Source organism: Streptomyces sp. NPDC054796 (assembly GCF_053611545.1).
In genome coordinates this window covers 110,752-152,917 of the sequence record NZ_JBSHAO010000017.1, presented here as the reverse complement: position 1 = coordinate 152,917, position 42,166 = coordinate 110,752, and the positions used below count along the sequence as shown (strand labels likewise).

The 42,166-nt window shown below is 71.3% G+C and carries 42 protein-coding genes (1 of these 42 cut by a window edge); 30 read left to right on the top strand and 12 right to left on the bottom strand.

The features are described 5' to 3' along the window. Positions 1-78: 78 nt before the first annotated feature. Positions 79-1,458, bottom strand: a complete 1,380-nt coding sequence (locus ACWGJ2_RS17085; protein ID WP_453346890.1) for an MFS transporter — start codon at positions 1,456-1,458, stop codon at positions 79-81. 145 nt (positions 1,459-1,603) lie between these two features. Then, the gene (locus ACWGJ2_RS17080; RefSeq protein ID WP_453346889.1) at positions 1,604-2,389 is read right to left on the bottom strand and encodes a DeoR/GlpR family DNA-binding transcription regulator; all 786 of its coding nucleotides are present in this window, start codon (positions 2,387-2,389) and stop codon (positions 1,604-1,606) included. Positions 2,390-2,519: 130 nt separating this feature from the next. On the opposite strand from ACWGJ2_RS17080, the gene ACWGJ2_RS17075 reads away from it, so the two are divergent. From ACWGJ2_RS17075 to ACWGJ2_RS17055, 5 genes are read left to right on the top strand one after another with little or no spacing between them, the layout of a single operon-like run. Next, complete coding sequence (locus tag ACWGJ2_RS17075) at positions 2,520-3,191, top strand: HAD family hydrolase (protein ID WP_453346888.1); 672 nt, start codon at positions 2,520-2,522, stop codon at positions 3,189-3,191. Then, the gene (locus ACWGJ2_RS17070; protein WP_453346887.1) at positions 3,188-4,240 is read left to right on the top strand and encodes a 2-hydroxyacid dehydrogenase; all 1,053 of its coding nucleotides are present in this window, start codon (positions 3,188-3,190) and stop codon (positions 4,238-4,240) included. Before ACWGJ2_RS17075 ends, ACWGJ2_RS17070 begins: the two co-directional genes overlap by 4 nt. Further along, positions 4,237-5,700: an FGGY family carbohydrate kinase gene (locus ACWGJ2_RS17065; RefSeq protein ID WP_453346886.1), complete on the top strand. Its 1,464-nt coding sequence runs from the start codon at positions 4,237-4,239 to the stop codon at positions 5,698-5,700. The genes ACWGJ2_RS17070 and ACWGJ2_RS17065 overlap by 4 nt, the downstream gene beginning before the upstream one ends. After that, positions 5,697-7,436, top strand: coding sequence for a dihydroxyacetone kinase family protein (locus ACWGJ2_RS17060; protein WP_453346885.1), 1,740 nt, complete (start codon positions 5,697-5,699; stop codon positions 7,434-7,436). Before ACWGJ2_RS17065 ends, ACWGJ2_RS17060 begins: the two co-directional genes overlap by 4 nt. Positions 7,437-7,486: 50 nt before the next feature. Next, on the top strand, positions 7,487-7,987 hold the full coding sequence (locus tag ACWGJ2_RS17055; protein ID WP_453346884.1) for a ribose-5-phosphate isomerase: 501 nt from the start codon (positions 7,487-7,489) through the stop codon (positions 7,985-7,987). 1,145 nt (positions 7,988-9,132) lie between these two features. Here ACWGJ2_RS17055 and ACWGJ2_RS17050 read toward each other — a convergent pair. Next, positions 9,133-9,336 carry a cold-shock protein gene (locus tag ACWGJ2_RS17050; protein WP_453346883.1) on the bottom strand — a complete coding sequence of 68 codons (204 nt, stop codon included), beginning with the start codon at positions 9,334-9,336 and terminating at the stop codon, positions 9,133-9,135. Between the two features lie 254 nt (positions 9,337-9,590). On the opposite strand from ACWGJ2_RS17050, the gene ACWGJ2_RS17045 reads away from it, so the two are divergent. The 6 genes from ACWGJ2_RS17045 (at position 9,591) to ACWGJ2_RS17020 (ending at position 16,269) form a co-directional block, all read left to right on the top strand. Beyond that, positions 9,591-10,439 carry a menaquinone biosynthetic enzyme MqnA/MqnD family protein gene (locus ACWGJ2_RS17045; RefSeq protein ID WP_453346882.1) on the top strand — a complete coding sequence of 283 codons (849 nt, stop codon included), beginning with the start codon at positions 9,591-9,593 and terminating at the stop codon, positions 10,437-10,439. Positions 10,440-10,517: 78 nt separating this feature from the next. After that, positions 10,518-12,233, top strand: a complete 1,716-nt coding sequence (locus ACWGJ2_RS17040; protein WP_453346900.1) for a serine/threonine-protein kinase — start codon at positions 10,518-10,520, stop codon at positions 12,231-12,233. Positions 12,234-12,346: 113 nt separating this feature from the next. Then, positions 12,347-13,543 carry a cyclic dehypoxanthinyl futalosine synthase gene (gene mqnC, locus ACWGJ2_RS17035; protein WP_453346881.1) on the top strand — a complete coding sequence of 399 codons (1,197 nt, stop codon included), beginning with the start codon at positions 12,347-12,349 and terminating at the stop codon, positions 13,541-13,543. Between the two features lie 46 nt (positions 13,544-13,589). Then, a complete protein-coding gene (locus ACWGJ2_RS17030; RefSeq protein ID WP_453346880.1) occupies positions 13,590-14,147 on the top strand; it encodes a hypothetical protein in 558 nt (185 codons plus the stop codon). Between the two features lie 12 nt (positions 14,148-14,159). Further along, positions 14,160-14,852, top strand: coding sequence for a demethylmenaquinone methyltransferase (locus tag ACWGJ2_RS17025; RefSeq protein ID WP_453346879.1), 693 nt, complete (start codon positions 14,160-14,162; stop codon positions 14,850-14,852). A gap of 133 nt (positions 14,853-14,985) precedes the next feature. Beyond that, positions 14,986-16,269, top strand: a complete 1,284-nt coding sequence (locus ACWGJ2_RS17020) for a geranylgeranyl reductase family protein (RefSeq protein WP_453346878.1) — start codon at positions 14,986-14,988, stop codon at positions 16,267-16,269. Positions 16,270-16,641: 372 nt separating this feature from the next. Here the strand turns inward: ACWGJ2_RS17020 and ACWGJ2_RS17015 are convergent, their stop codons facing one another. The 7 genes from ACWGJ2_RS17015 to ACWGJ2_RS16985 all read right to left on the bottom strand — a co-directional run bounded on the left by ACWGJ2_RS17015 (position 16,642) and on the right by ACWGJ2_RS16985 (position 20,759). Further along, the gene (locus tag ACWGJ2_RS17015; RefSeq protein ID WP_453346877.1) at positions 16,642-16,800 is read right to left on the bottom strand and encodes a hypothetical protein; all 159 of its coding nucleotides are present in this window, start codon (positions 16,798-16,800) and stop codon (positions 16,642-16,644) included. Between the two features lie 70 nt (positions 16,801-16,870). Beyond that, positions 16,871-17,164, bottom strand: coding sequence for a hypothetical protein (locus ACWGJ2_RS17010; protein WP_453346876.1), 294 nt, complete (start codon positions 17,162-17,164; stop codon positions 16,871-16,873). Between the two features lie 12 nt (positions 17,165-17,176). After that, entirely contained in the window at positions 17,177-17,329 is a 153-nt protein-coding gene (locus ACWGJ2_RS17005) for a hypothetical protein (protein ID WP_453346875.1), read from the bottom strand. Between the two features lie 137 nt (positions 17,330-17,466). Continuing rightward, positions 17,467-18,351, bottom strand: a complete 885-nt coding sequence (locus ACWGJ2_RS17000) for a methyltransferase domain-containing protein (RefSeq protein WP_453346899.1) — start codon at positions 18,349-18,351, stop codon at positions 17,467-17,469. A gap of 41 nt (positions 18,352-18,392) precedes the next feature. Next, entirely contained in the window at positions 18,393-18,530 is a 138-nt protein-coding gene (locus ACWGJ2_RS16995; protein WP_453346874.1) for a hypothetical protein, read from the bottom strand. Between the two features lie 333 nt (positions 18,531-18,863). Further along, positions 18,864-19,685 carry a C40 family peptidase gene (locus ACWGJ2_RS16990; protein ID WP_453346873.1) on the bottom strand — a complete coding sequence of 274 codons (822 nt, stop codon included), beginning with the start codon at positions 19,683-19,685 and terminating at the stop codon, positions 18,864-18,866. A 294-nt stretch (positions 19,686-19,979) separates the two neighbouring features. Next, positions 19,980-20,759 (bottom strand): sulfite exporter TauE/SafE family protein, encoded by a 780-nt coding sequence (locus tag ACWGJ2_RS16985; protein WP_453346872.1) that lies wholly within the window; start codon positions 20,757-20,759, stop codon positions 19,980-19,982. 380 nt (positions 20,760-21,139) lie between these two features. On the opposite strand from ACWGJ2_RS16985, the gene ACWGJ2_RS16980 reads away from it, so the two are divergent. From ACWGJ2_RS16980 to nuoN, 14 genes are read left to right on the top strand one after another with little or no spacing between them, the layout of a single operon-like run. Then, on the top strand, positions 21,140-21,499 hold the full coding sequence (locus tag ACWGJ2_RS16980; RefSeq protein WP_453346871.1) for an NADH-quinone oxidoreductase subunit A: 360 nt from the start codon (positions 21,140-21,142) through the stop codon (positions 21,497-21,499). Between the two features lie 11 nt (positions 21,500-21,510). Then, a complete protein-coding gene (locus tag ACWGJ2_RS16975; protein WP_453346870.1) occupies positions 21,511-22,065 on the top strand; it encodes a NuoB/complex I 20 kDa subunit family protein in 555 nt (184 codons plus the stop codon). Next, a complete protein-coding gene (locus ACWGJ2_RS16970; protein WP_453346869.1) occupies positions 22,062-22,817 on the top strand; it encodes an NADH-quinone oxidoreductase subunit C in 756 nt (251 codons plus the stop codon). The genes ACWGJ2_RS16975 and ACWGJ2_RS16970 overlap by 4 nt, the downstream gene beginning before the upstream one ends. Beyond that, a complete protein-coding gene (locus tag ACWGJ2_RS16965; protein WP_453346868.1) occupies positions 22,817-24,154 on the top strand; it encodes an NADH-quinone oxidoreductase subunit D in 1,338 nt (445 codons plus the stop codon). The genes ACWGJ2_RS16970 and ACWGJ2_RS16965 overlap by 1 nt, the downstream gene beginning before the upstream one ends. Then, positions 24,151-25,077, top strand: coding sequence for an NADH-quinone oxidoreductase subunit NuoE (nuoE, locus tag ACWGJ2_RS16960; protein WP_453346867.1), 927 nt, complete (start codon positions 24,151-24,153; stop codon positions 25,075-25,077). Before ACWGJ2_RS16965 ends, nuoE begins: the two co-directional genes overlap by 4 nt. After that, entirely contained in the window at positions 25,077-26,417 is a 1,341-nt protein-coding gene (gene nuoF, locus ACWGJ2_RS16955) for an NADH-quinone oxidoreductase subunit NuoF (RefSeq protein ID WP_453346866.1), read from the top strand. The genes nuoE and nuoF overlap by 1 nt, the downstream gene beginning before the upstream one ends. Next, positions 26,414-28,933: an NADH-quinone oxidoreductase subunit G gene (locus ACWGJ2_RS16950; protein WP_453346865.1), complete on the top strand. Its 2,520-nt coding sequence runs from the start codon at positions 26,414-26,416 to the stop codon at positions 28,931-28,933. The genes nuoF and ACWGJ2_RS16950 overlap by 4 nt, the downstream gene beginning before the upstream one ends. Further along, positions 28,933-30,348 (top strand): NADH-quinone oxidoreductase subunit NuoH, encoded by a 1,416-nt coding sequence (gene nuoH / locus ACWGJ2_RS16945; RefSeq protein ID WP_453346864.1) that lies wholly within the window; start codon positions 28,933-28,935, stop codon positions 30,346-30,348. The genes ACWGJ2_RS16950 and nuoH overlap by 1 nt, the downstream gene beginning before the upstream one ends. Positions 30,349-30,385: 37 nt before the next feature. Beyond that, complete coding sequence (gene nuoI / locus ACWGJ2_RS16940; protein ID WP_453346898.1) at positions 30,386-31,096, top strand: NADH-quinone oxidoreductase subunit NuoI; 711 nt, start codon at positions 30,386-30,388, stop codon at positions 31,094-31,096. Continuing rightward, entirely contained in the window at positions 31,093-32,007 is a 915-nt protein-coding gene (locus ACWGJ2_RS16935) for an NADH-quinone oxidoreductase subunit J (protein ID WP_453346863.1), read from the top strand. The genes nuoI and ACWGJ2_RS16935 overlap by 4 nt, the downstream gene beginning before the upstream one ends. Continuing rightward, the gene (nuoK, locus tag ACWGJ2_RS16930; RefSeq protein ID WP_453346862.1) at positions 32,004-32,303 is read left to right on the top strand and encodes an NADH-quinone oxidoreductase subunit NuoK; all 300 of its coding nucleotides are present in this window, start codon (positions 32,004-32,006) and stop codon (positions 32,301-32,303) included. The genes ACWGJ2_RS16935 and nuoK overlap by 4 nt, the downstream gene beginning before the upstream one ends. 13 nt (positions 32,304-32,316) lie before the next feature. Next, entirely contained in the window at positions 32,317-34,212 is a 1,896-nt protein-coding gene (gene nuoL, locus ACWGJ2_RS16925) for an NADH-quinone oxidoreductase subunit L (protein WP_453346861.1), read from the top strand. A 3-nt stretch (positions 34,213-34,215) separates the two neighbouring features. Beyond that, positions 34,216-35,877, top strand: coding sequence for an NADH-quinone oxidoreductase subunit M (locus tag ACWGJ2_RS16920; RefSeq protein ID WP_453346860.1), 1,662 nt, complete (start codon positions 34,216-34,218; stop codon positions 35,875-35,877). 5 nt (positions 35,878-35,882) lie between these two features. Then, entirely contained in the window at positions 35,883-37,541 is a 1,659-nt protein-coding gene (gene nuoN / locus ACWGJ2_RS16915) for an NADH-quinone oxidoreductase subunit NuoN (protein ID WP_453346897.1), read from the top strand. Between the two features lie 119 nt (positions 37,542-37,660). Here the strand turns inward: nuoN and ACWGJ2_RS16910 are convergent, their stop codons facing one another. Further along, entirely contained in the window at positions 37,661-38,194 is a 534-nt protein-coding gene (locus ACWGJ2_RS16910; RefSeq protein WP_453346859.1) for a hypothetical protein, read from the bottom strand. 158 nt (positions 38,195-38,352) lie between these two features. Here ACWGJ2_RS16910 and ACWGJ2_RS16905 point away from each other — a divergent pair, with 158 nt between their 5' ends. The 5 genes from ACWGJ2_RS16905 (at position 38,353) to ACWGJ2_RS16885 (ending at position 41,867) form a co-directional block, all read left to right on the top strand. Next, positions 38,353-38,718, top strand: coding sequence for a PadR family transcriptional regulator (locus ACWGJ2_RS16905; protein WP_453346858.1), 366 nt, complete (start codon positions 38,353-38,355; stop codon positions 38,716-38,718). Beyond that, positions 38,715-39,290 carry an HAAS signaling domain-containing protein gene (locus ACWGJ2_RS16900; RefSeq protein ID WP_453346857.1) on the top strand — a complete coding sequence of 192 codons (576 nt, stop codon included), beginning with the start codon at positions 38,715-38,717 and terminating at the stop codon, positions 39,288-39,290. Before ACWGJ2_RS16905 ends, ACWGJ2_RS16900 begins: the two co-directional genes overlap by 4 nt. 107 nt (positions 39,291-39,397) lie before the next feature. Then, positions 39,398-39,907, top strand: coding sequence for a hypothetical protein (locus ACWGJ2_RS16895; protein ID WP_453346856.1), 510 nt, complete (start codon positions 39,398-39,400; stop codon positions 39,905-39,907). Between the two features lie 250 nt (positions 39,908-40,157). After that, positions 40,158-40,604, top strand: a complete 447-nt coding sequence (locus ACWGJ2_RS16890; protein ID WP_453346855.1) for an SSI family serine proteinase inhibitor — start codon at positions 40,158-40,160, stop codon at positions 40,602-40,604. 123 nt (positions 40,605-40,727) lie between these two features. Next, entirely contained in the window at positions 40,728-41,867 is a 1,140-nt protein-coding gene (locus tag ACWGJ2_RS16885; protein WP_453346854.1) for a serine hydrolase domain-containing protein, read from the top strand. 63 nt (positions 41,868-41,930) lie between these two features. Here ACWGJ2_RS16885 and fahA read toward each other — a convergent pair whose 3' ends face one another. Continuing rightward, a protein-coding gene (gene fahA, locus ACWGJ2_RS16880; RefSeq protein WP_453346853.1) for a fumarylacetoacetase crosses the window boundary here: on the bottom strand, positions 41,931-42,166 show its end. The gene runs 991 nt beyond the window's last position; only the last 236 of its 1,227 coding nucleotides appear in the window; its start codon lies beyond the right edge, outside the window — the gene reads right to left on this strand; it ends in the stop codon at positions 41,931-41,933.

Here is a 42,166-nt window from a genome sequence, read left to right as displayed (position 1 = left end):
GTTCCGCAACCGGTCGGCCCGCCCACCTGGTGTCCGCTCACAGATCACAGAGCCGGACGCGTTCTCACAGCGCCCCTGCTACGGAGCGCCCGCCGGAGCCGCGGCCTCCGCGCTGCCGCCAGGCGGAGCCACCGTCTTCGCGGGGGAACCGTCCCCCGACGGCTTCCCCGCCCCCTCTCCCGGCAGCTTCAGGAACAGCGTCAGCACCAGCGCCAGCAGGTACAGGCCCATGAAGATCAGGGTGACGCCGCCCGCGCCCACCAGCGGGAAGAAGAGGCTCGCGATGGCCGGGCCGACGAACGTCGCGCCGCCCGCGCCGAGGTTGAGCAGCGCCATGGAGCCGCCCTTGTTCTCGGGCGCCATGGACGGGATCAGCGCCGAGATGGGCACGAAGCCCGCGAGGGTGGCGCCGTAGAGCATGCCCGCGAGGACCGCGACCCAGTAGTAGTCCGGGCCCAGCCAGGTGGGCACGAAGTAGAGGACCGTCACACTGATCGCGCAGCCGAGGGCGCCGAACGTGGCGATCGTCGTGCGCCAGCCGATCTTGTCGGAGAGGGCGCCGAAGATGAGGTTGAAGAAGATGTTGGTGCCGTAGATGATCGCCAGGAGCTGGAGCCACTTGTCGGTGCCGAAGCCCACGTCGTCGGAGAAGATCCGCGGCAGATAGACCAGCATCCCGAACTCGGGCGCGGTGTTGATGACCCGCACCAGGCAGCCGACCAGGACGCGCGGGTGGGTCCAGACGATGGAGACGCTGTTGAACAGGCTCTGCCCCGTGGTCACCTCGGGCGGGGCCAGCCGGTCGCCGCCGGCGCGCTTGCGCGCCCCGACCAGCGAGAACGCGCCGCCGATCAGGATCAGGCCCAGCGCGGACCACAGCGTGCCCATCTCGCCGAAGGCCGGGATGGTCAGGCTGGACCAGAGCGAGCCGAGGGTGGGCAGGCCGCCCGTGAAGGCGAAGTAGAACCAGCCGACGGCCGTGCCCAGGCGCGCGGTGGGCGCCGTGTCGGTGATCCAGACGAGGAAGCCGAAGGCGAAGAGCGGGTAGCCGAAGCCGCGGATGCCATAGAGGACCAGCATCATCGGGTAGTTCTCGGCGCCGAGCGCGACGACGAGGTAGAGCACGTCGAACACGGCCCAGATGACGAGGCCGACCCACATCACCTTTCGCGGTCCCCAGACCTGCGCGAGCGCGCCCGAGAACCACGAGGCCAGCATCACGGCGATGCCGTAGGCGGTGATGACGTAACCGGCGCGGACGTCCGTACCGGCGCCGTGGTCGGCCATGTACGGCGCGATGAAGCCGCTCTCGACGCCGTCGCCGATCATGAACAGCAGGACGCCGATGTAGCCGAACAGCAGGGGTTTCGGCAGCCCTATCCGGTCCAGCAGCCCTCCGGCCCCCGCTCCCGGTCCGGCACCCGCCTTCGCGGGTGCATCCGCAGCACGTCCCGGCATTGCGGCCTCCACTCTGAGGTACACGTTCTGAGGTACACGTTGTGACAACCGCAGATCCTCAGCCTCAGTGGGAGAAATATCAAGGCCTCTGTTAAAAATAACCGCGCTTTCTGTTAACCCTCCCCTCTCCTCCCCTCGGGTCCCGTCACTCCCCGGTCACGACCCGGACGTCCGTCAGCTTCCGCATCCCGCTCACGAGGTCGTCCTCGACGGGGCCCGTCAGCACCACGTGATCAAAGGACTCCACACCCTCCAGCCGGTGCAGCGCGTTGCGCCCCACCTTGCTGTGGTCCATCAGCAGCACACTGACGGCCCCCGCCTCGCGCATCGCGCGCTTGATCGTGACCATCTCCTGCTCCTGGTGGTAGGTCATCGTCGCGGTCATCGCGGAGGTGGAGACCACGGCCAGGTCCACCGAGAAGCTGTTGATCATCTCCAGCGCGGGGAGGCCGATCCAGGAGTCGTGCGTACGTGAATATTCGCCGCCGATGCAGATCAGCCTGATGTCGTCCGCGGCCCGCAGTTCCTCGGTGATCAGGCGGTAGTTGGTGACCACGGTCATGGGCCCGACCTGCGGCAGCAGCCTGGCGAGGGCCAGCGCCGTCGTCGAGTCGTCGAGCATCAGGGACATGCCCGGGGAGACGAACGAGAGCGCCTCGTGCGCCAGCGCGTCCTTCTCGCCGGGGTGCGCGTGCAGCCGGAAGTCGGAGCTGGACTCGAAGACGGTGGACGGCTGGGCCGAGACGCCGCCGTGGTACTTGCGCAGAATGCCCCGGTCGGCCAGCTCTGCGATGTCGCGGTGCACGGTCATGAGGCTGACGCCGGTCATCTCCGTGAGTTCGGCCACGCTGGCGTCCCCGTGTGCCAGCACATGGTCAATGATCATCTGCTGTCGTTTCTGGCGCGTGGCGCGCGCTCCCTGGGCGGTCATACGCACCATCCTGCCCTGTGTGTCCGGCACGAACTATCACCGGGAGGGGGTTAGCCCTACCAATCACCTAGTGACAACTAACAGTCACGGTGTTAATTTGCTGAAACCGCGACGTTAAGGAGTACCGGCCGTGGCCGAAGCAGTGGTGTTTGACATGGACGGAGTGCTCGTCGAGAGCGAGCACCTCTGGGAAGAGCTGTGGACGGCGTTCGCCGCGGAGCGTGGCGCACAGTGGGGCCCGGAACAGACCAAGAGCTGCCAGGGCATGAGCGCCCCCGAATGGGCCACCTTCCTCACGGAGTTCGCCGGGGGCGGCGACAGCGCGGAGGACACCGAGCGCACCGTCGTCGACGGCATGATCGCCGCCCTGGAGGGCGGGCGCATCGACCTCCTCGAAGGCGCCCGCGAGATGGTCACCGAGACCGCGGCCCGCGCCCCCATCGCGCTGGCCTCCTCAGCGCCCCGCCGGGTGATCGACGCGGTGCTCGTGCACCACGGCATCGACCACCACTTCAAGGCCACTGTCTCCAGCGCCGAGGTCCCCCGCGGCAAGCCCAGCCCGGACGTCTACCTCGCCGCCGCCGACAAGCTGGGCGTCCCCGCCGCGCGCTGCCTGGGCGTCGAGGACTCCAGCAACGGGCTGCGCGCCGCAGCCGCCGCCGGGATGACCGTCGTCGCCATCCCCAACCCCCAGTACCCGCCGGCCGAGGACGCCCTCGCAGGGGCCTCCTTCGCCGCCTCCGACCACGACTCCGTACGCCGTTACCTCATCGGTCAGCTGAAGGAAGGTGACCGGGCATGACCACGGTCCTCGTCTCCGGTGACGACTTCGTCGCCCCCGAACTGTTCGCCGACGCGCTGCGCGAGGCCGCGCCCGGCACCGCCTTCGACTTCCGCACGATGCGCACCGGATGGCCCGTCGAGCCCTTCGGGCCCGTCGGCGGCGTCCAGGAGGCCAGCGGCACCGAGGAGCAGGTCATCGAGGCGCTCGGCGACGCCGAGATCGCGCTCACGCAGATGGCGCCCTTCACCGCCAAGGTCATCGAGGCGGCCCCGAAGCTGCGCATGATCGGCGTCTGCCGGGGCGGCCCCGTCAACGTCGACCTGGCCGCCGCCACCGCCGCCGGCATCCCGGTCTCCTTCACCCCAGGGCGCAACGCCGCAGCCGCGGCCGAGTTCGCCATCGGCCTGATGCTCGACGCGATGCGCCGCATCACCGTCTCCGACGCCGACCTCAAGCGCGGCGTCTGGCGCGGCGACTACTACGCGTACGAGAACGCGGGCAGCGAGATCGAGGGCTCCACCGTCGGCCTCGTCGGCTACGGCGCCATCGGCGCCATCGTCGCGCGCGTGCTGAACGCCTTCGGCGCGCGCGTCCTCGTCTCCGACCCGTACACCGACCCGGCGAAGGCCGCGGCCGACGGCGTCGAACTCGTCACCCTGGACGAGCTGCTGCGCGCCAGCTCCGTCGTCAGCCTGCACGCGCGGCTCACGCCCGAGACCCGGCACCTGCTCAACGCCGACAACCTCAAGCTGCTGCCCGAGGGCGCCGTCCTCGTCAACTCCGCGCGCGGCGGCCTCCTCGACTACGCGCCGCTGCCCGCGCTGCTGGAGTCGGGCCGCCTCGGCGCGCTGGCACTCGACGTCTACGACATCGAGCCCCCGCCCGCCGACTGGCCCCTGCACAGCGCCCCCAACGTGATCACCACCCCGCACCTCGCGGGCGCCACCCGGCAGACCGCCGAGCGCGCCGCGCTCATCAGCGCGGGCGAGGCGGCCCGCTTCCTGCGCGGTGAGCCCCTGCGCCACCTCGCCAACCCCGAGGCGCTCGCCGGAGGTACGGGCTCATGATCGTCGGGGTGGACGTCGGCACCTCGGTCACCAAGGCCCAGCTCATCACGCGCGACGGCCGGACCACCCCGGCGCACGAGGCCCGCAGCACTGTCTACACGCTGCCGGGACAGCGCGTCGAACAGGACCTGGAAGAGGTGCTGGGCACGGTCGTCACCGTCGTACGGGCCGCCGTCGCCGACGCGCACGTGCTCGGCGCCGACGAGCCCGTCGAGGCCCTGGCCATCACCGGGCAGGGCGACGGGCTGTGGCTGCGCGACGCGCGAGGGCGCGGCGTCGGGCGCGCGCTCTCCTGGATGGACGGGCGCGCCGCCGACATCCTGGACGGCTGGACCGCCGACGGCGTCGCCCAGCGCGTCCACCAGCGCACCGGAGCCGGGATGTTCCCCGGCTCCGCCGCGCCCCTCCTCGCCCACCTGGCCAAGCACGAGCCGGAGCGGCTCGCTGACGCGGCCGTGGCGGGCTACTGCGTCGACGCCATCGTGCAGCGCTTCACCGGCGAGATCACGGTGGACGCCTCCGACGCGAGCCAGCCGTTCCTGAACGTCGGCTCGCGCACCTACGACGACCAGGCGCTGGACCTGTGCGGCCTCGCCCCGCACCGCCGCCTGCTCGCCGAGCCCGCGCCGCCCCGCACCCTGCACGCGCTGCTGCCCGAGGTCGCCGCCGAACTGGGCCTGCCCGCCGGGCTCCCCGTCTCGGCAGGCCCGTTCGACATCCCCGCCTGCGGCTTCGGCTCCGGGCTCGCCGAGGTCGGCGAGGGCAACCTCATCATCGGCACCACCCTGGCCAGCCAGGTCCTCACCGACGACCCGGCGCCCCAGGTCAGCGACGACCCGGCCGGGATGCTGCTGGCCACCCCGTACGAGGGCCGCTATCTGCGGGTCATGCCCGCCATGATCGGCACCGCTGGACTGGACTGGCTGCTGAAGCTGCTGGGCGTGCGCATCCAGGAACTGGACGCACTGCTCGCCCAGTCCCCGTACGGCGCGGGCGGCGTCACCGCGCTGCCCTTCCTCTCCGCGAGCGGCGAACGGGCACCCTTCGTGGACGCCCGCGCACGGGGCCGCCTCGACGGACTCTCCCCGACGACGGGCCGCGCCGACCTGGTGCGGGCACTATGCGAGTCCGTCGCCTACTCGGCCCGGCACTGCATGGAGACCCTCGGCGTCTCGCGCGCCGTCACCGCCTGCGGCGGCGGCGCCCGCTCGGGCGAGTGGGCGCGGATCTTCGCCGGGGTCCTCGGCACCGATCTGCACGTCACCGACGACGCCGTCGGCATCCGGGGCGCCGCCCAGGTCGCCTGGGACGCGCTCGGCACCCCCGTCGACGCCGAGGCCTGGCGCGCGCACCGCCGCACCGTGACCGCCGACCCGGAGGCCACGGACTTCTACGCGGACGGCTACGCCGCCTACCTGCGCACCCTCACCACGGCCCGCGAGGCATGGAGCACGACATGACCAGGCTCTTCAACGACCCCTCCCGCTTCGCCGACGACATGGTCACCGGCTTCGCCGCAGCACACCCCGAGCACGTGCGGGCCGTCCCCGGCGGCGTCGTCCGCGCCGAACGCCCGCGCGGGGGCAAGGTCGCCGTCCTCACGGGCGGCGGCTCGGGACACTACCCCGCGTTCTGCGGCGTCGTCGGGCCCGGCTTCGCCGACGGCTCCGTCATCGGCAACATCTTCACCTCGCCCTCCGCCGCGCAGGCCCACTCGGTCGCCACCGAGGCCGAGACCGGCGGCGGCGTCCTCTTCCTCTTCGGCAACTACGCCGGAGACGTCATGAACTTCGGCCTCGCTGCCCAGCGCCTCACCGACGAGGGCATACCGGCCCGCTGCTTCGCCGTCACCGACGACATAGCCAGCGCCCCCGCCGAGGACACCACCAAGCGGCGCGGCATAGCGGGCGACTTCGTCGTCTTCAAGACGGCCTCCGCCGCCGCCGAGGAGGGCGCCTCCCTGGACGAGGTCGTCCGCGTCGCGGAGCACACCAACGCCCGCACCCGCACCCTCGGCGTCGCCTTCGCCGGCTGCACCCTCCCAGGCCAGGACGAGCCCCTGTTCACCGTGCCCGAGGGCAAGCTCGGCCTCGGACTCGGCATCCACGGCGAACCCGGCGTCAGCGAGAGCGAACTGACCACCGCTGACGACCTCGCCCGCACCCTCGTCGAAGGGCTCCTCAAGGAACGCCCCGCCGACGCCGACGCGGAGAACGGCCGCGTCGCCGTCCTCCTCAACGGCCTCGGCTCCACGAAGTACGAGGAGCTGTACGTCGTGTGGGCCACCGTCTCCAGGCTGCTGGCCGAGGCGGGGCTCGAAGCGGTACGGCCCGAGGTCGGTGAACTGGTCACCAGCCTCGACATGGCGGGCTGCTCCCTCACCCTCACCTGGCTCGACGACGAGCTGGAGCGGCTCTGGCTCGCGCCCGCCGACACCCCCGCCTACCGCAGGGGCGCCCTCGCCGCTCCCACCAGGCCCGCCGCGGACGTACGGACAAGGTCCCCCCGGGCCCGTGCGTCCGCGGCGACTCCCGCGCCCGCGCCCGCTGTGGCGGAGGGCGCCGGAGCGGACACCTCCGCCTTCGCCGTACGGGCGCTGCGCACCGCGCACACCGTGCTGCACGAACAAGAAGAAGTCCTGGGCCGACTCGACGCCATCGCCGGGGACGGCGACCACGGGCGCGGCATGTGCAAGGGCGTCGACGCGGCACTCGCGGCAGCCGAGCGCGCCGGGTCCGAACGCGCGGCACCCGCCGCGCTGCTGGCCGCTGCGGGCGACGCGTGGGCCGCCGAGGCGGGCGGCACCTCGGGGGCGCTCTGGGGCGCAGGGCTGCGCGCCCTCGGCGCCGGGCTCCCCGCGGACCGCGCGCCCGAACCCAAGGAACTGGCAGCGGCGGCGGAGAGCGCGCTCCGGGCCGTCACCGCGCTCGGCAAGGCCGAGGTCGGCGACAAAACCCTCGTCGACGCGCTCCAGCCCTTTGTGACCGCGTTCACCCAGCAGCTCGGGGACGGTACGGGCGCGGCCGACGCCTTCACCGCCGCCGCCCGGACGGCCAGCGAGGCGGCCGAAGCGACGGCCTCCCTGCGCCCGCGCCTCGGCCGCGCCCGCCCCCTCGCGGAACGCAGCGTCGGCACGCCCGATCCGGGGGCGGTGTCCCTGGCGACGGTGCTTGGCGCTGTGGCCGCTGGGGCCTGATCCGTCGCTCTGCCCTCGCCCTGCGTTCAGCTCACTGGAGGAGTACCACCATGGCCACCGGCACCACCGAGACCACCCCGGACCGCCCGTTCCGGATAGTCGTCGGCTGCGACGACGCGGGCCTCGACTACAAGGAGGCCCTGAAGCGGGACCTCAAGGACGACCCGCGCGTGGCCGAGGTCACCGACGTCGGCGTCGGCACCGACGAGCACACCGCGTACCCCCACGTCGCCGTCGAGGCGGCACGTCGCGTCGCCGAGGGCGAGGCGGACCGGGCGCTGCTGATCTGCGGTACGGGGCTGGGGGTCGCGATCAGCGCGAACAAGGTGCCCGGCGTGCGCGCCGTGACCGCGCACGACAGCTACTCCGTGCGGCGCTCTGTGCTCAGCAACGACGCGCAGGTCCTGTGCTTCGGCCAACGCGTGATCGGCCTCGAACTCGCCCGCACACTCGTGGACGAATGGCTGACCCAGCGCTTCGACACCACGTCCCCGTCCGCCTCCAAGGTCGCGGCCATCACCTCATACGAGACCCCTTCGCGGGGTGCGTAAGGAAACGGGGGGTTCCCGCTTCACGGGGGTGTTGCACGGGACGGTCGGCCGGTGTGGTGCGCACTGTAGGGTCCCGCGCTGATTTTTGTGCCGCGTCACGGGGGCGCGGGGCGCTGCGCTGGGCGGTTCGCCGTTTCCGGGTGCGGGTGGGTGGCTTCGGCGCGGCGTGTGGTGCGGGTACGTCGCGGCTGGCGCCGCGTGGTTCTTGGCTTGCGCCGGTGGCCGTGTGGGGTACGTGTTCTTGGGTGTCCGGTGCCGCGGTGGGGTGTCTCCTCGGCGTGAAGCTTTCGTTTTCGGCTTTCCACCGTCGTTCGTCTCGACCTGCGGGGACACCCCACCGCGTCCCCGTCCCGCCGGTGACCCGCTTCCGCTCCGGGTCGGCTGAGCCCGGCCACATCCCCGGCGCGGGACCTGCGGTCCCCACTTCACAGGGCGACCGTCCGCGCGCAACACCCCCTGTCGGGGGTGCGCAGCCCCGGGGTGCCCCCTGGGGTTTCGTTGGCGTGCTGCGGGCCGGTGGGTGGGTTGTGCCCACCCTCCCCCAGCTACCGCTGGGAGGTGCCCCCTCGCCATGCGGAACGCCTGCCCACAACGGTTGAGGCCACCGGCCGGGAGTCGGCCGCGACTGGGAGGTGGTGTGGCGGGGTGTCCCCGCAGGGCGAGCAAGTCACCGGCGGAAAGTCGAAAGTGAGGCCTTTACGCCCGAGGAGACACCCCGGCGCGGCGCCGACCCCCACCACACAGCAACCCCACAACCACGGTCGCAACCCAGAATCACGCGGCGCCAGCCGCGTCGCACCGTCACCACACGCCGCGCCGTAGCCACCGGCCAGGCAGCCGAACACGAAACCCGGGGGCGCCCCACTGGCGACGGCGCCAAAACTGTTGTGGGCAAGCGTCCCGCAAGGCGGGACGGGTGGGCACAACCCGTGCCACCGGCCCGCAGCACGCGAACGAGCCCCCAAGGGGCACCCAGGCAGGGCGCACCCCAACAAGAACCGGGCACCCCGTGCGGCCTTCACCCCGCACCCCGTGAAGGGGCGCGACCCGGTGAAGGGGGAACCCTGCGTTTCCTTCCGCAACCCGCGAAGGGAAAGGCAGGAGCCCCCGCCATTGGCGGGGGCTCCTTGGGTGGTGCTATCGAGTCACTGCGCGGTGACGTTCTCAGCCTGCGGGCCCTTGGGGCCCTGGGTGACGTCGAACGACACGACCTGGTTCTCCTCCAGGGAGCGGAAACCAGACGCGTTGATCGCGGAGTAGTGGACGAAGACATCGGGACCGCCGCCGTCCTGGGCGATGAAACCAAAGCCCTTCTCGGCGTTGAACCACTTGACGGTTCCGGTAGCCATAAGCCCTCCCTGGGCCTATAAGGGTCGCCCTGCTCCCAGAACCCCGCTAAGAAGTCTGAAAACGACGAGAGCCCGCGGTCACATGCTCCGCAGGCTCTGTACTGCAAGGGAAACCAAACTGCAACTTGCGGCGAGCCTAGCATGGGGTCCCGGCAGCGCGGAAGAGTCCAAGATCCCCGCTCCATCCCCGCTCGGGCGGGGGCCACGCCCCCCTCGGACCGGCACGGACGGGCTCCAGGCGTACCCTCCGGAGTGTGACTGCGCATCCGAGATCCCGCCCCCGCGTCGGGCACATCCAGTTCCTGAACTGCCTGCCGCTCTACTGGGGCCTCGTCCACACCGGCACCCTCCTCGATCTGGAGCTGACCCGGGACACCCCTGAAAAACTGAGCGAACAGTTGGTGAACGGCGATCTCGATATCGGCCCGATCACCCTGCTGGAATTCCTCAAGAATGCGGACGATCTCGTCGCACTGCCAGATATCGCTGTGGGCTGCGACGGCCCGGTGATGTCGTGCGAGATCGTTTCCCGCGTTCCGCTTGAGGAGCTGGACGGCGCCCGCGTCGCCCTGGGCTCCACCTCGCGCACCTCCGTACGGCTCGCCCAGCTCCTCCTCGCGGAGCGGTTCGGGGTGGCCCCGGACTACTACACGTGCGCGCCCGACCTCGACCGGATGATGGCCGAGGCCGACGCGGCAGTGGTGATCGGGGACGTCGGGCTGCGTGCGTATCTGCGCAACCTGCCGGAGGACAGCCTCCACGTCTACGACCTGGGCGAGCTGTGGAAGGAGTGGACGGGCCTCCCGTTCGTCTTCGCGGTGTGGGCCGCGCGCAAGGACTATCTGGCGCGCGAGCCGGAGACCGTGCACGAGGTGCACAAGGCGTTCCTCTCCTCGCGGGACCTCTCCCTCCAGGAGATCGGCAAGGTCGCCGAGCACGCCGCGCGCTACGAGGTCTTCGAGCCGCCGGTGCTGGAGCGCTACTTCACGACGCTCGACTTCCGCTTCTCGGAGCGTCAGCTGGAGGGCGTCACCGAGTTCGCCCGCCGCGTGGGCGACTCCAGCGGCTTCGCCCCGGACGTGAAGGTGGAACTCCTCCGCTGACGGAGGCGACGGCCCGCGTCCCTTCCCGCCTGCCGAATAAGCTGGTGGGCCACAGTCCAGAGGGTGGGGGAGCACGGTATGCGTCCGCTGGGGCCCGACGATCCGCGTGCGATCGGGGAGTTCCGCCTGCTGCGGAGCCTCGGGTCCGGTGGCATGGGGCACGTGTATCTGGGCCGCAGCGCGAGCGGCCGTACGGTCGCGGTCAAGGTCGTGCACCCGCACTTCTCGCAGGACCGGCTGTTCCGCGAGCGCTTCCGCCGCGAGGTCGCCTCGGCGCGCCGCGTCGGCGGCGACTGGACGGCGCCGGTCCTGGACGCGGACCCGGACGCGCGCGTCCCCTGGGTCGCGACGGGCTACGTGGCGGGCCCGCCGCTCCAGCAGGCCGTCGAGGAGCACGGCCCGCTGCCGGAGACCGCCGTACGGGCGGTGGGCGCCGGTCTCGCCGAGGCACTGCGCCATGTGCACGGGCTCGGCCTGGTGCACCGGGACGTGAAGCCGTCCAACGTGCTGCTCGCGCTCGACGGCCCCCGGCTGATCGATTTCGGCATCGCCCGCGCCACCGACGGCACCGCCTCCCTCACCTCCTCCGGCGTCTCGATCGGCTCACCGGGCTACATGTCGCCCGAGCAGGTGCTCGGCAAGGCCGTGACCGGGGCCTCCGACGTGTTCTCGCTGGGCGCCGTGCTCGCGTACGCGGCGACGGGCGTGACCCCCTTCCCCGGGGACAGCTCGGCGGCGCTGCTCTACAAGGTCGTGCACGAGGAACCCGAGCTGAACGGCCTCGCGGGTGAGCTGCGCGAGCTGATCGCCGCCTGTCTGGCCAAGGAGGCGGGGGACCGCCCGGGGCCGGAGGAGATCGCGGACCGGCTGTCGGGCGGAGCGGAGGGCGGCGCGTCCGCGCTGGTGGGGACGGGGTGGCTGCCAGGGCCCGTCGTGGAGCGGGTGAGCAGGAGCGCCGTCGAACTGCTGGACCTGGAACCGGAGGGGGAGCCGGGTCAGCCCCCGGGGCCCGTCGAGCCCGTTCCCGTTACGGGCGGATCGGGACCCGTCCCGTTCACGTCCTCGTCGCAGTGGCCTGACGCCCCGCCCGCGTCACCACCCGTGCCGCCGCCCGCCCAGCTTCCCGAGCAGCCACCGGCCGGTGCCCCTCCCCAGGGCGCCTTCGGCCCGGCGCCCGCCGAGGCGCCCGCCGGGACGCCCGCCACCGGCGCCTCGCTCACGGCGAGCGCGGGGCGCGGCAAGCGGCGGGTGAGCTGCACCGTCGTGCTGTCGGTCGCCTGCGTGCTGGCGGCCGTGACGGTCGGCGCGTACTTCTTCCAGCTCCTGCCCGGCTCGGGCGGCGGCGCCTCCGACAGCGCGGGCCAGCCGCCCACGGCCAGCCAGCAGCCGGGCGACGAGGGCGACGCGGGCGGCGGCGACGACGGAACCGTCGCGCGGGACTTCCTCGGCACCTGGACGGGCGAGGTCCGCACCAGCAAGAACATGTCCAACGGCAGGATCACCGTGCGGATCAGTGAAGGACGCGTGGGTGACGAGGCCGTACGCGCTGTGGTGACGCTGCCGGGGAACAAGGAGTGCAAGTGGGCGGGCACGCTCACGAAGGTCACCGACGAGAAGCTGACCATGCGCGAGAAGAGCGTCGGCAAGGTGCCCGAGGTGCTCGGGGTGAAGCTGTGCACGGAGACCGAGTCGACCGGCACCCTCACGAGGGTCAGCGACGACGAGCTGCGCTACGCCTCGGACGACGCGGGGGGCGGCAACCCCACGGCCGACCTCACCCGCGCGAAGCCGTAGCGGCGCTCCCGCCCGCCGGGTCCCCGCAGGTCCGGCCCGTACGGTGTCGGAGCCCTGGCGTACGCTGGTCGGGTCCTGGTACATCCACGAGCCAGCTTCGGAGGGACGCTTCGGTGCCCGAGAACGCCGACCTTCAGTCCGTACTCGACCGCGCCGCCGCGGGCGGGCGCATCACCCCCGAGGAGGCGGTGGACCTCTACCGCTCGGCACCCCTGCACGCCCTCGGCGCCGCCGCCGACGCGGTCCGCCGCAGGCGCTACGCCGGTACGGAGCACATCGCGACGTACATCATCGAGCGGAACATCAACTACACCAACTCCTGCGTCACGGCCTGCAAGTTCTGCGCCTTCTACGCCTCACCGAAGAGCGACAAGGTGTGGACCCGCAGCCTGGACGACATCCTGCACCGCTGCGCGGAGACGGTGGAGCTGGGCGGCACCCAGATCATGTTCCAGGGCGGCCACCACCCGGACTACGGCGTGGAGTACTACGAGGAGCACTTCTCCGCCATCAAGAAGGCGTTCCCGCAGCTCGTGATCCACTCCCTCGGCGCTTCCGAGGTCGAGCACATGGCGCGCATCTCGGGCGTCACGCCCGAGGAGGCCATCCGCCGCATCCACGCGGCCGGTCTTGACTCCTTCGCCGGTGCCGGTGCCGAGCTGCTGCCCGCGCGGGCGCGCAAGGCCATCGCGCCGCTCAAGGAGTCGGGCGAGCGGTGGCTGGAGATCATGGAGACGGCGCACAACCTGGGGGTGGAATCCACCTCGACGATGCTGATGGGCACGGGCGAGACCAACGCCGAGCGGATCGAGCACCTGCGCATGATCCGCGACGTCCAGGACCGTACGGGCGGCTTCCGCGCCTTCATCCCGTACACCTACCAGCCCGAGAACAACACCCTGAAGGGCCGGACGCAGGCCACCCTCTTCGAGTACCTGCGCATGATCGCCATCGCGCGGCTCTTCCTCGACAACGTCGCGCACATCCAGGGCTCCTGGCTGACCACGGGCAAGGAGGTCGGCCAGCTCTCCCTGCACTACGGTGCCGACGACCTCGGCTCGGTCATGCTGGAGGAGAACGTCGTCTCGTCGGCCGGGGCCAAGCACCGCTCCAACCGCATGGAGCTGCTGGACCTCATCCGCAAGGCGGACCGCGTCCCGGCGCAGCGCGCCACGACGTACGAGCACCTGGTCGTGCACGACGACCCGGCGAACGACCCCGTGGACGACCGCGTCGTGTCCCACTTCTCCTCCACCGCCATCGAGGGCGGCACGGCCCACCCCGAGCTGAACCTCGTCGAGGCCAACTGAGCGGCCGGACGGCGGTCGTGGTTCCGGTTCGCGGGGACGGCGCACCGTGCTGACACTGCACCGTGGAACGGGCGTCCGGCTCACGGACGAGGCCGGATGCCAGGTGGACGCGGGCCACGCGCTCGTCGTCGAGGGCGGCAGGCTGGCCGCCGTCGGCCCCTTCACCGAGCTGTACGCGGCGTACGGCGACCGCGCCCGCGTCCGCGAGTGGGCGGGCGTCCTGGACCCCGGGCGGTACGAACCCGACGCGGCACCGCTGCTGGAGCAGGCGTACCACCCGGACCCGCGCGAGGCCGCCGCGCTCGGCACCGAGCCCCTGACAGGGGACGCGCTCGCCGCGCTGGAGATGACCGACACCCGCTGGGGCGCCAGCGCCAGACGCGGCCTCCAGCGGCTGCTGGCCTCCGGCACCACAGCACTCTCGGGGCACTTCACCAGGGACCCGGTGCGCCGCGCCGTGGAGCGTTCCGGCGTCCGCCTGCTGCCCGCGCCGCGCCCCCGTGCCCTCGTCCCGGCGGGCCCGGCGGACTTCGCCGTCTTCGCCTCCGACGGCGCCTGTCTCGCCACGGTGCTGGGCGGTCGTCTCGTCCACCGGCGGGCTTGACACAATGAGCCCGTGACGCGCGCATCCCTGGACAAGCAGCCGCATGAAGTCGCCGCCATGTTCGACGACGTAGCGGCCAAATACGACCTGACCAACGACGTGCTCTCGCTCGGGCAGGCACGGCTGTGGCGGAAGGCGGTCGCCCAGGCCGTCGACGCCAGGCCCGGCGAGCGGGTCCTCGACCTCGCGGCGGGCACGGCGACCTCGTCGATGCCCTTCGCAGCGGCCGGCGCCTACACCGTGCCCTGCGACTTCTCGCAGGGCATGCTCCGCGAGGGCAAGCAGCGGCACCCCTGGATGCCCTTCACCGCGGGCGACGCGACGAAGCTGCCCTTCAAGGACGGCTCCTTCGACGCCGTCACCATCTCCTTCGGGCTGCGCAACGTCCAGGACACCGACGCCGCGCTGCGCGAGATGCGGCGCGTGACGGCTCCGGGCGGCCGGGTCGTCATCTGCGAGTTCAGCCACCCCACGTGGGGGCCGTTCCGCACGGTGTACGAGGAGTACCTGATGCGGGCGCTGCCCCCGGTGGCCCGCGCCGTCTCCAGCAGCCCCGACGCGTACGTCTACCTCGCCGAGTCCATCCAGACCTGGCCAGACCAGCCCGCGCTGGCAGCGCGTCTCCAGCAGGCGGGCTGGGCCAAGGTGGCCTGGCGCAACCTCACGGGCGGCATCGTCGCCCTCCACCGGGGCGTACGGGAGTAGTTCCCCGCGTTCCCCTGCCGCCCCGGCCGCCGGGGCGGCACCGCTGCCCCGTCACCGGGACAGCACTCAGATGCCCCGTGGCCGGGGCCTCATACACTGCAACCGTCCAGTGCCTAGTGATGCGGGAGTTCTCGTGGCCGAGACCGTCACCTCCGAGCGGACCGCCGATGTGATCGTCGTCGGGGCCGGACCCGCGGGGTCCACCACCGCCTACCACCTCGCCCGCAGCGGCCTCGATGTGCTGCTCCTGGAGAAGACCGCTTTCCCACGCGAGAAGGTGTGCGGCGACGGCCTCACCCCGCGTGCGACGAAGCAGCTCGTCGCCATGGGCATCGACATCTCCGAGGAGGCGGGCTGGCTGCGCAACAAGGGCCTGCGCATCATCGGCGGCGGCCAGCGCCTCCAGCTCGACTGGCCCGAGCTGGCCAGCTACCCCGACTACGGACTCGTCCGCAAGCGCGACGACTTCGACGAGCAGCTCGCCCGCCAGGCCCAGAAGGCGGGCGCGCGGCTGTACGAGCGCTGCAACGTCGGCGACCCGATCCTGGACCGTACGGGCCGCATCACCGGCGTCGAGGCGAAGCTCGGTGAGGAGAAGACCCCGGTCACCTTCCACGCCCCGATCGTCGTCGCGGCCGACGGCAACTCGACGCGCCTCTCGCTGAAGATGGGCCTCCACCGCCGCGAGGACCGGCCGATGGGCGTCGCGGTGCGCACGTACTTCACCTCGCCCCGCCACGACGACGACTACCTGGAGTCCTGGCTGGAGCTGTGGGACCGGCGCGGCGAGCAGGACCGGCTGCTGCCTGGCTACGGCTGGATCTTCGGCATGGGCGACGGCACGTCCAACGTCGGCCTCGGCGTCCTCAACACCTCCGCGTCCTTCAAGGACCTCGACTGGCGCGAGGTCCTCAAGGCGTGGTGCGCGTCCATGCCCGAGGAGTGGGGCTACACCCCCGAGAACATGCAGGGCGCGATCCGTGGCGCGGCCCTCCCCATGGCCTTCAACCGGCAGCCGCACTACACGCGCGGGCTGCTGCTCGTCGGCGATGCGGGCGGGCTGGTGAACCCCTTCAACGGTGAGGGCATCGCCTACGCGATGGAGTCCGGCGTCATCGCCGCGGAGACCATCGTCCAGGCGAGCGCGCGGGCGACGTCGGCGCAGCGCGAACTGGCGCTGCGCGCCTACCCGAAGGTGCTCAAGGAGACGTACGGCGGCTACTACACGCTCGGCCGCGCCTTCGTGAAGCTCATCGGCAACCCGAAGGTCATGAAGCTCGCGACGGAGCGGGGGCTCTCGCATCCGCTGCTGATGCGGTTCACGCTGAAGATGCTCGCGAATCTGACGGACCCGACGGGCGGCGACGCGATGGACCGCATCATCAACGGCCTCACGAAGGTGACGCCGCGCGCGTAGGCATCCCAGGGGGGTTCGCCGTTTCGGGGTGCCCCCGTTCGCCGGGGGTGTTGCGCGGGACGGGTCCCCTTCGCGGGGTGCGGAAGGAAACGGGGGGTTGCCGGTTCGCGGGGGTGTTGCGCGGGACGGTTGGCCGGTGTGGTGCGCGCTGTAGGGTCCCGCGCTGATTTTTGTGCGGCTTCACGGGGTGCCGTCGTGTTGCAGGGCTTTGCCGATGCGGGTGTGGCGGGCGTGCCACCAGTGTCGGGGGGCGAGGAGGGTGGAGAGGCAGTCGCGCGGGGTGCCGTCGACGGTGATGCGTTCGCCCTTTTCGCGGAGGCGGAGGGCGTGGCAGGCGTAGCCGGTGGCGGGGAGTTCGGTGTTGCGCCAGGTTCAGGCATCGCCGAGGTCGAGGGGGCTGCTGGGGCCGGCCGGTGTGGACGGCCGCGGGACCCGGCTGTCGGGCTCGGGCGTGCTGGTCATCAACGACGAGCAGCCGGTGGCCGTGAGCGTGACGACGGCGAGCAGGGCCGCAGTGGTGCGGGTGTGCATGGGTCCCCCTGGGATGCGTGTGGGGGGCGAGGGCAGTGTGCCGCATCCGGGGCCCGGCCGCTGCGGCGCGCTACAGGAGGCGGGTGCGGGCGGTGCGGGGTGCGGAGGTGGCGCGGCGTCCGCGTGCGGGCCGTACCGTCCGCCGGGTGCGGGGCTCGCCCTCCAGTCCTGCGGCGCGGCGCGCGAGCGCGGCGAGCTGGTCCTCGCTGAGGCCGGTGGCGCGGATGATGTCGCGGGCGCGGGCGGTGCACGAGGGCGTCGGGCAGTGGACCTTGCTCGCGGGCTGGTCGGGCGACCCGTAGTGCATGGCCTCCGGCGGCAGGCAGTGTGTGGCACAGACGAGGCAGATGTACACGTCACGCATGGCGCTCCTCGGCTAGCTCTTGCCGCTGCCCCGGCAGGTGTTGCACGGCCCCATCCAACGGCGCTCGCGCGGGGTCTGTTTGCCGTCCGGGTCGGTCTCGACGGTGTGCTCGATGTGGTCGGTCAGCCCGGTACCGTCACACGCCGCGCAGTCGTCGTCGGCCACGGCCCCAGGGTGGCAGGCCCGGGCCCGGCTGTCAGGCCGGGGTTGGGGTGGCGGACCCTGGCGAAACGCCGTGGCAGCCGCAGTCGAAGACGCCGCCGCAGCAGCCGTACCAGCAGCCGCACCGCTCGGCACAGGTCTCACACGGCGCCGGAGCCCGCGCCCCGGCCGGGCCGCTTCAGGGGCCCGGCGGTGCGGTCCGCGGCCGTGACGCACTGACCGTCGGCGCTGACCTCGATGCGCAGGTCCTCCCACCGCTCGGGATCGAGCCCTTCGGGCCAGCCCAGCTCCGTGTAGGAAGCACTCCCGCCGCGCTGGCCGCGGGTGCGCATGAACTCGACGCGGGCCACGGGAGCCCCGTAGGCGCGGCCTTCGCCGTCGGCGGTCAGGAGCGCCAGGAGGTCGTGGCCGAAGGGGGAGTCGAGCGGGACGAGCAGGGTGCCGCCGGGGCGCAACTGCTGGATCCAGGTGTAGGGGACGCGGCGTACGGAGGCGGTGGCGAGGATCCGGTCGTACGGCGCGTCGCCGGGGTGGCCGTCCTCGCCGTCGCCGCAGAGCAGGTGCGGGTGGAGGCCGAGGCCGTGCAGGGCCGCGCGGGCCCGGTCGGCGACCTCGGGGTCGATCTCGATCGAGGTGAGACGGCCGGTTCCGGCGCGGTGGGCGAGGAGCGCCGTGTTGTAGCCGGTGCCGGTGCCGATCTCCAGCACGCGATCGCCGGGACCGAGGGCGAGGTGCCGCAGCATCTCGATCACGACCCCGGGTGAGGAGATGCTGGAGGTCCAGGCGCCGGAGGCCGGACCGTCCGGGGGTACGGCACCGTCGTCGATCTGCGTGATCAGCGGCACCCCTGGCAGATAGACGGCCTTGAGCCAGGAGCGGGGCTTTCGCGTACGGTCGAGGAGCGGGCAGCGGCCGTCCGGGCCGGGGTCGGGCCACCACACCCGGTCGGGCACGAAGTGCTCGCGGGGCACGGCGAGGAACGCCTCGCGCAGCCACATGGTGCCGAAGCCGCGCTTGGCATCCATCTCTCGCACGCATTCCTCCCGCACGTCCTGCGCGGGCGCCATCATCGGTCCTCGGCGTCCGGATCGGTGGTGCCGTCGTCTTCCGGCGCTGGATTGCCGGGTTCGCCCGCACGGGAGTACGGTCCGCCGACCTCGCCGTCGCCGGTCTGCCGGTCGTTCTCTTCACCGCCTGCTGCCATGGCCCGCCCCTTCTCTCTGGTCCGCGCCGGTTCCAGCGCGGTTTTCGACGCGACGGTAGCCCTGCCCGGCGCCTGCCGACAGAGCGCACAGGAGTGCGCCGGACCTTCGCCGTCGCCGCACGGGCTGCGGTCTTCTCCGGACCGACATACACCGAAATGCGCGGGAAGCACGCGGGAGACACGACGAAGGGCCCCCTCCTGCCGGAGAGGGCCCTTCGTCCGTTTTCAGGGTGCTATGTCACCGGAGTTCCGGTGTGCGGCGGTACGCGTCACGCCACTGGGCGCGGCGCCACCCGCCCCGCACGCGGACGCACCACGGCACGTCGCGTCGCGTCAGAGAACGCGGACCGCGCCGCTCGGCTGGTCGTAGCTCAGGTCCCGCTCGACAACGCCCGTCGAGGAGTTCTGGGCGCCGATGAACTTGCCGCCGCCGACGTAGACGCCCACGTGGTAGGCGCTGCCCTTGCCGCCCCAGTAGAGGATGTCGCCCTGCTGGAGGTTGCCGAGGCCGACCTCGGTGCCGGTCGTGGACTGGTCCTGGGAGACGCGCGGGAGGTCCACGCCGATCTGCTTGAACGCGGCCTGGGTCAGCCCTGAGCAGTCGTAGGCGGAGGGTCCTGTGGCGCCGGAGACGTACGCCTTGCCGACCTGCCCCTTGAGGAAGCTGATCAGGGTGGCGACGTTGCCGCTGCCGACGGGGGCCGTCGAGGTGGACTCGGACGCGGAGGCGAGCGAGGTGCGCTCGGCGGAGCGGGAGGCGCGCTCCTTGGCCTCGGCGGCCTTCTTGCGGGCCTCCTCCGCCTTGCGCTTGGCCTCGGCCCTGGCCTTCGCCTCGGCCTTCTCCTTGGTCTCCTTGGCCTGCTCGCGCGCCTTCTCGGCGGCCGTCTGCTGAGCCTCCTGGAGCTCGTAGTGCAGGGCGCTCGTCTCAAGCGAGTCGGCGGCCTGGGTGGCGGAGCTGGACAGGTCGCTGGCGAGGGTCGGCATCTCGACCGTCTCGGCAGGCGCGTTCTTGTCGGCGGACGCGAGGGCCGGGGAGGCCGCCGTGGTCAGCGCGATGGTGCCCATGACGCCGCCAGTCACACCCGCACGCAGCGCCACATTCATCTTGCTGGAGCGGGGCTTCCGGTGGCTGGGTATCTGAGCTTTCGGGGACATGAGGGAATGGGTAGCAGGGGCGCGAGGTTCCGTTCAATAAAGGTGCGATGCGCCACAGTCGTCGCGTACACGGCGAGTTGGCCCCTTATTGATCTTCACAAGTCGTTTTCAGGGCCCCCTTCAATGCCCAACTACGGGCCCGTGACCACGTAGTTGTCCGCAATGCCCGAATTGATCTTTCGGCTTATCACGGTGAGGTCTCGGGCGCAAAGATGGCAGCGGCTGCCGCGAAAACGCGTGGCATAGGTCACGGGACGAGGCTCAAGTCCCGGAGTAAATCGGATGTTGGGCGCTTTATCCGCCCCATTGGTCGTAGCCCAGCTTCGCGACCAGTGCCGTCACCACGGTCAGCAGAACGATCCGGACGAACCCATTCCCGTTTTTGAGCGCCATATGCGCCCCGACCCATCCGCCGCCGAGGTTCGCGAGGGCGAGAAAGGGGGCGACGGTCCACAGCACGGTGCCGTGTGAGGTGAATACGGCGAGGGCGCCCAGGTTTGTGCCGACGTTCACGACCTTCGCCGTGGCCGACGCCGTCACCATGTCCATATGGAGGAGCGCTACGAGCGCTATCACCAGAAACGTCCCGGTACCCGGCCCTATGAGCCCGTCGTAGAACGCGATGGCCCCGCCCGCCACGACCAGCGCCGCCGCCACCCTCTTCCCCGTGACGGGCCCGTGCCCCGGGGTCGTGCCGAACCGGGGGCGGAACGCGACGAAGGCGGCGACGGCGAGGAGCACCGTCATGATCAGTGGGTTGAGGACCTCTTTGTCGACCGCGGATGCAAACAGCGCACCCCCTCCCGCCGACACCATGGCCAGCCCGCCGAGCCGTACGGCCAGCCGCGCGTCGAGCGGCGCCTTGCGCGCGTAGGCCACCGCCGCCATCGAGGTGCCCGCGACGGCGACCGCCTTGTTGGTGCCGAGCACGTAGACGGGTGGCACGTGCGGGAAGCCGATGAGCATGGCCGGAAGCAGGATGAGACCGCCGCCCCCGACCACCGCGTCGATCCAGCCCGCTGCTGCCGCCGCCGCGCACAGCAGTACGAGGGTGGTCAAGGTGATCTCGTCCATGGCCCGTGAGGGTATCCGGCGGCTAGCAGTTGACGTCGTCCAGCGCGAATTTGCCTTCGCGTGGATCGGCTTGATAGAGGAGCGCCGCCGCAAGCGGCCCGTCGGCCGGTCGTCCGTCACCTTTGGTGATCATCCGTGAGCTTCGCGTACGAAGATCAACAGGCATCTGACCTGATGATCCTCCGTCAGGTGGTGGAGATCACAAAGTCGTTGACGTACCCCGTGTCGCAGATCACAGACCCCCAGGCATAAGATGCCTCCCGCGAGGGCTTGTGAACTGCCTCACATAGAAGCGATCTTCTTGGGGCGGGTCACGGGCCCAGCAGTCAGCCGGCAGTCAGCGTCGACTAGCAGGGGTCGACTGGAAGGAGCGGTGAGCGGTGAACGCCTACACGCCAATCCTGGTACTGGGAGCGCTCGGAGCGGCCTTCGCGATCTTCTCCGTGGTCGCGGCCTCAGTCGTCGGCCCCAAGCGTTACAACCGCGCGAAGCTCGAAGCCTACGAGTGCGGTATCGAGCCGACGCCGCAGCCCGAGGGCGGCGGCCGGTTCCCGGTGAAGTACTACCTCACGGCGATGCTCTTCATCGTCTTCGACATCGAAATCATCTTTCTCTACCCCTGGGCCGTGCACTTCGACTCCCTCGGGATGTTCGGCCTGGTCGAAATGCTGGTCTTCGTCGCCCTCATCGGTGTCGCCTACGCCTACGACTGGCGGCGCGGCGGCCTGGAATGGGACTAGGGGCATAAGTAATGGGACTCGAAGAGAAACTGCCGAGCGGCTTTCTGCTGACCACAGTCGAGCAGGCCGCCGGGTGGGTGCGTAAGTCGTCGATGTTCCCGGCGACCTTCGGACTCGCCTGCTGCGCCATCGAGATGATGACAACGGGCGCCGGGCGCTACGACCTGGCCCGCTTCGGCATGGAGGTCTTCCGCGGCTCACCCCGCCAGGCCGACCTCATGATCGTGGCAGGCAGGGTCAGCCAGAAGATGGCCCCGGTGCTGCGTCAGGTCTACGACCAGATGCCCAACCCCAAGTGGGTCATCTCCATGGGCGTGTGCGCCTCGTCCGGCGGGATGTTCAACAACTACGCGATCGTGCAGGGCGTCGACCACATCGTTCCCGTCGACATCTATCTGCCCGGCTGCCCGCCGCGCCCCGAGATGCTGATGGACGCGATCCTCAAGCTCCACCAGCACGTCCAGGGCGAGAAGCTCGGCGTCAACCGTGAGCAGGCGGCCCGCGAGGCGGAGGAAGCGGCGCGCAACGCGCTCCCCACCATCGAGATGAAGGGGCTGCTGCGATGAGCGACGAGAACCAGCACCCGGAGGGGGAGGCGCCGAACGGCTCCGTCCCCGCCCCCCGCGACGAGATCGGCGAGGTGATCGGCGTCCGGCGCGGCATGTTCGGCGCCCGCGACGGCGCGGACACCTCCGGCTACGGCGGGCTCGTACGGACCGTGCGGCTGCCCGGCGCCAGCGGGCGCCCGTACGGTGGGCCGCGCGGACGGGACGGCCACGGCGAGTTCGACGAGATCGCCGACGAGCTGGAAGGCGCGCTGGAGGAGCAGGGCCTCCTGCCGGAGAACGCCATCGAGAAGACCGTCGTCGACCGCGGCGAGATCACCTTCCACATCGCCCGCGAGCACCTGCCCCGCGTGGCCAGGACGCTCCGCGACGATCCGGCGCTGCGCTTCGAGATGTGCACCGGCGTCAGCGGCGTCCACTTCCCCGACGACAAGGGCCGCGAGCTGCGGGCCGTCTACCACCTGCGCTCGATCACCCACAACAGGGTGGTCAGGCTGGAGGTCAGCGCCCCCGACAGCGACCCGCACGTCCCCTCGATCGTCGACGTCTATCCGACGAACGACTGGCACGAGCGCGAGACGTACGACTTCTTCGGCCTCGTCTTCGACGGGCACCCCGCGCTGACGCGGATCATGATGCCCGACGACTGGCAGGGCCACCCGCAGCGCAAGGACTACCCGCTCGGCGGCATCCCCGTCGAGTACAAGGGCGCCCAGATTCCCGCTCCGGACCAGCGGAGGTCGTACACCTGATGAGCACCCCCACCTCCACCCACGCGCCCGCGGGCATCCGCGAGACCACCGAGGGCACCGTCTACGACGTCACCGGCGGCGACTGGGACGAGATCGCCGCCGCCGCTGCCAAGAGCGACGACGAGCGCATCATCGTCAACATGGGCCCGCAGCACCCGTCCACGCACGGCGTGCTCCGGCTCATCCTGGAGATCGACGGCGAGACGGTCACCGAGGCGCGCTGCGGCATCGGCTATCTGCACACCGGCATCGAGAAGAACCTCGAATTCCGGACCTGGACGCAGGGCACCACCTTCGTCACGCGCATGGACTATCTGACGCCGTTCTTCAACGAGGCCGCTTACTGCATGGCCGTCGAGAAGCTCCTCGGCATCGAGGACGACATTCCCGACCGGGCCAACGTCATCCGCGTCCTGCTGATGGAGCTGAACCGGCTCTCCTCGCACCTGGTGGCCATCGCCACCGGCGGCATGGAGCTGGGCGCCACCACCGTCATGATCTTCGGATTCCGGGACCGCGAACTCGTCCTGGACCTCTTCGAGCTGATCACCGGGCTGCGCATGAACCACGCGTTCATCCGTCCCGGCGGCCTCGCCCAGGACCTGCCCTCCGGGACGATGGACGCGCTGCGCGAGTTCCTGAAGAAGATGAAGAAGAACCTGCCGGAGTACGACAAGCTCTGCACCGGCAGCCCCGTCTTCAAGGCGCGCCTCCAGGACATCGGCTATCTCGACCTCGCCGGGTGCATGGCCCTCGGCGCCACCGGGCCCATCCTCCGCTCGGCCGGCCTCCCGCACGACCTGCGCAAGGCGCAGCCCTACTGCGGCTACGAGAACTACGACTTCGAGGTCCCCACCGTCGACACCTGCGACTCCTACGGGCGCTTCCTGCTGCGCCTGGAGGAGATGCGCCAGTCGCTGCGGATCATCGAGCAGTGCATGGAGAGGCTGGAGCCGGGCCCGGTCATGGTCGGGGACAAGAAGATCGCCTGGCCCGCGCAGCTCGCGCTCGGCCCGGACGGTCTCGGCAACTCCCTGGACCACATCAAGAACATCATGGGCACCTCGATGGAGGCCCTGATCCACCACTTCAAGCTGGTGACCGAGGGCTTCCGGGTCCCGCCGGGGCAGGCGTACGCGGCGGTCGAGTCCCCCAAGGGCGAACTCGGCGTCCACGCGGTCAGTGACGGCGGCACCCGCCCGTACCGCGTGCACTTCCGCGACCCCTCCTTCACCAACCTCGAATCCATGGCGGCGATGTGCGAGGGCGGCCAGGTCGCCGACGTCATCGTCGCCGTCGCGTCCATCGACCCCGTGATGGGAGGCGTCGACCGATGACCACCGCACCCGCCGAGGGGACACCCCCCGCGCCGACCGCGACCACCGCGCCGCCCGTGGAACTGGGCACGCCCCAGATGCCCGCGCCCGACTACCCGAACGACGTCCGGGCACGGCTGGAGGGCGACGCGAAGGAGATCATCGGCCGCTACCCCGACAGCCGCTCGGCCCTGCTGCCCCTGCTGCACCTCGTGCAGGCGGAGGAGGGGCACGTCACCCGCACCGGGCAGCGGTTCTGCGCCGAGATGCTCGGGCTCACGACGGCCGAGGTCAACGCCGTCGCCACCTTCTACACCATGTACCGGCGCAAGCCCTCCGGCGACTACCAGGTCGGCGTCTGCACCAACACACTGTGCGCGGTGATGGGCGGCGACGCCATCTTCGACGAGCTGAAGGAGCACCTGGGCGTCGGCAACGGCGAGACCACCGAGGACGGCAAGGTCACCCTCGAACACATCGAGTGCAACGCGGCCTGCGACTTCGCGCCCGTGGTGATGGTCAACTGGGAGTTCTTCGACAACCAGACCCCGCAGAGCGCCAAGCGCCTCGTGGACGACCTGCGCGCGGACCGCGAGGTGGCCCCCACCAGGGGCGCCCCCATGTGCACGTTCAAGGAGACCGCGCGCATCCTCGCCGGCTTCCCCGACCCGCGCGACGGCGCCGTCGAGGCGACCGGCGGCGCGGGCGCCCCCTCCCTGGCCGGGCTGCGGCTGGCGCGCGGCGAGGCACCGCACGGGAGGGTCGTCAGCCCGCGCGGCGAGGCGGCACCGGTCGAGGAACAGCCCTCCGACGAGGGCGTCCGCTACCCCGGCGAGGCCCCCGCTTCCCACCCCAGCTCGCACGACGCACCGCAGAAGACCGCCGCGTCGTCGCCGGACAACCCGGACGCGCCCGCGACGCCCGCGACGGAGGAGGACCAGTGATGACGACGGAGTCACCGGAGAAGCTGCTCTCACCCGTCCTGTCCGCCTTCTGGGACGCGCCCGAGCCCTGGACGCTGGAGACCTACCGCCGCCACGACGGCTACGAGGGGCTGCGCAAGGCCCTCGCCATGCCGCCCGACGACGTGATCGCCTACGTCAAGGACGCGGGACTGCGCGGACGCGGCGGCGCGGGCTTCCCGACGGGCATGAAGTGGCAGTTCATCCCGCAGGGGGACGGCAAGCCGCACTATCTCGTCGTCAACGCGGACGAGTCCGAGCCCGGCACCTGCAAGGACATTCCCCTCCTCTTCGCCAACCCGCACTCGCTGATCGAGGGCATCGTGATCGCCTGTCACGCGATCCGCTCCTCGCACGCGTTCATCTATCTGCGCGGCGAAGTCGTCCCCGTACTGCGACGGCTGCACGCGGCTGTCCGCGAGGCGTACGACGCGGGCTACCTCGGGCCCGACGCGCTCGGCCCCGGCAAGCCGCTGGAGCTGACCGTCCACGCCGGGGCCGGTGCCTACATCTGCGGTGAGGAGACCGCGCTGCTCGACTCGCTCGAAGGGCGGCGCGGGCAGCCCCGGCTGCGGCCACCCTTCCCGGCGGTGGCGGGCCTGTACGCCTGCCCCACTGTCGTGAACAACGTCGAGTCGATCGCCTCGGTTCCCGCCCTGATGCACAAGGGCAAGGAGTGGTTCCGCTCGATGGGCAGCGAGAAGTCGCCCGGCTTCACGCTCTACTCGCTCAGCGGTCACGTCGCCAACCCGGGACAGTACGAGGCCCCGCTCGGCATCACGCTGCGCCAGCTCCTGGAGATGAGCGGCGGCATGCGGCCAGGCCACCGCCTCAAGTTCTGGACGCCCGGCGGCTCCTCCACCCCGATGCTCACCGAGGAGCACCTGGACGTGCCGCTGGACTACGAGGGTGTCGGCGCCGCCGGATCCATGCTCGGCACCAAGGCGCTCCAGTGCTTCGACGAGACCACCTGCGTCGTGCGCGCGGTCACCCGCTGGACCGAGTTCTACGCGCACGAGTCCTGCGGCAAGTGCACGCCCTGCCGCGAGGGCACCTACTGGCTCGTCCAGTTGCTGCGCGACATCGAGGCGGGCAAGGCCACGGTCGCCGACATCGACAAGATCGACGACATCGCCGACAACATCAACGGCAAGTCCTTCTGCGCGCTCGGCGACGGTGCCGCGTCGCCGATCTTCTCGTCGCTCACATACTTCCGCGACGAGTACGAGCAGCACATCTCGGAGGGCGGCTGCCCCTTCGACCCCGCGAAATCCACCGCGTGGGCAGACACGGCGAACCACCACACGGAGGTGCCCGCATGACCGTCACCACGTCATCCCCCTCCGGAGGAGGGGAGGCCGCGGTCCCGCCGGAGGACCTCGTCTCGCTGACGATCGACGGCGCGGAGGTGAGCGTGCCCAAGGGCACGCTGGTCATCCGGGCCGCCGAACTGCTCGGCATCGAGATCCCCCGCTTCTGCGACCACCCCCTCCTCGACCCCGCGGGCGCCTGCCGCCAGTGCATCGTCGAGGTGGAGGGGCAGCGCAAGCCGATGGCGTCCTGCACCATCCAGTGCACCGACGGCATGGTCGTCAAGACGCAGCTCTCCTCGCCCGCGGCGGAGAAGGCCCAGCGCGGGGTGATGGAGCTGCTGCTCATCAACCACCCGCTGGACTGCCCCGTCTGCGACAAGGGCGGCGAGTGCCCCCTCCAGAACCAGGCCATGTCCACGGGTTCGGCGGACTCCAGGTTCGAGGGGAAGAAACGCACCTTCGAGAAGCCGGTGCCCGTCTCCACGCAGGTGCTGCTGGACCGCGAACGGTGCGTGCTGTGCGCGCGCTGCACCCGGTTCAGCAACCAGATCGCGGGCGACCCGATGATCGAGCTGCTGGAGCGCGGCGCACTCCAGCAGGTCGGCACGGGGGAGGGCGACCCCTTCGAGTCGTACTTCTCCGGGAACACCATCCAGATCTGCCCGGTCGGGGCGCTGACCTCAGCGGCCTACCGTTTCCGCTCCCGCCCCTTCGACCTCGTCTCCTCCCCTTCGGTGTGCGAGCACTGCGCGGGCGGCTGCGCCACGCGCACGGACCACAGGCGCGGCAAGGTCATGCGCCGTCTCGCGGCCGACGACCCCGAGGTCAACGAGGAGTGGATCTGCGACAAGGGCCGCTTCGGCTTCCGCTACGCGCAGCGCCCCGACCGCCTCACCACCCCCCTCGTGCGCGGTGACGACGGCGTCCTCGCCCCGGCGAGCTGGCCCGAGGCGCTGGAGGTGGCGGCCAGGGGGCTCGCGGGCGCGCGCGGCAGGGCGGGGGTGCTGACGGGCGGACGGCTCACCGTCGAGGACTCCTACGCGTACGCCAAGTTCGCGCGCGTCGCGCTCGGCACCAACGACATCGACTTCCGCGCCCGCGTCCACTCCGCCGAGGAGGCCGACTTCCTCGCCTCCCACGTGGCGGGCCGCGGCAGGGACCTGGACGGCACCGGGGTCACCTACGCGGGTCTTGAGAAGGCGCCCGCCGTGCTGCTGGTGGGCTTCGAGTCCGAGGAGGAGGCGCCCGGCGTCTTCCTCCGGCTGCGCAAGGCGATGCGCAAGCACGGCCAGCGCACCTTCTCCCTCGCGAGCCACGCCACGCGAGGGCTGGTCAAGGCCGGGGGCACCCTGCTCCCGGCGGCGCCCGGCACCGAGACGGAGTGGCTCGACGCGCTCGCGGGCGGCGTAGGGCTGGACGCCGGGGGACAGGTAGCGGCCGAGGCGCTGCGCGGCGAGGGCTCGGTGATCGTCGTCGGCGAGCGGCTGGCCGCCGTGCCCGGCGGGCTGACCGCCGCCGTACGGGCCGCCACCGCCACGGGCGCGCGGCTCGTGTGGATCCCGCGCCGCGCGGGCGAGCGCGGCGCCGTCGAGGCGGGCGCCATGCCCACGCTGCTGCCCGGCGGCCGTCCGGCCACCGACCCGCGCGCCCGCGACGAGGTCGCCCGCGCCTGGGGCGTCGCCGAACTCCCGGGCCGCTACGGGCGGGACACGGGCCAGATCATCGAGGCGGCGGCGACGGGCGAGCTGGCGGCGCTGGTCGTCGGCGGCGTCGAACCGGCCGACCTGCCCGACCCGGCCCGCGCCCTCGCGGCGCTGGACGCGGTCGGCTTCCTCGTCAGCCTGGAGCTGCGGCCCGGCGAGGTCACCGAGCGCGCGGACGTGGTGCTGCCCGTCTCGGCCGTCGCCGAGAAGTCGGGGACGTTCCTCAACTGGGAGGGCAGGGGCCGCCCGTTCGAGGCCGCGCTCAAGCCCGACCAGATGACGAGGCGGCATGTGCAGACCGACGCGCGCGTGCTGCACATGCTGGCCGACGCGCTCGACGTGCACCTCGGCCTGCCCGACCTGCGCACGGCGCGCGGCGAGATCGAGCGGCTCGGCGGCTGGTCGGGCATCCCCGCACCGGCCCCCGCCGCGACGGCCCAGGGGCTGCCGCAGCCGGGTCCGGGCGAGGCGGTGCTCGCGGGGCACCGGCTGCTGCTCGACCAGGGGCGGCTCCAGGAGGGCGACGAGGCGCTGGCCGGTACCCGGCACGCGGCCCTCGCCCGGCTCTCTCCGGCGACGGCGGCCGAGGCGGGGGTCGCGGACGGCGAGCTGCTGACGGTGGCAGGCCCCGCCGGGACCGTACAACTGCCGCTGAGCGTCACGGACATGCCCGACCGGGTGGTGTGGCTGCCGCTCAACTCGGTGGGCGGCGGCGTCAACCGGGACCTCGGCGCCGTGCCGGGGGCGCTCGTACGGATCACGGCCGGTGCCGCCGAAGCGCACACCGCTGACGCGGGCGAGGACCAGGAGGTGACGGCGTGATGAGCGGCATGACCCTCCTCGCCGAGGAAGACCTGTCGATGTTCGGCACGGACCCGTTCTGGCTGGTCGCGCTCAAGGCGGTCTTCTGCTTCGCGTTCCTGATGGTGACGGTCCTGATCTCCATCGTCATGGAGCGCAAGGTCGTCGGCTGGATGCAGCTGCGCGTCGGACCCAACAGGCACGGGCCCTGGGGCATGCTCCAGTCCCTCGCCGACGGCATCAAGCTGATGCTCAAGGAAGACGTCGTCGTCAAGGGCTCCGACAAGGCCGTCTACATCCTGGCCCCCATCATCGGCGCCATCCCCGCGTTCATGGCCATCGCCGTGATCCCCTTCGGGCCCGCGGGGAACGAGGTGTCGATCTTCGGCACCCGTACGGCGCTCCAGCTCACCGACCTGCCGGTGGCGATCCTCTACATCCTCGCCACCTCCTCCATCGCCGCCTACGGCGTGGTGCTGGCGGGCTGGTCGTCCGGATCGACGTATCCGCTGCTGGGCGGCGTCCGCGCGACGGCGCAGATCATCAGCTACGAGATCGCGATGGGCCTCAGCTTCGCCGCGGTCTTCCTGCACTCGGGCTCGATGTCCACCTCGACGATCGTGGGCGCGCAGGCGGACACCTGGTTCGCGTGTCTGCTGCCCGTCTCGTTCCTCATCTACATGGTGGCCATGGTCGGCGAGGCGCACCGCGCGCCCTTCGACATGCCGGAGTCCGAGGGCGACCTCGTGGCGGGCTTCCAGACCGAGTACAGCTCGATCAAGTTCGCGATGTTCATGCTCGCCGAGTACATCCACATGGTCACCGTCTCCGCGCTCGCCGTCACCCTCTTCCTGGGCGGCTGGCGGGCACCGGCGCCGCTCTCCACCTGGTGGGAGGGCGCCAACCACGGCTGGTGGCCGATGCTGTGGTTCTTCATCAAGCTCAACGTGATGCTGTTCTTCTTCGTCTGGCTGCGCGGCACCCTCCCGCGCGTGCGCTACGACCAGTTCATGAAGCTGGGCTGGAAGGTCCTCATCCCCATCTCGCTGGTGTGGCTGATGCTCGTCGCCACCGTGCGGGCGATGCGGAACGAGGGCTACGGGTTCAGCGACATCGTCTACTGGGTCGGCGGCGCCGCCGTCGCGCTCCTGCTGATCTCCTTCGTCGTCGACATCTTCCGAGGACGCGAGGAGGAGCGGGAGGAGGAGGCCGAGAAGGAGAAGGCCGCTTCCGAGGTCTTCGACCCCATGGCGGGCGGCTATCCCGTGCCCCCGCTGCCAGGACAGACCCTCCCGCCGGTGCCCCGCAGGCGCCCGCGCGGGGAACCGGGTGAACGCTCCCTCGTCGGTACGGCCGGATCACCCGGTGGTCCCCCTGGCGAGAGCGGGGACAGCGCTGAGGGGACCCCCCACGGACAAGGAGACGACGGTGCCTGACAACCCCGTGGCCGGCTTCGGCGTGACCTTCAAGGGCATGTTCAAGAAGCGGCTGACCGAGCAGTACCCCGAGTACAAGAAGCCGACGGCGCCCCGCTTCCACGGCCGTCACCAGCTCAACCGGCACCCGGACGGGCTGGAGAAGTGCATCGGCTGCGAGCTGTGCGCCTGGGCCTGTCCCGCCGACGCGATCTATGTGGAGGGCGCGGACAACACCGAGGAGGAGCGCTACTCCCCGGGCGAGCGCTACGGCCGCGTCTACCAGATCAACTATCTGCGCTGCATCCTGTGCGGCCTGTGCGTCGAGGCGTGCCCGACGCGGGCACTGACCATGACCAACGAGTACGAACTCGCCGACTCCTCCCGCGAATCGCTCATCTACACCAAGGACGAGCTGCTCGCGGGGCTGCGGGAGGGCATGGTCGACAGCCCGCACGCGATCTTCCCCGGCATGACGGAGAAGGACTACTACAACGGGCTGGTCACCGAGGCGGCCCCGGGCACCGTGCCGCAGACCGTGACCGACAGCGGCGCGCCGCAGGAGTCGGCCGGGACCTTCGGGCCCGGCGAACCGGCCGCCGCGCCGGTCGCCGAGGGCGCCGGAGAGGCGGGCGGCACGGCGGCGGCGGGCGGCGTCGACGACATCGGCGGCGTCGGCACCGGAGCGGCGGCCGGGTTCGCCCGCAGCGCCGCAGCCGGTGACGGCACCGGCGAAGGCTCCGAGGGCGCGAAGGGGGAGTCCCGATGAGCACGCTCCACCTCGCGGCCGACTCCGTCACCTCCTCGGGCGAGGCGCTCCAGTTCTGGGTGCTGGGGGCCATCGCCCTGCTGGGGGCCCTGGGCACCGTGCTGATGCCGCGCGCCGTGCACGCGGCGCTCTGCCTCGCCGGGACCATGATCATCCTGGCGCTGTTCTACCTCGCCAACGGCGCGTACTTCCTGGGCATCGTCCAGATCGTCGTCTACACCGGCGCGGTCATGATGCTGTTCCTGTTCGTGCTGATGCTCGTCGGCGTCAGCGCCGCCGACTCCCTCAAGGAGACGCTCAAGGGCCAGCGCTGGCTGGCCGCCGGATGCGGGCTCGGGCTCGGCATCCTGCTCGTCGCCGGGATCGGGCAGGCTTCGCTGGGCTCCTTCATGGGGCTCAAAGAGGCGAACGCGGCGGGCAACGTACCGGCGCTCGCCTCGCTGCTGTTCACCAAGTACGTGGTGGCCTTCGAGGTCGTCGGCGCGCTGCTCACCGTCGCGGCCGTCGGCGCCACCCTGCTCACGCACCGCGAGCGCGTCGAGAAGACCAAGTCGCAGCGGGAGCAGGCCGAGGAGCGGGTGCGCGGCGGAGTGCAGCTCCCGCCGCTCCCGGCGCCCGGCGTCTACGCACGGCACAACGCCGTGGACCGCCCCGGACTGCTCCCCGACGGCACCCCGTCGGACCTGACCGTCAGCGCCACGCTGCGCGAGCGCGGCCAGATCCGCGAGGTCAGCGCCACGTCGCTGCGCGAACTCGCCGCGCTGGAACAGCGCACCGCCGAGTACCACGGGCAGCAGCGGGGCGTGCCGGAGGAGACGCTGCGCGAGGAGCGGGAACGGCGCGACGAGGATCTGGTGAACGAGGCCCGTAAGGCCCGCGAGGCCCGTGCGGAAGAGGAGGCCCGCAGGTGAACCCTGTCAACTACGTCTACCTGGCCGCCCTGCTGTTCACCATCGGCGCCGCCGGAGTGCTCATCCGGCGCAACGCCATCGTGGTGTTCATGTGCGTGGAGCTGATGCTGAACGCGGCCAACCTCACCCTGGTCGCCTTCTCCCGCATGCACGGCAACCTCGACGGCCAGATCATGGCGTTCTTCGTCATGGTCGTCGCCGCGGCCGAGGTCGTCGTCGGACTCGCGATCATCGTGATGCTCTACCGCTCCCGTCACTCGGCCTCGGTCGACGACGCCAGCCTGATGAAGCTGTAAGGGGTACGAACCAGTGGAGTCATTGATCGGACTGCTCGTCGGCGCCCCGCTGCTCGGAGCCGCGATCCTGCTGTGCGGCGGGAAACGGCTCGACAAGGCGGGGCACTGGCTGGGCTGCCTGCTCGCCGCCGCGTCCTTCGTCGTCGGCGCTGTGCTCTTCGCCGACATGCTCGGCAAGAACCCGGACGAACGCGCACTGCACCAGCACCTGTTCAGCTGGGTGCCCGTCGACAGCTTCCAGGCCGACGTCGCCTTCCAGCTCGACCAGCTCTCGATGACCTTCGTGCTGCTGATCACCGGTGTGGGCACGCTGATCCACATCTACTCGATCGGCTACATGGAGCACGACGAGCGGCGCCGCCGCTTCTTCGGCTATCTCAACCTCTTCCTCGCGGCGATGCTGCTGCTGGTGCTGGCCGACAACTACCTGCTGCTGTACGTCGGCTGGGAGGGCGTGGGCCTCGCCTCGTACCTGCTCATCGGCTTCTGGCAGCACAAACCCAGCGCGGCGACGGCGGCGAAGAAGGCGTTCCTCGTCAACCGCGTCGGTGACGCGGGTCTGGCCATCGCCATCTTCCTGATGTTCACCACCTTCGGCTCGTTCGCCTTCGCGCCCGTGCTCAGCACCGCGACCGAGGCGTCCGAGGGCACGCTCACGGCGATCGGGCTGATGCTGCTGCTCGCCGCCTGCGGCAAGTCGGCCCAGGTGCCGCTCCAGTCCTGGCTGGGCGACGCGATGGAGGGCCCGACGCCGGTCTCCGCGCTGATCCACGCCGCGACGATGGTCACCGCGGGCGTCTACCTCATCACCCGCTCCGGGGCGATCTTCAACGAGGCGCCGAACGCGCAGACCGTCGTGGTCGTCGTCGGCGCGGTCACGCTGCTGTTCGGTGCGATCGTCGGTTGCGCCAAGGACGACATCAAGAAGGCCCTCGCGGGCTCGACGATGTCGCAGATCGGCTACATGATCCTGGCGGCCGGGCTGGGCCCCATCGGCTACGCCTTCGCCATCATGCACCTGGTCACGCACGGCTTCTTCAAGGCCGGGCTCTTCCTCGGCGCCGGTTCCGTGATGCACGGGATGAACGACGAGGTGGACATGCGCCGCTATGGCGGGCTCCGCAAGTACATGCCGGTCACCTTCGTGACGTTCGGCCTCGGCTACCTCGCGATCATCGGCTTCCCTGGCCTGTCGGGCTTCTTCTCCAAGGACCAGATCATCGAGGCCGCCTTCGCCAAGGGCGGCACCCAGGGCTGGATCCTCGGCGCGGTCACCCTGCTGGGCGCCGCGATCACCGCGTACTACATGACGCGCGTGATGGTGATGACGTTCTTCGGCGAGAAGCGCTGGCAGCCCGACGCGCAGGGCAACGAACCGCACCCCCACGAGTCCCCGAAGTCCATGACGGTCCCCATGATCGTGCTGGCCTTCGGCTCGGTCTTCGCGGGCGGGCTGTTCAAGTTCAACGAGTCGTTCGTGCACTGGCTGGAGCCGGTCACGCAGTTCGAGCACGGCCACTCGCCGCTCTCGGCAGCGGCCGTGACCTCCGCGACCGTCGTCGCGCTGCTGATCGGCGTCGGCGCGGCCTGGCTCCAGTACGGCCGCAAGCCGGTACCGGCCGTCGCCCCGCGCGGCGGACTGCTCACCCGCGCGGCCCGGCGCGACCTGCTCCAGGACGACTTCAACCACGTCGTCCTCGTCCAGGGCGGCCAGCACCTCACCCGCAGCCTCGTCTACCTCGACCACTCGCTGGTCGACGGTGTCGTCAACGGCACGGCCGCGGCCTTCGGCGGCCTCTCCGGGCGGCTGCGGCGGCTCCAGAACGGTTTCGTCCGCTCGTACGCGGTCTCGATGTTCGGCGGCGTGGCGGTCCTGGTCGCCGCGACCCTGCTGATGAGGGCGGTCTGAGTTATGTCATTTCCCCTGCTGACGGCCACGGCCGTGCTGCCCGCGCTCGGCGCGGTCGCCACCGCTGCCGTGCCCGCCGCGAAGCGCACGGCCGCCAAGTGGCTGGCCCTGCTGGTCTCGCTGGCCACGCTCGTCCTCGCGGCCGTGGTGCTCGTACGGTTCGACCCGGGCGGCGCCCGCTACCAGCTCACCGAGTCACGCGCCTGGATCGCGGACTTCGGGGTGCGGTACGAGGTGGGCGTCGACGGCATCGGCGCCGCGATGATCGGGCTGACAGCGCTGCTGATCCCGTTCATCATCGCGGCGGGCTGGCACGACGCCGATCCCCTGGAGAGCAAGGAACCCAACCGGCGCTGGCGGCCCACCCAGGGCTTCTTCGCGCTGATCCTGGCCGTCGAGGCGATGGTCATCATCTCCTTCGCCTCGACCGACGTCTTCCTCTTCTACATCTTCTTCGAAGCCATGCTCATCCCGATGTACTTCCTCATCGGCGGCTTCGGGGACCGCGCCCACGCGGCCGGTGAGGACGAGGGCGCCAAGCAGCGCTCGTACGCGGCCGTGAAGTTCCTCCTCTACAACCTCGCGGGCGGCCTGATCATGCTGGCCGCCGTCGTCGGCCTCTACGCCGTCACCGCCGACCAGCTGGGCGAGGGCACCTTCTCGCTCCAGCGGATCGTCGAGGCCCGTGCCTCCGGCGAGCTGACCATGGCCACCAACACGGAGCGGCTGCTCTTCCTCGGCTTCTTCCTCGCCTTCGCGATCAAGGCGCCGCTGTGGCCGCTGCACACCTGGCTGCCCAACGCCATGGGGGAGGCCACGGCCCCGGTCGCGGTGCTGATCACGGCGGTCGTCGACAAGGTCGGCACCTTCGCGATGCTCCGCTTCTGCCTCGGCCTCTTCCCGGGGGCCAGCGCGTGGGCGACGCCCGTGGTGATCACGCTGGCGCTGGTGAGCATCCTGTACGGGGCGCTGCTGGCCGTAGGACAGCGCGACATCAAGCGCCTGGTGGCCTACGCGTCCATCTCCCACTTCGGCTTCATCATCCTGGGCGTCTTCGCGATGACCAGCCAGGGCCAGGGCGGCGCGACGCTCTACATGGTCTTCCACGGGATCTCGACCGCCGCGCTGATGCTGGTGGCGGGCTTCCTGATCTCCCGTCGCGGCTCGCGCCTCATCGCGGACTACGGCGGGGTCCAGAAGGTGGCCCCGGTCCTCGCCGGGACCTTCCTGATCGGCGGGCTCGCGACGCTGTCGCTGCCGGGCCTCGCCCCGTTCATCAGCGAGTTCCTCGTCCTCGTCGGCACGTTCAGCCGCTACCCGGCAGCGGGCATCGTGGCCACCGCCGGCATCGTCCTGGCCGCGCTGTACGTGCTGCTGCTGTACCAGCGGACGATGACGGGCCCCGTCGAGAAGCCCGAGATCGAGCGGATCCCGGACCTGCGGGCGCGGGAGCTGGCCGTCATCACCCCGCTGATCGCCCTGCTGATCTTCCTGGGCGTCTTCCCGAAGCCGCTCACCGAGATCGTCAACCCGGCGGTCGAGCACACCCTGTCGGACGTGCGCGAGGACGTGCCCGACACGCACCCGAAGCCAGAACATCCAGTCGCCGACAAGGGCTGGTTCGACTACAAGCCGGAGCCCCACGGCGGAGGTGACCACGAGTGAGCGCGGTGGTAACGGCGGGAGCGGCCGAATCCGTCCCCAGCCTGTGGACACTCGGAGCGGAACAGCTCCAGGCCCCGACGATCGAGTACGGACAGCTCTCGCCGACGCTGATCGTCCTGACCGCTGCCGTCATCGGCATCCTCATCGAGGCGTTCGCGCCCCGTAAGGTCCGCTACGGCTCCCAGGTGCTGCTCTCCTCGCTGGCGCTCGCGGCGTCCTTCGCGGCCGTCGTCGGGCTCGCCGTCAGCGGGCACGGCACCAGCAAGGCGCAGATCGCGGGCATGGGCGCCATCGCGGTGGACGGCCCGGCGCTCTTCCTCCAGGGCACGATCCTGCTGGTCGCGCTCGTTTCGGTGTTCGTCTTCGCCGAGCGCAAACTGGAGCCGGTCTCCCACGGAGCCGGGACCCGGGGCGACTCCTTCGCGGCGCAGCCGGCGGCCGTGCCGGGCGGCGAGGGCGAGCGGGAGGCCACGAAGGCGGGCTGGACGACCACCGAGGTCTTCCCGCTGCTGCTCTTCGCCGTCGGCGGCATGCTGATCTTCCCGGCGGCCAACGATCTGCTGACGCTGTTCATCGCGCTGGAGGTCTTCTCGCTGCCGCTGTACCTGCTGTGCGCCGTGGCCAGGCGCCGCAGGCTGCTCAGCCAGGAGGCGGCGGTCAAGTACTTCCTGCTGGGGGCCTTCTCCTCCGCGTTCCTGCTCTTCGGCACGGCACTGCTCTACGGCTACGCGGGCACCGTCGGCTACTCGGGCATCGCCCGCGTCGTCGCCAACGCCGAGCAGACCACCAACGCGGCACTGGCGGACTCCACGGGCAACGACGCGCTGCTGCTGATCGGCGGCGCGATGGTGATCATGGGGCTGCTGTTCAAGGTCGGCGCCGTGCCCTTCCACATGTGGACGCCCGACGTGTACCAGGGCGCGCCGACCCCGGTCACCGGCTTCATGGCCGCCGCCACCAAGGTTGCCGCGTTCGGGGCGCTGCTGCGGCTGCTGTACGTGGTGCTGCCGGGGCTGCGCTGGGACTGGCGGCCCGTGATGTGGGGGGTCGCGATCCTCACCATGCTGGCGGGCGCGATCGTCGCCATCACCCAGACCGACATCAAGCGGCTGCTCGCCTACTCCTCCATCGCGCACGCGGGCTTCCTCCTCGCGGGCGTCATCGCCACCTCGGAGGACGGCGTCTCCTCGGTGCTCTTCTACCTGGCGGGCTACTCCTTCGTGACGCTGGGCGCGTTCGCCGTGGTCACGCTGGTGCGGGACGCGGGGGGCGAGGCGACGCACCTGTCCAAGTGGGCGGGACTCGGGCGGCGTTCGCCACTGCTGGCCGCCGTGTTCGCCGTCTTCCTGCTGGCCTTCGCCGGGATCCCGCTGACGTCGGGCTTCGCCGGCAAGTTCGCCGTCTTCAAGGCGGCGGCCGAGGGCGGGGCCGGGGCGCTGGTGGTCGTGGGTGTCGTCTCGTCGGCCATCGCGGCGTTCTTCTACATCCGCGTCATCGTGCTGATGTTCTTCAGCGAACCGCAGGCCGACGGGCCCTCGGTCGCGGTCCCCAGCATCATGACGACGGCCGCCATCACGGTGGGGGTCGCCGTCACCGTGGTGCTGGGTGTGGCGCCGCAGTACTTCCTGGATCTGGCGGGGCAGGCCGGGGTGTTCGTCCGGTAGGCCCGCGCGATCCCGCGCCTCCTGCGCGTACGCGAGCGACCGTGCCGCGTCCCGCCCCGTGAAGGGGTGCGGGGCGCGGCACGGTCGCGTGCGGGGCGGGGCAGGGCTCAGTTGCCGGGTCAGTTGCCGGGCGCCGCGCTCGGTGCCTCGGTGGGCGCCTCGGTCGCCATGTCGCTGGGCAGCCCGCTGGGCATCTGCGTCGGCAGCTGGGAGGCGCCCGCCTTCTTGGTCATGGCCGACTTCCCGCCGGACGCCCAGGTGACGGTGAGCTTCTTGCCGGAGGCGACGAGCGTGCCCTTCGCGTAGTCCTTGTTGCCGTCGGGGCACTTGAAGGTCGCGGTCACCGGCTGCGCCGAACTGTCCACGGCGCCCTCGCACATGGTCTTCCCCACGACGAGGACGGCCTTGCCCTGCGACATGGTGAGCACCTCCTGCTCACCGCCCGTCGCGGCGTCCTCCGAGCCGGTGCCCCAGATGCCGTCCAGCTCGCCGGGCTCGCCCGCGGGCTGCTGCGAGGGCTGCGCCTCCTGGCTGGGCTTCGCGTCGGCCTTGTCGTCGCCGTTGCCGCTGTCGCTGCCGCCACCGCATCCGGTGAGCGCCAGTCCGGCCGCGACCGCCGCGGCGACGGCGAGCGTCCGGGTCGAAGTGCGCACGTCCGTAGTCCCTCCGTTGTCCTCGCGCACCCGCCTGATCAGGGGCGCACGTCAACGTAACAGCAGTGTGTGGAGGGCCGTGTGTACGTGGTGTGGAGGGCTCTCCGTCGCGTGCGGGCGCCGAGCCGGGAGTTGACACGGCACCTAGTATGCATTGCATGGTAGCTGGTGAAGCAAGCAACCCGGGGGACGTACGCGGCGTGAGCCAGTTGCGCAAGGGCGTGCTGGAGTTCTGCGTCCTGGCGTTGCTGCGTGACAGGCCCCGCTACGGGGTGGAACTACTGGACGCGCTCGCGGATACGCCGGTCATGGCGACCAGCCAGGGAACGCTGTATCCGCTGCTGTCCCGTCTGCGCAGAAGCGGCCTGGCGGACACGTTCCTGACGGAGTCGGCCAGCGGGCCGTCCCGCAGGTACTACGAGCTGACCGACCAAGGACGGCAGGCGCTGGAGGAGTTCTCCGGGCACTGGCCCGGTTTCCGCGATGCTGTTGACCGATTCCTCGATCCTGGAGCTGAATCATGAGCGAGCCCCTGACCCACCCGCTGGTCCGCGCCTACCTGGCCTCGGTCGAGCGGGAGGCGGCGGTGCTGCCCGACGAACGGCGCCGTGAGCTGGTGGCGGACCTGCGCGAGCACATCGGGTCCGTGCTGCCGGGGGATGCCGATGACGCGGCGGTCCAGCAGGCCCTGGACCGGCTCGGCACCCCCCGGGAGATCGCCGCCGCCGCGATCGCCGAAGAGCCCGGCGTCGACCCGCTGCGGCCGGAGAGCCGTGCGCGCACCACGCTGACTCTGGCCCTGATGGTGCTGGCCGCCCCGTTCTGGGTCTTGGGCGTCGGCCTCGTCCTGGCCGTCGTCGCCGTCGTCCGGATCTGGCGCTCCACGGCGTGGTCCCGGCGGGACAAGCGCCTGGGCGCCGTCTGCGCCCTCTCGCCCCTGCTGGTGATCCCCGCGGCTGCCGCGCCGTTCGCCTTCACCAGCGGCCTCACCGCCAACGCGGTCTTCGGCGCACACCTGATCGCCATGGTGATCCCGCTGGCCGCGGCCGTCCATCTGGGACGCGGCGCCGCGCGGCTGCGCCCGCACGCGGCCTGAAAGGCCCCCCGTACCCGCGTAGGAGCGCCCTGCTAGCTTGTCGTGATCCTGGCGACGATCAGGGTCCGGCGGTCAGCCGGACGGGAACCAGACGGAGGGAAACGCACGTGCGCACATCAGCGCGGATGACGGGGGCAGCGGTCGCTGTGGCGGCGGTTGGGCTGCTGGTGAGCGGCTGCGGGAGCGGCGGCGACGACGGAGGCAGCGGGGGCGGTGGCAGCGAGGCGAAGCCGTCGGCCGAGGCGCCGGAGGGCGGCGTGAGCCAGGAACCGGCGGACGACGCGCCCGTGACCCTCTCCGGCGTGTGGACGACGAAGGTGGACGGCAAGGACTTCGTCCTCACCATCGCCGGTGACGGCGTCACCCTGCTGCGCGACGGCAAGACCTGCACGGGCCGGGCCACGGGCAGCGGGGACCAGCAGACGCTGACGCTCAAGTGCCCCGGCGGCATCGGCGAGGAGCGCACCAACGGCACCGTCGAGAAGCTGGAGGCCAAGTCCCTCAAGGTGGCGTGGAACGGAGGGGACACCGACACGTACGGCAAGGTGGCCGACGCGCCCAGGACGCTGCCCAAGGACCCGAAGGAACTGGAGAAGCTGCTGCCCAGCGGCGGCTGATCCCGGCGTTCCGGGGGTTTTCACGGGTGTCCGGTGCCCGGCGTTCGGACAGGAGCGCCGGGCACCACCCGTGCGAGGGGTACGGGGTGGGAGGCCGCAACCTCACGGGCCGACGCGCGTTGGTGGGGCCGAGGGCGACGTGGCATGTCCATCGTCACCCGGTCATTCGGCCACCCGGTCATCGGGCCAGGCGGCCACCGTCCACCCTTCCGTGGTCCCCCGCGGAACGTCCCCTCCAGGAGCCTCACCCATGTTCATGCGCCGTCTCGCCGCCACCGTCGTTCTCGCGGCAGCCGCCACGTCCACCGCCGCGCTGTCCCCGGCGACGGCGACCGCCGCGCCCCTCCCGCTGCCGACGCCCGTCGAGCGGCCCTCGGACAGCCTCACCGTCACCGTCTCGGAGACCGGCGACCCCGCCGACGCCAGGACGTACACCCTCGACTGCCACCCCGCGGGCGGCACCCACCCGAACGCGCGGGCCGCCTGCGACCAGCTCGACGGCAACTCCCGCTGGGGCCAGGACACCTTCGCGCCCACCTCACACGGCACCCCGTGCACCCAGATCCACGGCGGGCCCGCCACGGCCCACATCGAGGGCACCTGGTCGGGCCGCCGCGTCGACGCGGACTACGACCGCGGCAACGGCTGCGAGATCGCGCGCTGGGACGAGCTGGACAAGGTCCTCACGACGGGCTGACGCGGAACAGGCGGGCGGTGCGGGCGAGTTGTACCGGCACGGGCACGGGCGCGCGCGGACCGCACACGGGCGACACGCGTACGGGCCGTGACACGGACAAGCGAAAAGGGAGAGCGAACGACGATGACGCACCTTCAGGGCATATCCGAGCCGCGCTTCGAGGCAGTACGCGCCGCACTGGAGAAGAACCTCGAATCCGGTGAGGAACTGGGGGCCTCGCTGGTCGTGGACGTCGACGGCGAGCGTGTCGTCGACGTCTGGGGCGGCCACCGCGACACCGCCCGCACCGTCGCCTGGGACGAGCACACCCTCGTCAACGTGTGGTCGACGACGAAGACCGTCACCGCACTCGCCGCGCTCATGCTCGTGGACCGGGGCCAGCTGGACGCGTACGCGCCGGTGGCCACGTACTGGCCGGAGTTCGCGGCCAACGGCAAGCAGGACGTCGAGATCCGCCATCTGCTCTCGCACACCTCCGGCGTCTCGGGCCTGGAGCAGCCCGCCTCGGTCGAGGACCTCTACGACGAGCGGGGCGCTGCGGCCCGCATGGCGGCGCAGGCCCCGTGGTGGACGCCGGGCAGCGCGTCGGGCTACCACCTCATGAACTACGGGCACCTCATCGGCGAGGTCGTCCGCAGGGTCGACGGGCGCCCGCTGAAGCGGTTCGTCGCCGAGGAGATCGCGGGCCCGCTCGGGGCCGACTTCCAGATCGGCGCCGCCGAGCGTGACGCGCACCGCATCGCGGACGTCGTCCCGCCGCCCCCGCTGGACATCGACTTTTCCGCCATCGACCCGCAGAGCCCCGCCTACAAGAGCATGACCGGGCCGGCGGGCAGCGCCGAGGCCGCCAACACGCCGGAGTGGCGCGCTGCGGACCTCGGCGCGGTGAACGGCCACGGCAACGCGCGCTCCGTCGCCCGCATCCTCTCGGCGCTGGCGCGCGGCGGCGAGGTCGACGGGGTGCGGCTGCTCGGCAAGAAGACGATCGACCTCGTCTTCGACGTCCAGGCGGAAGGCACCGATCTCGTCCTCGGCATCCCGCTGCGCTGGGGCATCGGCTTCGGGCTGCCGTGCCAGGAGTCGCTCCCCTGGCTGCCCGACGGGCGGATCTGCTTCTGGGGCGGCTGGGGCGGCTCCGTGATCATCATGGATCTGGACCGCCGACTGACCATCTCGTACGTGATGAACAAGATGGGCGCCGGGATCATCGGCTCCGAGCGCAGCGCCGAGTATGTGCGCGCTGTCTACGAGCAGTTCGCGTGAGCGCGCGCCCCGCCTCCCCTCCCCGGAGAGCCTTGGGAGCCCGGGAGGCGGGGCGTTCCCGCGTCAGGCCGAGTGGCTGACCGTGCCCCGGACCTCGCCCATGCCGATACGGGTGCCGCCGGGGCCCGGCGCCCAGGCGCTGAGGACCACCTCGTCGCCGTCCTCCAGGAACGCCCGCTTCCCGTCGGGGAGTTCGAGCGGTTCGCTCCCGCCCCACGTCAGCTCCAACAGCGAGCCGCGCTGCCCAGGCTCGGGCCCGCTGACCGTGCCCGAGGCGTAGAGGTCGCCGGTGCGCAGGG

Excerpts from the sequence above, each read along its gene's own strand:
- ACWGJ2_RS16965 (WP_453346868.1), top strand. The coding sequence starts at position 22,817 with ATGAGCACCCCCACCTCCACCCACGCGCCCGCGGGCATCCGCGAGACC.
- ACWGJ2_RS16920 (WP_453346860.1), top strand. The coding sequence starts at position 34,216 with ATGTCATTTCCCCTGCTGACGGCCACGGCCGTGCTGCCCGCGCTCGGC.
- nuoE (WP_453346867.1), top strand. The coding sequence starts at position 24,151 with ATGACCACCGCACCCGCCGAGGGGACACCCCCCGCGCCGACCGCGACC.
- ACWGJ2_RS16975 (WP_453346870.1), top strand. The coding sequence starts at position 21,511 with ATGGGACTCGAAGAGAAACTGCCGAGCGGCTTTCTGCTGACCACAGTC.
- ACWGJ2_RS16890 (WP_453346855.1), top strand. The coding sequence starts at position 40,158 with ATGTTCATGCGCCGTCTCGCCGCCACCGTCGTTCTCGCGGCAGCCGCC.
- ACWGJ2_RS16950 (WP_453346865.1), top strand. The coding sequence starts at position 26,414 with ATGACCGTCACCACGTCATCCCCCTCCGGAGGAGGGGAGGCCGCGGTC.
- nuoF (WP_453346866.1), top strand. The coding sequence starts at position 25,077 with ATGACGACGGAGTCACCGGAGAAGCTGCTCTCACCCGTCCTGTCCGCC.
- ACWGJ2_RS16935 (WP_453346863.1), top strand. The coding sequence starts at position 31,093 with ATGAGCACGCTCCACCTCGCGGCCGACTCCGTCACCTCCTCGGGCGAG.
- ACWGJ2_RS17060 (WP_453346885.1), top strand. The coding sequence starts at position 5,697 with ATGACCAGGCTCTTCAACGACCCCTCCCGCTTCGCCGACGACATGGTC.
- ACWGJ2_RS16995 (WP_453346874.1), bottom strand. The coding sequence starts at position 18,530 with ATGGCAGCAGGCGGTGAAGAGAACGACCGGCAGACCGGCGACGGCGAG.
- ACWGJ2_RS17015 (WP_453346877.1), bottom strand. The coding sequence starts at position 16,800 with ATGCACACCCGCACCACTGCGGCCCTGCTCGCCGTCGTCACGCTCACG.
- ACWGJ2_RS17070 (WP_453346887.1), top strand. The coding sequence starts at position 3,188 with ATGACCACGGTCCTCGTCTCCGGTGACGACTTCGTCGCCCCCGAACTG.
- ACWGJ2_RS17080 (WP_453346889.1), bottom strand. The coding sequence starts at position 2,389 with ATGACCGCCCAGGGAGCGCGCGCCACGCGCCAGAAACGACAGCAGATG.
- ACWGJ2_RS17000 (WP_453346899.1), bottom strand. The coding sequence starts at position 18,351 with ATGGATGCCAAGCGCGGCTTCGGCACCATGTGGCTGCGCGAGGCGTTC.
- nuoI (WP_453346898.1), top strand. The coding sequence starts at position 30,386 with ATGTTCAAGAAGCGGCTGACCGAGCAGTACCCCGAGTACAAGAAGCCG.
- ACWGJ2_RS16985 (WP_453346872.1), bottom strand. The coding sequence starts at position 20,759 with ATGGACGAGATCACCTTGACCACCCTCGTACTGCTGTGCGCGGCGGCG.
- ACWGJ2_RS17055 (WP_453346884.1), top strand. The coding sequence starts at position 7,487 with ATGGCCACCGGCACCACCGAGACCACCCCGGACCGCCCGTTCCGGATA.
- ACWGJ2_RS17010 (WP_453346876.1), bottom strand. The coding sequence starts at position 17,164 with ATGCGTGACGTGTACATCTGCCTCGTCTGTGCCACACACTGCCTGCCG.
- ACWGJ2_RS16900 (WP_453346857.1), top strand. The coding sequence starts at position 38,715 with ATGAGCGAGCCCCTGACCCACCCGCTGGTCCGCGCCTACCTGGCCTCG.
- ACWGJ2_RS17040 (WP_453346900.1), top strand. The coding sequence starts at position 10,518 with ATGCGTCCGCTGGGGCCCGACGATCCGCGTGCGATCGGGGAGTTCCGC.
- ACWGJ2_RS16905 (WP_453346858.1), top strand. The coding sequence starts at position 38,353 with ATGGTAGCTGGTGAAGCAAGCAACCCGGGGGACGTACGCGGCGTGAGC.
- ACWGJ2_RS17050 (WP_453346883.1), bottom strand. The coding sequence starts at position 9,336 with ATGGCTACCGGAACCGTCAAGTGGTTCAACGCCGAGAAGGGCTTTGGT.
- ACWGJ2_RS16885 (WP_453346854.1), top strand. The coding sequence starts at position 40,728 with ATGACGCACCTTCAGGGCATATCCGAGCCGCGCTTCGAGGCAGTACGC.
- nuoH (WP_453346864.1), top strand. The coding sequence starts at position 28,933 with ATGAGCGGCATGACCCTCCTCGCCGAGGAAGACCTGTCGATGTTCGGC.
- ACWGJ2_RS17085 (WP_453346890.1), bottom strand. The coding sequence starts at position 1,458 with ATGCCGGGACGTGCTGCGGATGCACCCGCGAAGGCGGGTGCCGGACCG.
- ACWGJ2_RS16990 (WP_453346873.1), bottom strand. The coding sequence starts at position 19,685 with ATGTCCCCGAAAGCTCAGATACCCAGCCACCGGAAGCCCCGCTCCAGC.
- ACWGJ2_RS17065 (WP_453346886.1), top strand. The coding sequence starts at position 4,237 with ATGATCGTCGGGGTGGACGTCGGCACCTCGGTCACCAAGGCCCAGCTC.
- ACWGJ2_RS16970 (WP_453346869.1), top strand. The coding sequence starts at position 22,062 with ATGAGCGACGAGAACCAGCACCCGGAGGGGGAGGCGCCGAACGGCTCC.